Origin of the sequence: Lacimicrobium alkaliphilum (genome assembly GCF_001466725.1) — a bacterium.
Classification (GTDB): Bacteria; Pseudomonadota; Gammaproteobacteria; order Enterobacterales; family Alteromonadaceae; genus Lacimicrobium; species Lacimicrobium alkaliphilum_B.
On sequence record NZ_CP013650.1, the window covers coordinates 3,455,306 to 3,512,976 of the forward strand.

At 51.2% G+C, this 57,671-nt stretch carries 49 protein-coding genes (2 of these 49 running past the window's edge); 23 read left to right on the forward strand and 26 right to left on the reverse strand.

Annotation, left to right across the window (positions count from 1 at the left end):
* The 5 genes from AT746_RS15655 to AT746_RS15675 form a co-directional block, all read right to left on the reverse strand.
* Positions 1–592, reverse strand: partial view of a serine hydrolase domain-containing protein gene (locus tag AT746_RS15655; protein WP_062482102.1) — the 5' portion only. Its footprint begins 521 nt before the window's first position; the window shows 592 of its 1,113 coding nt (coding positions 1–592); its start codon is at positions 590–592; the stop codon falls past the left edge of the window.
* Positions 593–671: 79 nt separating this feature from the next.
* Positions 672–1,265: a hypothetical protein gene (locus tag AT746_RS15660; protein WP_062482106.1), complete on the reverse strand. Its 594-nt coding sequence runs from the start codon at positions 1,263–1,265 to the stop codon at positions 672–674.
* 314 nt (positions 1,266–1,579) lie between these two features.
* Positions 1,580–3,265: a choline dehydrogenase gene (betA, locus tag AT746_RS15665; RefSeq protein ID WP_062484304.1), complete on the reverse strand. Its 1,686-nt coding sequence runs from the start codon at positions 3,263–3,265 to the stop codon at positions 1,580–1,582.
* Entirely contained in the window at positions 3,258–5,339 is a 2,082-nt protein-coding gene (betT, locus tag AT746_RS15670; RefSeq protein ID WP_062484307.1) for a choline BCCT transporter BetT, read from the reverse strand. The genes betA and betT overlap by 8 nt, the downstream gene beginning before the upstream one ends.
* A gap of 273 nt (positions 5,340–5,612) precedes the next feature.
* Positions 5,613–6,506: a diacylglycerol/lipid kinase family protein gene (locus AT746_RS15675; RefSeq protein WP_062482109.1), complete on the reverse strand. Its 894-nt coding sequence runs from the start codon at positions 6,504–6,506 to the stop codon at positions 5,613–5,615.
* Between the two features lie 187 nt (positions 6,507–6,693).
* Between AT746_RS15675 and AT746_RS15680 the strand changes: the two genes are divergently transcribed.
* The 3 genes from AT746_RS15680 (at position 6,694) to AT746_RS15690 (ending at position 8,510) form a co-directional block, all read left to right on the forward strand.
* Positions 6,694–7,092, forward strand: a complete 399-nt coding sequence (locus AT746_RS15680; protein ID WP_062482112.1) for a hypothetical protein — start codon at positions 6,694–6,696, stop codon at positions 7,090–7,092.
* A gap of 132 nt (positions 7,093–7,224) precedes the next feature.
* Positions 7,225–7,563: a PadR family transcriptional regulator gene (locus AT746_RS15685; protein ID WP_062482115.1), complete on the forward strand. Its 339-nt coding sequence runs from the start codon at positions 7,225–7,227 to the stop codon at positions 7,561–7,563.
* Positions 7,560–8,510, forward strand: a complete 951-nt coding sequence (locus tag AT746_RS15690; RefSeq protein WP_062482118.1) for an HAAS signaling domain-containing protein — start codon at positions 7,560–7,562, stop codon at positions 8,508–8,510. Before AT746_RS15685 ends, AT746_RS15690 begins: the two co-directional genes overlap by 4 nt.
* Before the next feature lie 6 nt (positions 8,511–8,516).
* Here the strand turns inward: AT746_RS15690 and AT746_RS15695 are convergent, their stop codons facing one another.
* The 3 genes from AT746_RS15695 to AT746_RS15705 all read right to left on the reverse strand — a co-directional run bounded on the left by AT746_RS15695 (position 8,517) and on the right by AT746_RS15705 (position 13,310).
* Positions 8,517–9,899 (reverse strand): tetratricopeptide repeat-containing sulfotransferase family protein, encoded by a 1,383-nt coding sequence (locus AT746_RS15695; protein ID WP_062482121.1) that lies wholly within the window; start codon positions 9,897–9,899, stop codon positions 8,517–8,519.
* A gap of 20 nt (positions 9,900–9,919) precedes the next feature.
* On the reverse strand, positions 9,920–12,346 hold the full coding sequence (locus AT746_RS15700) for a TonB-dependent receptor (RefSeq protein WP_062482124.1): 2,427 nt from the start codon (positions 12,344–12,346) through the stop codon (positions 9,920–9,922).
* A gap of 100 nt (positions 12,347–12,446) precedes the next feature.
* Positions 12,447–13,310: a carbon-nitrogen hydrolase family protein gene (locus AT746_RS15705; RefSeq protein WP_062482127.1), complete on the reverse strand. Its 864-nt coding sequence runs from the start codon at positions 13,308–13,310 to the stop codon at positions 12,447–12,449.
* 81 nt (positions 13,311–13,391) lie between these two features.
* On the opposite strand from AT746_RS15705, the gene AT746_RS15710 reads away from it, so the two are divergent.
* A complete protein-coding gene (locus AT746_RS15710; RefSeq protein ID WP_156413718.1) occupies positions 13,392–13,718 on the forward strand; it encodes a hypothetical protein in 327 nt (108 codons plus the stop codon).
* A 42-nt stretch (positions 13,719–13,760) separates the two neighbouring features.
* On the opposite strand, the gene AT746_RS15715 is transcribed toward AT746_RS15710, so the two are convergent.
* The 3 genes from AT746_RS15715 to AT746_RS15725 all read right to left on the reverse strand — a co-directional run bounded on the left by AT746_RS15715 (position 13,761) and on the right by AT746_RS15725 (position 20,154).
* Positions 13,761–15,569, reverse strand: a complete 1,809-nt coding sequence (locus AT746_RS15715) for a PLP-dependent aminotransferase family protein (RefSeq protein ID WP_082633419.1) — start codon at positions 15,567–15,569, stop codon at positions 13,761–13,763.
* A gap of 44 nt (positions 15,570–15,613) precedes the next feature.
* Positions 15,614–16,762, reverse strand: a complete 1,149-nt coding sequence (locus tag AT746_RS15720) for an MFS transporter (RefSeq protein WP_082633305.1) — start codon at positions 16,760–16,762, stop codon at positions 15,614–15,616.
* 455 nt (positions 16,763–17,217) lie between these two features.
* The gene (locus AT746_RS15725) at positions 17,218–20,154 is read right to left on the reverse strand and encodes a choice-of-anchor D domain-containing protein (RefSeq protein WP_062482138.1); all 2,937 of its coding nucleotides are present in this window, start codon (positions 20,152–20,154) and stop codon (positions 17,218–17,220) included.
* Between the two features lie 241 nt (positions 20,155–20,395).
* Between AT746_RS15725 and AT746_RS15730 the strand changes: the two genes are divergently transcribed.
* Complete coding sequence (locus AT746_RS15730) at positions 20,396–22,564, forward strand: M3 family metallopeptidase (protein WP_062482142.1); 2,169 nt, start codon at positions 20,396–20,398, stop codon at positions 22,562–22,564.
* A 536-nt stretch (positions 22,565–23,100) separates the two neighbouring features.
* Here AT746_RS15730 and AT746_RS15735 read toward each other — a convergent pair.
* The 5 genes from AT746_RS15735 to tkt all read right to left on the reverse strand — a co-directional run bounded on the left by AT746_RS15735 (position 23,101) and on the right by tkt (position 29,658).
* Positions 23,101–23,886: a DUF481 domain-containing protein gene (locus AT746_RS15735; protein WP_082633306.1), complete on the reverse strand. Its 786-nt coding sequence runs from the start codon at positions 23,884–23,886 to the stop codon at positions 23,101–23,103.
* 180 nt (positions 23,887–24,066) lie between these two features.
* Entirely contained in the window at positions 24,067–24,966 is a 900-nt protein-coding gene (locus AT746_RS15740; RefSeq protein WP_062482145.1) for a fructose bisphosphate aldolase, read from the reverse strand.
* A 255-nt stretch (positions 24,967–25,221) separates the two neighbouring features.
* Positions 25,222–26,397: a phosphoglycerate kinase gene (locus AT746_RS15745; RefSeq protein ID WP_062482148.1), complete on the reverse strand. Its 1,176-nt coding sequence runs from the start codon at positions 26,395–26,397 to the stop codon at positions 25,222–25,224.
* A gap of 138 nt (positions 26,398–26,535) precedes the next feature.
* Positions 26,536–27,543 carry an erythrose-4-phosphate dehydrogenase gene (gene epd / locus AT746_RS15750; protein WP_062482151.1) on the reverse strand — a complete coding sequence of 336 codons (1,008 nt, stop codon included), beginning with the start codon at positions 27,541–27,543 and terminating at the stop codon, positions 26,536–26,538.
* 102 nt (positions 27,544–27,645) lie between these two features.
* Entirely contained in the window at positions 27,646–29,658 is a 2,013-nt protein-coding gene (gene tkt, locus AT746_RS15755) for a transketolase (protein ID WP_062482154.1), read from the reverse strand.
* A gap of 468 nt (positions 29,659–30,126) precedes the next feature.
* Here tkt and metK point away from each other — a divergent pair, with 468 nt between their 5' ends.
* Positions 30,127–31,278, forward strand: a complete 1,152-nt coding sequence (gene metK, locus AT746_RS15760; RefSeq protein ID WP_062482157.1) for a methionine adenosyltransferase — start codon at positions 30,127–30,129, stop codon at positions 31,276–31,278.
* A gap of 344 nt (positions 31,279–31,622) precedes the next feature.
* The gene (locus tag AT746_RS15765) at positions 31,623–32,420 is read left to right on the forward strand and encodes a M48 family metallopeptidase (RefSeq protein ID WP_062482160.1); all 798 of its coding nucleotides are present in this window, start codon (positions 31,623–31,625) and stop codon (positions 32,418–32,420) included.
* Positions 32,421–32,485: 65 nt separating this feature from the next.
* Here the strand turns inward: AT746_RS15765 and AT746_RS15770 are convergent, their stop codons facing one another.
* Positions 32,486–33,331: a mechanosensitive ion channel family protein gene (locus AT746_RS15770; protein WP_062482163.1), complete on the reverse strand. Its 846-nt coding sequence runs from the start codon at positions 33,329–33,331 to the stop codon at positions 32,486–32,488.
* A 264-nt stretch (positions 33,332–33,595) separates the two neighbouring features.
* Here AT746_RS15770 and AT746_RS15775 point away from each other — a divergent pair, with 264 nt between their 5' ends.
* Genes AT746_RS15775 through AT746_RS15785 form a run of 3 tightly spaced genes read left to right on the forward strand, consistent with a single transcriptional unit; the run spans position 33,596 to position 39,835 of the window.
* On the forward strand, positions 33,596–35,299 hold the full coding sequence (locus tag AT746_RS15775) for an autotransporter assembly complex protein TamA (RefSeq protein WP_197414276.1): 1,704 nt from the start codon (positions 33,596–33,598) through the stop codon (positions 35,297–35,299).
* Complete coding sequence (locus tag AT746_RS15780) at positions 35,299–39,102, forward strand: translocation/assembly module TamB domain-containing protein (protein ID WP_062482169.1); 3,804 nt, start codon at positions 35,299–35,301, stop codon at positions 39,100–39,102. The genes AT746_RS15775 and AT746_RS15780 overlap by 1 nt, the downstream gene beginning before the upstream one ends.
* Positions 39,103–39,106: 4 nt before the next feature.
* Positions 39,107–39,835: a 16S rRNA (uracil(1498)-N(3))-methyltransferase gene (locus AT746_RS15785; protein ID WP_062482171.1), complete on the forward strand. Its 729-nt coding sequence runs from the start codon at positions 39,107–39,109 to the stop codon at positions 39,833–39,835.
* Positions 39,836–39,842: 7 nt separating this feature from the next.
* Here AT746_RS15785 and AT746_RS15790 read toward each other — a convergent pair whose 3' ends face one another.
* Together AT746_RS15790 and AT746_RS15795 are read right to left on the reverse strand one after the other, a co-directional pair.
* The gene (locus tag AT746_RS15790; RefSeq protein WP_062482174.1) at positions 39,843–40,310 is read right to left on the reverse strand and encodes a hypothetical protein; all 468 of its coding nucleotides are present in this window, start codon (positions 40,308–40,310) and stop codon (positions 39,843–39,845) included.
* Positions 40,311–40,354: 44 nt separating this feature from the next.
* Positions 40,355–41,122, reverse strand: coding sequence for an SDR family oxidoreductase (locus AT746_RS15795; protein ID WP_062482176.1), 768 nt, complete (start codon positions 41,120–41,122; stop codon positions 40,355–40,357).
* A gap of 118 nt (positions 41,123–41,240) precedes the next feature.
* Between AT746_RS15795 and AT746_RS15800 the strand changes: the two genes are divergently transcribed.
* A complete protein-coding gene (locus AT746_RS15800; RefSeq protein WP_062482178.1) occupies positions 41,241–42,134 on the forward strand; it encodes a LysR family transcriptional regulator in 894 nt (297 codons plus the stop codon).
* Here the strand turns inward: AT746_RS15800 and AT746_RS15805 are convergent.
* Both AT746_RS15805 and AT746_RS15810 read right to left on the reverse strand, forming a co-directional pair.
* On the reverse strand, positions 42,131–42,778 hold the full coding sequence (locus AT746_RS15805) for a response regulator (RefSeq protein ID WP_062482180.1): 648 nt from the start codon (positions 42,776–42,778) through the stop codon (positions 42,131–42,133). The two genes, AT746_RS15800 and AT746_RS15805, sit on opposite strands and share 4 nt — an antisense overlap.
* On the reverse strand, positions 42,775–43,899 hold the full coding sequence (locus tag AT746_RS15810; RefSeq protein WP_062482181.1) for a sensor histidine kinase: 1,125 nt from the start codon (positions 43,897–43,899) through the stop codon (positions 42,775–42,777). The genes AT746_RS15805 and AT746_RS15810 overlap by 4 nt, the downstream gene beginning before the upstream one ends.
* A 131-nt stretch (positions 43,900–44,030) precedes the next feature.
* On the opposite strand from AT746_RS15810, the gene AT746_RS15815 reads away from it, so the two are divergent.
* From AT746_RS15815 to AT746_RS15840, 6 genes are all read left to right on the forward strand, one after another.
* Positions 44,031–44,771, forward strand: coding sequence for a hypothetical protein (locus AT746_RS15815; RefSeq protein ID WP_062482184.1), 741 nt, complete (start codon positions 44,031–44,033; stop codon positions 44,769–44,771).
* Positions 44,768–45,730: a tetratricopeptide repeat protein gene (locus AT746_RS15820; RefSeq protein ID WP_062482190.1), complete on the forward strand. Its 963-nt coding sequence runs from the start codon at positions 44,768–44,770 to the stop codon at positions 45,728–45,730. The genes AT746_RS15815 and AT746_RS15820 overlap by 4 nt, the downstream gene beginning before the upstream one ends.
* A 55-nt stretch (positions 45,731–45,785) precedes the next feature.
* A complete protein-coding gene (gene gshB, locus AT746_RS15825; protein WP_062482193.1) occupies positions 45,786–46,730 on the forward strand; it encodes a glutathione synthase in 945 nt (314 codons plus the stop codon).
* Between the two features lie 41 nt (positions 46,731–46,771).
* Positions 46,772–47,329: a YqgE/AlgH family protein gene (locus AT746_RS15830; RefSeq protein ID WP_062482196.1), complete on the forward strand. Its 558-nt coding sequence runs from the start codon at positions 46,772–46,774 to the stop codon at positions 47,327–47,329.
* A 103-nt stretch (positions 47,330–47,432) separates the two neighbouring features.
* Complete coding sequence (gene ruvX / locus AT746_RS15835) at positions 47,433–47,852, forward strand: Holliday junction resolvase RuvX (RefSeq protein WP_062482198.1); 420 nt, start codon at positions 47,433–47,435, stop codon at positions 47,850–47,852.
* Between the two features lie 62 nt (positions 47,853–47,914).
* Positions 47,915–48,655: a substrate-binding periplasmic protein gene (locus AT746_RS15840; RefSeq protein WP_062482200.1), complete on the forward strand. Its 741-nt coding sequence runs from the start codon at positions 47,915–47,917 to the stop codon at positions 48,653–48,655.
* Between the two features lie 57 nt (positions 48,656–48,712).
* Here the strand turns inward: AT746_RS15840 and AT746_RS15845 are convergent, their stop codons facing one another.
* The 4 genes from AT746_RS15845 to AT746_RS15860 all read right to left on the reverse strand — a co-directional run bounded on the left by AT746_RS15845 (position 48,713) and on the right by AT746_RS15860 (position 52,200).
* Positions 48,713–49,192 (reverse strand): aminoacyl-tRNA deacylase, encoded by a 480-nt coding sequence (locus tag AT746_RS15845; protein ID WP_062482202.1) that lies wholly within the window; start codon positions 49,190–49,192, stop codon positions 48,713–48,715.
* Between the two features lie 98 nt (positions 49,193–49,290).
* Positions 49,291–49,608: a DUF2007 domain-containing protein gene (locus AT746_RS15850; protein ID WP_062482204.1), complete on the reverse strand. Its 318-nt coding sequence runs from the start codon at positions 49,606–49,608 to the stop codon at positions 49,291–49,293.
* Between the two features lie 432 nt (positions 49,609–50,040).
* Positions 50,041–51,153: a PilT/PilU family type 4a pilus ATPase gene (locus AT746_RS15855; protein ID WP_062482206.1), complete on the reverse strand. Its 1,113-nt coding sequence runs from the start codon at positions 51,151–51,153 to the stop codon at positions 50,041–50,043.
* Between the two features lie 9 nt (positions 51,154–51,162).
* Positions 51,163–52,200 carry a type IV pilus twitching motility protein PilT gene (locus AT746_RS15860; RefSeq protein WP_062484311.1) on the reverse strand — a complete coding sequence of 346 codons (1,038 nt, stop codon included), beginning with the start codon at positions 52,198–52,200 and terminating at the stop codon, positions 51,163–51,165.
* A 115-nt stretch (positions 52,201–52,315) separates the two neighbouring features.
* Between AT746_RS15860 and AT746_RS15865 the strand changes: the two genes are divergently transcribed.
* The 6 genes from AT746_RS15865 to AT746_RS15890 all read left to right on the forward strand — a co-directional run bounded on the left by AT746_RS15865 (position 52,316) and on the right by AT746_RS15890 (position 56,433).
* Positions 52,316–53,026 carry a YggS family pyridoxal phosphate-dependent enzyme gene (locus AT746_RS15865; RefSeq protein ID WP_062482209.1) on the forward strand — a complete coding sequence of 237 codons (711 nt, stop codon included), beginning with the start codon at positions 52,316–52,318 and terminating at the stop codon, positions 53,024–53,026.
* A 21-nt stretch (positions 53,027–53,047) separates the two neighbouring features.
* Positions 53,048–53,866, forward strand: a complete 819-nt coding sequence (gene proC, locus AT746_RS15870; protein WP_062482212.1) for a pyrroline-5-carboxylate reductase — start codon at positions 53,048–53,050, stop codon at positions 53,864–53,866.
* Between the two features lie 97 nt (positions 53,867–53,963).
* Positions 53,964–54,509 carry a YggT family protein gene (locus AT746_RS15875; protein ID WP_062482214.1) on the forward strand — a complete coding sequence of 182 codons (546 nt, stop codon included), beginning with the start codon at positions 53,964–53,966 and terminating at the stop codon, positions 54,507–54,509.
* Between the two features lie 61 nt (positions 54,510–54,570).
* Positions 54,571–54,996 (forward strand): DUF4426 domain-containing protein, encoded by a 426-nt coding sequence (locus AT746_RS15880; RefSeq protein WP_062482217.1) that lies wholly within the window; start codon positions 54,571–54,573, stop codon positions 54,994–54,996.
* A 313-nt stretch (positions 54,997–55,309) separates the two neighbouring features.
* The gene (locus AT746_RS15885; protein WP_062482220.1) at positions 55,310–55,786 is read left to right on the forward strand and encodes an Hsp20 family protein; all 477 of its coding nucleotides are present in this window, start codon (positions 55,310–55,312) and stop codon (positions 55,784–55,786) included.
* 92 nt (positions 55,787–55,878) lie between these two features.
* Positions 55,879–56,433: an Hsp20/alpha crystallin family protein gene (locus AT746_RS15890; RefSeq protein WP_062482224.1), complete on the forward strand. Its 555-nt coding sequence runs from the start codon at positions 55,879–55,881 to the stop codon at positions 56,431–56,433.
* Between the two features lie 44 nt (positions 56,434–56,477).
* Here AT746_RS15890 and AT746_RS15895 read toward each other — a convergent pair whose 3' ends face one another.
* On the reverse strand, positions 56,478–57,671 hold the 3' portion of the coding sequence (locus tag AT746_RS15895; protein ID WP_062482227.1) for a tetratricopeptide repeat-containing sulfotransferase family protein. It continues 600 nt past the right edge of the window; the window shows 1,194 of its 1,794 coding nt (coding positions 601–1,794); its start codon lies off the right edge, out of view; it ends in the stop codon at positions 56,478–56,480.

Sequence of the window (57,671 nt, forward strand, 5' to 3'; positions counted from 1 at the left end):
AAGGCTGCCCGCTCACTTTCTCGACAATAGCCGCCAATAGAGTATAGCCAGCATTGGAATACGCAATTTTCTCGCCCGGCTTAGCAATTAACGGCATAGATAAGATTCTGCTTTCAGCCTCGACTTTATCCATCAACTCAAAGTCAGAATCATTGTGAAAGTTATCCAAGCCACTTGAATGTCCCAAGAGCTGCATAATTGTTATTGGCTTTACATCATCAGGTGCTGTTGGATAAAAATCTCCTATCGTATCTGAAAGTTCCAACCTTTCGTCCTGGGCAAGTTGTAGCACCGAAGCTGCAGTAAACGTTTTCGCAATTGACCCCATATCAAAAATAGTGACAGCACTATTCTTCACAGAGCCTTCTCTGTCTGCGTAACCATATGCACTCTTAAATAAAACAGCATCACCCTCAGTAACCAGAACCAGTCCATCAAAAGTACTCGCCATGTGTTCTCGCTGAAGCTCATCGGCCAAACTCATGATAACCCCATTATCCGACTGAGTGATTACAGAAACATTACGATAGTCAGATGCGGCGCTACAACCTGAAATAGCCAGAACAAATAAAATTATGGTTAGTCGATTCATTATATTCCTAAGTTACCTAACGCCCGTAGCAGGCGCGCGTTAGCGCGTCCAGCCCGCAGGGCGATTTTGCCTTGCCTTGTTAAGTTTTGTCTGCATTTGCGACAAAGTGATCATAATATTTTCGCGCCTCTTCCTCTGGCCCTAGCGCAACGTCAATCAGCATTTGAAGGCTCCATACGGGGCCGGGGACTACCTGCTCTAAGTCTAGATCTTCGGGGTAAGCTTCTGGATCTATCGCCATTTCAAAGTTTTCAAACCACCAAATTTCTATTTTTCTCAGTAGACCGACCATTTCTTCAAACGCTTCAGCGACATCAAAATCTACACCTGACGAGGCAAACGTAAGCATTTCGTGAGACAAGGTGTTGCGACACCTTTTGATATGTTCGAATTTCTCTAAATCTTCATCACCAATAGCGCCCATATCTTGTAGCCATTTCAATGATGCATAGAGAGGGCTTCTATTTAGACTAAGCACCTTTTCTTTATATTCAGGGCTAACAATCATCCCATTTTCATAAAATCCATTTGTAAAAAAACCTTCGATCTTTTCAATAATACTGCTCTTGAGCATTTCGAAGGCCATCGAAAATATAGAGGCTGTAATAATATTTGTCTTAAGCGTCTCAGGATGAAGTGCTCGCTCCCATGATGCTTTAACTTTTTCATCCATGCTCGATCTCTATAAAGAAACTTAACAGTGTATTAGATGGAATTCGGTATAAGTCCGAAACCATCTGTTCTTGTATATGGACACTTTACCCAGTTTTCTCCCCTTGGGACAAGTGCTTATCATTTTTATACGGCGCAGCTTAAGCATTCTTGCTGTGAAAAGTGAGCTATTATATTTAGTGGGATCGTTATAAGCATTCAGGTCAGACCATGGTGATGATTTACAATCAAAAGGATATGTCTGGCCGGGTCGATATAAACCACAGGCATATACAAAATGGTAAGCTGATTCAGTAAGAATTCTGTTTATTTGAGTCAGCCGCTACGTTCAGTCTCCCGCTGTTTTGTCTGCCAGTCGGCCGGTGAAAACACTTCCACATCTGCCGGTGGCAGGCTGAGGCCGAGAATATGGTCTGCGCCTTTTTCGCCGATCATAATGCTGGGTGCGTTAATATTACCATTGGTGACAAAGGGCATAATGGACGAGTCCACTACGCGCAGATTTTCCACCCCATGTACCCGACACTCGGGGTCCACTACGGCCATGGGATCGGTGCCCATTTTGCAGGAGCCGCAGGGGTGATAGGCCGAGGCGGCGGTTTCTGCTACCCAGTCATCAATTTCATCATCAGTTTGCACATCATCGCCGGGTGAGAGTTCTCCGGCCCGGTATGGGTCGAAGGCGGGTTGTTCAAAGATTTCCCGGGTCAGGCGCAGTGCACTGCGGTAGCACTGCTTATCTTCCTCTTCGCTGAGGTAATTAAAGAATATCTTCGGCGCGGCGGCGGGGTCGTTACTGGCCAGCCTGACCCAGCCACGGCTGATGGGCTTGTTCGCCCCCAGATGTACCTGATAGCCGTGCCCTTTGGCGGCGCTGGAGCCGTCATAAGCGATGGCACCGGGTAAAAAGTGATATTGAATATCCGGGTATTCGAGCCCGGCTCTGCTGCGAATATAACCATTGGATTCAAAATGGTTGGTGGCGCCAAGGCCGGATTTAAACAACAGCCAGCGTGCACCGATCCATGCCTGCCCAAAGGGATTAAGCCAGCCGTTGAGGGTGATTCTCTGTTTGCAGTGATGCTGCACCCAGACTTCCAGATGATCATGCAGGTTCTGCCCCACTCCGGGCAGATCGTGCACCACCTCAATGCCATGCTCCTTAAGATGTTCAGCAGGGCCGATGCCGGAGAGCATTAACAGCTTCGGCGAATTAAAGGCACTGGCAGATAAAATCACTTCCTTTTTGGCCTGCACCTGAAGTGTTCGGCCTTTGTACTGATACTCCACCCCTACGGCCTTTTTGCCATGCATCAGCACTCTGGTAGTCAGCGCATGGGTCTGCACCTGTAAGTTGGGCCGGGCCATGGCGGGTTTAAGATAGGCATTGGCGGTGGAGCAGCGCACGCCGTCGCGCACGCTCATATCCATGCGGCTGAAGCCTTCCTGACGAAAGCCATTATAATCCTTACTCTCGCCGTAGCCCGCCTGCTTACCGGCCTCAATAAAGGCGCGGTAAAGCTCATTCTGCATATTGTTGCCATTGCATACCCCTACCGGGCCACCAGCAGAGCGGTATTCATCGGCGCCATACAGGCAATCTTCTGCCCGTTTAAAATAGGGCAGCACATGCTGATAATCCCAGCCCTCGGCGCCCATGTCCTGCCACTGCTGATAGTCTCCGGCACAACCGCGCACAAAAGCCATCCCATTGATGGACGACGAGCCGCCGATCACCTTGCCCCTGGCCTGGTGCAGCTTTCGGCCTTTAAGCCCCGGCTCAGGCTCGGTGTAAAACTGCCAGTCATATTTTGGCTTATTCATGGGAATAGAAAAGGCGGTGGGCATCTGAATAAAGATGGAATTATCCTTACCACCAAATTCCAGTACCAGTACCTGATCTTTACCATCTTCAGTAAGGCGACTGGCCAGCACCGAGCCGGCAGAGCCGGCCCCGACTATGATGTAGTCCACACTCTGGTCAAATTTAAACTCAGCCATGGGCATGCTCTGTTTTATCCGGATCATCAGGCAACTGCGTATCGGTTCCCATTGTCTCGCGCTGGGTATGCAGGAAGTAAAGGTGCCGTTCGTACTGATCAAGAATATCGGCGATCACCTGCTCTTTGCTGTACCCCGCCAGGTCATAGCCCTGACCGCCTTCACCAATATGAACCTCAAGGCGATAATAATGGCTGCCTGCTCCCGCGGCCCGTATTGAGAAGGCCGGCATCAGGCATCGGCGCGGCCAGATCTGATAGGTAAAGTCCTGCTCTGTGCCTTTATCCACATTCAGAGCCAGGTATTCCTCATCACCTGTTCCCTGCTCAATTTCCACCTGCAGCCCCTTATCCACCAGTTCCTTATGGATTTGCTCCATAGCCGGTTTTGCCACGTCTTTTAAGAACTGCTGCGCTTCTTTATGGCTGGGGAAGCTCAGGGCATTGCTCAGGCGTTTACGCCAGCTGCCCGACGCTTCTTCGCCGGTCCGGCCAGACAAAAAGCCCGCCATGCTGCCACGATAGCTGGCCTCTTTTAAGCCCTCCACACGCAGCGCTTTGCTCAGACCCACCATCATCAACAGAAGCACAAAGGCAAAGGGCAGCCCCATGATCACCACTGTCCCCTGCAAGGCACTTAGCCCGTCTGTCATCAACAGCGCCAGGGTCAACAGACCAATTAACGAGGCCCATAATATGCGCATCCAGCCCGGGGCATCATGATTCGGATCGGTCAGTACCGAGGTCAGATTGGAGAGCACCAAAGAGCCCGAGTCACCGGAAGTCACAAAAAACACGATAGCCAGAATGGTGACCACCACAGTCGTAAAGCCCACCCAGGGCAGACTCTGCATGAACAGGTAGATGGACGAGCCCGGATTATTCATGGCCTGCTCACCAAAGTTCTCTACTCCGCCACCACTCATAATCAGTTCTATGGCACTGTTACCCATAATTGACATCCAGGCCATCATAAAAGTCAGCGGCAGGATCAGTGAACCGGCTACAAACTCACGGATTGTGCGGCCACGGGATATGCGGGCCAGGAACAAGCCAACAAAAGGCCCCCAGGCAATCCACCACGCCCAGAAAAACACCGTCCAGGCATTCAGCCAGTCAGTAGGCGGATCAAAGGCATAGGTATCCATCGACAGGCTGATAAATTTGGAAAAGTAATCACCAATATTCATCACCAGCGCGTTAAGTAAAAACACCGTCTGGCCGCTGAACAACACAAACAGCATCAACAACAGCGCCAGCAACATATTAAATTCAGACAGGCGCCGGATGCCTTTATCCACCCCGGTCAGGGCGGAGATGGTGGCGAAGATCACAATCACCACCGCCAGGGATGCCTGAGTGACAACAGACTCTGGAATACCAAACATATAATTCAGACCAAAATTAAGCTGAATAATGCCAATGCCCAGACTGGTGGCAATACCGAAAATGGTGCCCAACACCGCAGCGATATCCACTGCATGGCCGACAGGCCCATGAATGCGTTTGCCGAAAATGGGATACAGCGCAGAGCGAATGGTCAGTGGTAAACCGTGACGATAACTGAAGTAGGCCAGCGACATGCCCACCAGCGTATAAACACCCCAGCCAGACAGCCCCCAGTGCAGGAACGTCAGCTCCATGGCATGGCGGGCGGCAGCCTCTGTGCCCCCCTCACCCACCGGCGGTGCCAGAAACTGTGTTACCGGTTCGGCGATACAGAAAAACAGCAAATCAATACCGATACCGGCGGAAAACAGCATGGCAGCCCAGGTCACAATATTAAAGTCCGGCGTGGAGTGGGCCGGCCCCAGTTTGATACTGCCGTAGCGGGATAAACCTATCCAGATCACAAAGACCAGATACGCCACTATGGCAAGAAAGTAGAACCAGCCAAAGGTATCTGATATCCAGCCTAATACGGCATATATAATATTGCCTGCGGCTTCGGTGAAAAACATCGCCCACAGCGCAAAAAACGCGATGCCGATGGCGGAGCCATAAAATACTACAGGGTTGATTCTGTCTTTGGGTTGCCCGTTTGAGGCATCTTCCACATCGGTTTTGCTGGTCATCTCCATCACCTTTATTCTGGTTGAACTGGAATTAGTGACTGGCAGCACCTGCGCCGGAACAATCTGAATCAACAGACACAACTATGGCTGTCGGATTGCTATTCAGACATACCGGGAATACTAACAGGGGGTTAAATGCATTCAGTTGCTACCTGGTGTTGTTTTTATTGCATTGCCTTTAATAGATAGAGGGGGATAGTCAGGGTGTCAAGAAATCAGCCCCCATTGAGCGCATAACAAGGCCCGCTAACAAGCTGAACAAAAAGGAAAAATTTAAGCCTCCCTGGCAGGGACTTTAAGCCTCAGGGCATTGACGCAGCAACAGATTCTGGCCGGACTGGTACCGAAAAACTCACCATCCCCTTCTATAGGCAGATTAGGTGTGTCGATGTTAAAGGTATTGTCCTGCCAATATTCCACTGCCGCGGCATTCAGGTGGGTGCCGCTAAAAACACGCCACAAATAATAGAATTTCCTCAATAGCGACGCTTTACCAATCCAGCAACAGTCCAGTAAACCGTCACTCAGCTCAGCCTTTGGTGCTATCTGCATACCGCCGCCGAAATACCGGCCATTAGCAAAAGCCACCAAAAAGGTTGGCTCATTTTTGCTGCGTTCGGTGCTTGTCAGCGCAACCTTTTGTTCCTGATAACCTAACAGCTTAACCAGCGCGGCCAGTAGATAGCGCCAACGGCGCAGGGTTCTGGGCTGATGGTCATACATTCCGGCAACAATTTCACCGTCAAAGCCCAGACCCAGCACATTGACAAAATAACGATCATTACATAATCCCAGATCAATCCTGCTGCTATGCTCACCCAGCACCACTTCGATGGGATCATCCCCTTTGCGGTACAGATTGCGGGCAAAGTCATTGCCACTGCCACAGGGCAGCAATCCCATTATCACATCGGTGCCGGCCAGGGCATTCACCGCCAGATTCAGGGTGCCATCGCCGCCTATCACCACCCAGTCTGAGTAATCTGTGGTGCATTGTTGTAAATGGCGCTGGTTGGCCTGGTCGTTGTCTGTGGTATACCAGATATCGAAATCCTCTGAGGCCTGCTGCAAACGCTCAGTCAGGCGCTGGCGATAGATTTGCGCAAGACCACTGGCCAGAGGGTTGATAATAATCAGAAAACGACGGGATTGGGGCGTATCAGACATCGGCTTTGTTGTTGTTATTCTTGTTGTTAACAGTTTGCGTAATTGCCCGCCCCAGTCAACTGGTATCTCGACAGAGAAACTATGATGGGGTACAAAATATTGAAGTCGGGTAATAATCACGTATGCTGAGAGTATCTGAGTTTTGCTGATATCCAATAATAATAATTCAGAAGCCTTCAGGAGCACTATGAACCGAGAGACCCTCTATCAACTGCATGTCAGTGGTAACGTGCTGTGCGTGCAGTTGCGTCATATCTGGTCAAAGCAGGTGGTGAGAAAGGTTTTCGCTGACGTCAAAGTCGCCGTATCTGGGATCCAGCATCAACCCTGGGCGGCCTATGTGGATATGCGCGATTGGATCATGCCGACTATGGAGGCACTGGAAGATTTTCAGTTGATTTACGACTGGTGCGCCGCCAACAATCAGACCCATGAAGCCACTGTCTGCAAGTTTGCCATGCAGGAACGTATTGTCAGAGAAAGCTCAAGCTACGATCCCGAATTTCACTTCTATACCCAACAGCCTGAACAGGCGGAAGCCTGGCTAAAACAGCAAGGCTTTGATTTTACCCTGCCGGATTTCTAAACACTCATAATCCACTGTTTGTTACAGCAAAGAAAAATTTCTTGAACTACTACTGTGTGTCACATAGTATAAATACTGTGCGGTACACAGTGATTACCACACAGGTTCAAAAATGCAGGAAACACATTACAGATGACAAATTCTCAGCTAAACAAAATGCGGCTTGAACTGCGCCGCGGTGCACTAGTGCTGGCTGTACTCAGTTCACTTAAACAGCCTCACTACGGTTACTCGCTGAGAAAACAATTGCAGCAATCGGGCATTGATGTGGAAGAAGGTACCCTTTACCCCCTTATCCGCCGCCTGGCCGATCAGGAGCTGTTAGACAGCCAGTGGCGCCATACCGAAGGCCGCGAGCGACGTTACTACCAGCTCTCAGCATTAGGACAGGAACTGTTAGAACAACTTAGCGGGGAATGGCGGGCATTAACCCGTTCTGTAGACACTTTGTTAACGGAGAACAATCAGTGAATTTAATCCAGCGTTATATCCATGCCGTAGAGCAATACCTGCCGGAAACGGTCAGGCAGGATGTAGGCCGTGAGCTTAAGGCCAATATCGAAGATCAACTGGAGGCGCAGGAGGAAAGTGCCGACTCCCGGAATACACCAAAGCAGGTTGAAGTTATTCTGAAACAGCTGGGTCATCCGGCGCAAATCGCCGCCAGGTATCATCCGCCTGCACCACTGGTAAGCCCGGCATTAATGACCTTGTATTTTAAAGCGCTGGCTTTTGTAATGGGGTTGTTGTTTGTGTTGCATATACTGGATCTGAGCCTTGGCTATATCGCTGCCTCAGATTTCAGTCTGATCCGGTTTTTATTGCAACTGAGTCTGGGCTTTGTAGACACGGCGACCTGGGTGTTTACCAGCGTCACGCTGATATTTTATGCCATTACCGCTACAGGCAGTGAAGAGAAATGGCTCGGATATAGCAACTGGCAGCCAAAGGATTTACCTGATACTGGCCATCCCTGGCAACACCTCAGCAGCACCCACACCCTCACAGATCTGGTCACCAATGTGTTTGTATTATTTGTGATCTGGCAACCTTTGTGGCGCTCTGCCGAATCACTGAGCGACTCCTGGTTTGCGTTTGCGGGGCCATTTGAACAGCTTTTCCCGGTGATAACCACCCTGTTAGTATTGTCCCTGCTGTTTAATCTGTGGTGTTTTCGTTTCCCGTACTGGAATCGAGCCACCCTGCGAATTAACACGGTGCAGAATCTGATTTATGCCGGGCTGCTGTTTTATCTCGCCAGCCTGGAGCAAATCGTCGTGCTCACCGATAAAGCACTGAGTCTTCCGGTTAGATTTGATCTCAACAAAAGCATTTCTATAGGGTTGGTACTGGTAGCAGTGTATTTGCTCTATGAGGTGTTCAGGGATATCCGGCGGTTAAGATTACTCAGAGCCTGAGCTGTCTCAGCTCAGGCGCTTTTCCAGCTCCACCAGTTGCGCTTTGTAGTGACGCCATTTGCCCACTGAGCTGGTGTAAAGGCGCTGGCGAATCTGCGCGGCACTGCCGGTGGTGCTGGCATCGGCATTACGTTCAAAGTGCAGGCAGTCTGCCTGCCACTCCAGATTGCAGTATCCGAGCACAGACTTAAGCGCGGTTTGTGGTTCACGCACCAGTTGTTCATAAGATAATTCCAGGACTGAACCGGGCAATGCCTGTTGCCAGTGCGCCATTAGCCGCTGGTAGGCCTGATAATATTGCCCCAGTTCATCCAGGTTGTAAGAAAACGGGTAGGCGTGGGTAAACAAATGCTTGTAGATGGCATAGCAGGTATCCATGGGGTCGCGCTGTACATGGATGATTTTTGCATTTGGCAATGCCAGCTTAATCAGGCCAATATACAGAAAATTCAGTGGCAGCTTGTCGATAAAATAGGGCTTGTGGCCGGTATCCGGTCGGGTGCTGTGGATATAACGCTCGCCCAGTGCGGTAAAATCCAGCTCTGCACTCAGTTGAATCGCCTCAAGGATATTACCGGGCTGCCCCAACGTGCGGATTTGTGCCATCATCGCCTGGGAAAAGTTATTCAGCTCCCCCGCCATACTCACCTGAGCATGACTGCCCAGCATGCGTTCAATTAAGGTGGAGCCTGTACGTGGCATGCCCAGAATAAAAATCGGTTCGGCGCTGGCATAACCGCTCCCCGCCTTTTGCTGCAATTGCTGTTTTGAGAACACTTGTGCGATTTTTTGCATAATCGCCAGATCCCGCCTGACATCATAGTTAAGATGAGCCCGGCGTAAATCAGCGCCCTGCTTCAGGGCCGTAAAAGATTCAGGATAATTCTGCAGATCCTCCAGTTCCTTAGCCAGTGCATAGTGAAGATGCACCTGTTGTTTGGGTTCCTGAGCGGGTTTTTGCAGCAGCTGTTTAAGCTCGGCGATATGATTGTGTTTGCTGGTTTGGATGCGCAAGGATGAGCGCAGATGCTGCGCCTCACCATCACCGGGATTAAGCTCAAGAGCCTTATCCAGGGCCTGTTCAGCCCCCTTAAGATCACCCAAAATGCGTAACATGGTGGCCAGGTTATAGTGATATACCGCCTTATCCGGTGCCAGCTCTGCAGCTTTGGCAAACCAGAATGCGGCATCTCGCCAGGCTTTATTCTGGCTGAAAAAAAATGCCAGTTCAGCCACTGAACCGGCATCGGCTCGGCTCAGACTTTGTTTTGCAAAGTCATCGGCCAGAGCTGCCAGCAAAGCCGAAGCCTGCTGGCGTTGCCCGGCCTCTGTCAAAGATCGGGCTTGTTGCAGCTGTTGTTGTATCTCGCCATTGGCGGCTAAGGGCATAGTCTCATCCGGAAAATGTCTTAGAAACGGTAGTTAAATGACACCCCTACCGTTCTTGGCTGGCCAATATAATCCTTTGAGGCGTTGCCATAAAAGTTTTCTGCCGGGTCTGTGCCCATATAGGCCTCTGACAATACTCCGGTCACCGCATCTTCACCGAACAGATTTTTCACGTACAGGGTGGCTATCCAGTCATCGGCGTGTAGCGCAACACCGGCATTAGCCAGCCAGAAGCCTGGCAGGTCAATATCAAAGGTTGGATTACTGCTCAGGGCATTACGCGAGTCAGACTGATAATATACGCCTACACGGCTGACCAGATAATAATCGCTGTTGATATCATGGGTCTGCTCCAGCCCGGCACTTAAGGTATGGCGCGCGGTACTGGGCAGTCGATCGCCGGCTTCGGCCTGCAGGAACTCGCCCGGAGCGGCTTCGGTGCCCGATGGAATATACAGATCATCGGTCAGCTTGGCATTGGTCAGGGCATACTGAGCGGTAAACTGCAGATCATCGGTAATATAACCGCGGGTTTCAATCTCCAGCCCTTTGGTTTCTGCCGACTCACCGTTTACTGCGGCATAGAAGCCCCAGTTTGGCGTTGCCACATTAAGCTGCGGCTCCTGCCAGTCCATCAGGTATAACGACAGTGAGTAGAAGAAACGCCCGGTATTGCCCTTTACACCCAGCTCATAGTTGGTAACGCTGTCTGAGTCATAATTCAGATAGGCCGGGTTCTCGGCAAAGCCACCGGTCAGGGGCACTGCACTGGTACCACCGCGGCGGTAGCCCTCAGACACAGTACCGTAGAGCATCGCCTGGTCAGATAAATCGTAGGAAACGTTAACCTTAAACAGCGTGCCGCTGTCGTCACTGGCAGAGCTCACATCAGATTCGCCGGGATAGATCGGCAGTTCAATAGTCGTAGTGTTCTCAATATCATTGTCAAACCGGCGCAGGCCAAGGGTGGCACGAAAATCATCACTGAAGTGATAAGTCAGCTCACCAAAGATGGACATATCCTTCACATTGCCCTTATCACGATATCTGAAATCCTGATCGGTAAGGGTGCCTCCCCAGGACGCCAGGGTTTCATCGAAGCCACTGGCCTGGGCCCACTCTGAAAAGCCCGGCATAAAGCTGTCCTGACTGGCTGAGGTATCCTGATCCATATAAAAGGCACCCACTATCCAGTCAATCGGGCCTTGGGTACTGGATACCAGCCGCAACTCCTGGGCAAAAGCCTCGTCAGCATAGGTACGGACAGCCTGCGCCATAGGCCGGGGGGAACCGCCATAGAACCAGGCGAACCAGTTATTCTGAGCATAGAAACCGGTGTTATCACTAACAGAACTGCCGTCATGCTCATACTTTGAGGTACTGGATGAGAGCGTGGCAAAGCCTAAGTCCCACTCCATTTCCAGTGCCAGCAGGTCGACCTTACGTTCACTGGGCTCAAGCTGAATAGCACCATTCTGGTAATCACCGTATTGCTGTTCCTCGCCTGTTACCCAGTGAGTGCCACGAGTCACCTGACGGCGCCCGCCAATATCATCAGACTGATATTGATAGGAAAGCAGCGCACTGAATTCTTCAGATGGCTGGAACAACAACGACATGCGACCGTAATCAATATCAACGGTGTCGGCGTCTTCTTTACTGGTAAACACCGGGCGACCATTGGCAATATCGCCACCTTCGGCTACTGGCGCACCGGCATTGTTAAGCTCATAGATAGTGCTGTAATCGACGATACCGTCATTGCGGATCACCCCAGCATTGGCACGAAAGGCCAGGGTATCGGTAAGCGGAATATTGATCATGCCATCAATATTCTTATTAAAGCCATCCGAGCCGGAGCTGCGGCTTAAGTTAGCCCCTGCCGAACCGGAAAAATAATCCAGATCCGGGCGGTTCATCTTATAGCGCACCGTTCCGGCCAGGGCGCCGGAGCCATAAAGTGTGCCCTGCGGGCCACGCAGTACTTCAACGGCTTCGATATCTTTAAGAATAAAGTTGGCAAAAATCGGCGTGTCGTTCACATAGGACGACACCGTGGGTGCGGCATTTAAGGCGAAGTCGCCATTACCGGAAGAGTCTACATTCATGCCGCGGATAATGATGTTATTCAGCACACCAGAGTTACGATAGCCGCGGTCAACGGCGGTCACACCGGCCATATTGCGAATCATCTCTACCGAATCAACAATCTGCGCTTCTTCAAGCTGGCTGCCATTGATAACCGAGATATTGTAGGGGGTATCTTCAACCGTTGTGATGCGACGGCTGGCGGTGACCTGAATACGCTCCAGCTCGATCACTTCTTTGTCCTGCTCTGCTTCCTGTGCCACTGCCAGCGCCGGCAGCATCGTTGCTGCGGCAATAGCCAGGGCCACGGGGTTAAGGGCAAAACCTGTTCTTTTATTCACCTTTGTCTGAGTCTGCATAACATCTTCCTCTGGTTTTTATTCTGTTCAACACTCTAAGAAATCGTTCGGGTTCCGGTTAGAGCCAGTTTTTAATTATTGTCCGGGCCAGTTGCACGCTTTATTCTGACCAATCAGGCTTGGCCGGTTTCTGCAACGGCCCCAGGGCGTTCAGGGCCGCCGAACTGGCACCTTTCTGGTACTGGGGATAAACAACCGGGTTATCGCGAAAGCTCTTCAGCGGTTGTCCCAGGCTGTGCCAGCCGTTTTCCCGTACCCGGCGTACATAATCAAAATCAATATCCACCACAATGGCTTCCTGCGTATCACCGGCCTGATAGATCACCTCACCACCTGGCCCTGCCACGATAGAACGCCCCATGCCCAGCTTGCCGGCACCGTTAATATCCACCATATAACACTGGTTAGTGGCGGCATTGGCGCGGGCGATGGCCAGCTCCACATCTCTGTCGATGGTATTGGTTAAAGTAGGATGTAAAATCACCTCAGCCCCTTTCCAGGCTAAGGCCCTGACGGTTTCGGGGAACCACATGTCATAACAGATAGACAGGCCAAAACAGCCCTCACCGGGGATATCAAAGGTGACAAAATCCTCTCCGCAGGACACGCCTTCTTCATAGGGCAGAAAAGGAAAGATTTTGCGATAACGGGCAAGCACCTCGCCTTTGGGGCTGAGCACCGAAAGAGTATTAAAGATACGCTCCTGATCGCGCTCAAACAGCGAACCTGTGACCAGATACACCTCGGCCTGCATCGCCAGTTCAGCGTAGGCATCTTCAAGGGGACCGGGCATAGGCTCTGCAAAACGCGGCGCTGGCCCACAGTTACACAACTCAGACAATATGACCATCTGCAGATTGGGAAAGCGCTTCTTCAGGCTCAGCACCTCAGCACTGATATGCTCAAAATTATTCTGATGGGGTTCCAGCTCCAGCTGCAAACCTGCCAGGGTGAATACACTCATCGGTTCTCCTTAATGCCAAACGTCGGCCTTTCGATTGCTTACCAGCTTAGGGACAACCGCCAACAGGCAACAGGACCAGTTTTGCAAAAGTTAAGGAGCCAGAAGAAATCAGAAGGCTGTGCAGGAAGCCGGATTTATCCCCGGGACTTGAAGGCGAGAGGAGGAACTGTTGGTAAAGCGCCGATGAAATTCTGTTTTGAGCGAATGGCAAAGAAAATCTGCCCCGTTTTAGCTTTGGCTCTGACCAGTTTTTTTGCTTTCTTATTAGGGGTTGCTGGCTCAATAACAGGCTCATTTGCGTTTGAGTATCTAAATAAGGGAGGAAATCAGCAGTCACATATAAAACGTAGTGCTTTAAATGGACAGCCTGTAGTTGAAGACTCATCATCCAGGCAGTCAGTCAATTAGCCAAGCATTAACGCCCTTCTGACACTGTACCAACAAAAAGCACTACTCTCCTTCTTCACCCGGAATGGTATAAAAGGCCGCATCCACTAACTGGCCATCGCGCACCCAGTGAATGCGGTTATCGTTGATATAAATCTCGAACCCCAGCAGTTCACCGTATGACCAGCTTTGCCACTGGCGGTACCAGGTATCGCCTTTTAGCCACCAGGTGCCGGTATCGTGTTTTTCATCGGTATGGCCTTCCCAGCCTTCCATGGTGCCATTGGCCCGCAAGTGGATACGGTAGGGGTCGCCAAAAACGGTACGGCCGATGAACTGGCAGTTGGACACAAACGCCAGCAGGGCATCACCACTGAGGCGCTGGCCCCAGTCTCTGTCCTGCTGCTCTCTGAACTCTTCGATTAATCTGGCCAGCCGCTCTATGCCTTCCCGTATTTTGGCGGCGGGAATACTGCGTACACCAAGACGGAAATACTGTTCGGGCTTTTCCCGCCCGCCATAAAAGCGGTGCACCGGCTCGATCAGTATGCCGGTTTTGGCCGCTTCGGCGGCAAATCGCTGGCTGTTTAATCCGGGCGGGCCTTTGATCCACACCGTACTGCCACCTACGGTTTCAGAGGTGACAATATAAGGGCCGAGATAATGATTCAGGGCCTCGCGCATTTCCTGCCAGCGCAGATTCAGTTCCTGATGAATACGGCGCATGGTCATATCGTAATAACCCAGCGATAAAAATAACGCCATAATCCGCTGATTATTGGCCGGGGGGTGGCGCAAGGATAAAGAACGCAGCCGCCTGGCTTGTTTAATCAGGGCTTTAGGCGCCACCATAAAGCCTAAGCGCAGCCCCGGTGCCAGCACCTTGGAAAAGCTGGATACGTACACCACCCGGCCCGCATTATCCATGCTTTTGAGCGCAGGATGGGGGTTACTGAGAAAATTCGCTTCACTTTCGTAATCATCTTCGATGATCACAAAATCATCCTGCTGCGCCTGCTCAATCAGCCTTTCGCGCTTCTCTCTGGACATGGTCACCGCGGTGGGCACCTGATGGCTGGGGGTCACATACAGCACATCGGTTTGCGGGGCGATATCCTCAAGGCGGATGCCGTCGGCCTCTATAGCGGCAAACTGCAGCGGGCAATACATCAGTTGCGCCAGTTGACGAATACCCTGATAACCGGGCTCTTCGGTGGTCAGTAACCGGGTATTACTTAACAACAGCCTGGCCAGTAAATAGAGTGCGTGCTGGGAGCCAAGGGTGATCAGGATCTCGTCTGCCTCAGCAAAGATCCCCCGACGCGGCAGTACCTTAGTGCGGATCTCCTGGATCAGCAGCTCATCATCTTTATTGCCGCTATCTCTGGCCCAGCTTTTGATCTCATCCACATTCTGGCTGAGCCGCGAGCATTCCCGCCATTGATTGAGCGGAAACAGCGATTGATCGTACTGACCATCAATAAAAGGAAAAGGGTATTGCTGCCAGTTATCCGGATAGGGCGGCGGGCTTTTTTCTACTTTAATACCATGCAGCGCCCCTTCCCAGTCAAACTGATTGGCCGCCACAGCAGGCGCGGCAGCCTGCTCGGCATAATCCTCAAACACTTCGTCATTAACATAAATGCCACTGCGCTCGCGGCTGACCAGATAGCCTTCATCGACAAGTTGTTCATAGGCCGCCACCACCGTATTGCGGGATACGCCCAATTGTTCAGCCAGCTTCCGGCTGGAAGGCATTTTACTGGCAGCGGAAAAATAACCGCTGTGGATGGCGCCGATCAGTTTTTGCTGTAATTGTTTCTGCAGGCTGGTTTTATCGTCATCGTCCAGAACAAACAAATGCTGCGGCATAGAGGCATCAAAGTACAATTCACAAGACTGCCATCTTGCCCGCTTCAACTTTGCTTATCAAGCAGCCTGGCCGGAAACAGACAGGCCAGCAGACAAAGTACCAGCGCCACCACAGCAATGTTGATCAACTGGCCATAACCTTCATCGGTGAGGATCATCGCCGCCACAAAGGGGCCGGAGGCCAGTCCGGTTTTAGAGGCAAAACCGCCCAGCGCGGCCATCTTGCCGGCCTTGTCGAACTCCGCACAGATACCTAATAAATAGGCGATACTAAAGGCCCAGGTCACGCCAACCAGCACATTAGCCAGCCAGAAAATCGCGGCCATCTGACTGAAATGCAGTGCAAAGGTGGCCAGGGTTGTCATACCTATGGCGACCACAAGGGGCAAAGTGCGGCCAAAGCGGGTAGAGAACAGGATCACCAGACCAGAGCCGAGCAGCCCTATCCAGGCTGAAACGCCAAGAGTGGGTGAAATAAATTTAATATCCAGGCCGGCCTGCTGACCGAGGTCGATAATATAGGCATACAGACCCATATTAGCGGCCTGAAACAAGAATACCGCTGCCAGAGCCGAGGCCAGAGGCTTAGATTGTATCGGCGCCACAACCTTGTCAGGATCCGGCTTTTGTATCGGATAGTCACCAAGAAAGCTCAGCATCACCAGCGACACTGCGCTGAACGCGATCAGCGCCAGAAATAACGCGGCTGTACCATACATCGGTGCCAGTGGCGGCAGTAACATCACGCCAAAACCACCGAGACCAAACTGTACAAACAGCAGATACCCAAAGGTTTTATGCACCTGACTGACCCGGGCAATCACCGCAAAGGAAATACCCACCAGCAGGCCACCCACACCACCATGCAACGCCCTTAGCGGCATCATAACCTCAGGCGTTGACACAATAATAGACAGGCCATCGAGTAACATCAGGCAGACCAATAAACCCGCCGCTGCGGGTCGCCAGGGCACTCGGGTTACCAGAAACACCGCCACAAAGGCCCCTACCGCCGCACCATAGATATTCAGCGATGCCACTAAACCCGCATCGGCACGGGAGAAGTTCAGGGATTCAATCAACCCTGAAACAATGGCCGGCATAATATTCACATAGAAGAGCCCGGCTGTGGCTAAAAATGCCAGCATAATCCGCGCCGCTGTGCCATCTGGTGCAAGGGTAGGTAATTTCATTAATTTACTGCTTAGACTTATTATCATACTCACCAGATTATCAGCTTAAGGCTATCCGTTAAGGACCAGTTAGATACCGTCTTTGGCGCCAGTTTTTATTTTTCACCACAGAGTCGCAGAGCACGCCGAGCAGAGCAATTCTATGTAGGGTTGAATTTATTCGACTACCCCAGAATATTTGTCAAATAAATTTTATCTCGCAGAGGCGCAAAGACGCAGAGGTTGTAAGGCTGGTGTTCTCCGCGAACTCTGCGTCTCAGCGGTACATCTCTATTCTTCTCAAAGGTGCTGGACAAGCCCGATAACGGCACTCGGGCATGACCGATTGTCGTTCCCACGTGCCGTTGGCGGGAACCCAGTGTCTGCATACACACCGACGAAACACTGAGTACGCAGAAGAACAACCCTCTCATCCTCTGTGTCCTCCGTGTCTCTGTGGTGAAAATAATCTTTTATCAATTACAAACCGGGGCGATTTTATCCAGCTCTTTAACTGTTTTGGTAAAGCCATACTCGCTGTTGTCGCTGACATAGTAATACAGCATATCATTTGGCAACAGCACCAGGCCGATGCCGCCAAAGCCCGACATATAGGGCACCCAGGTGGGGTTGGTGCAGGCCACCTGAGTGGAAGCACTTAAGTCATAAGCCCAGAAGCCATTCTGATAACGGCTGCTGCTGGTGCCGGTCGTTAACCCACGGTTACTGGTTTGCTGTAGGGCATCAGCGAGCAGACCGGCATCGAGCATCGGCTGTCCGGCCACCTCGCCATCATCCAGTGCCAGAAAGCGGCCGATTTTCAGCAAATCATCACCGGTGAAGGTCAGGCCATATCCACCCCATACCTGCCGCTCGCTGCCATAGGTACGTTTACTCTCCCATGTCAGCGGGCTTAGATGTTTGGGTTTGAAGATCTGCTCCACCAGCAAGTCAATGTAGTAGTCTGCCTGCGCGCCCTCATTGGCCTCATACAGCTTCTGCATAGCGCGACTTAAGATATAAGTATCCGAGGTATGATAAACAAACCGGGTGCCCGGCGTACTCTTGCGCGAATAATCACAGGCATGGCTGATCTTGTCACTATGACTGGCCACCAGAAAGAACTCATCGACGGTTTTTTGTGAACCTTCATCCACCGAGTCACCCGCAGAATCATAATTGCCTGTGGTCATATCCAGCGCCTGCTCAAAGGTAACATCAGACCAGGTACTGGTAGGACACTCACTGACATAATCACTGACAATCAGACCCGCCTGCGAGCCGCCATATTGTTGCTCCAGCGCCATCAGACCTATGCCACCAACAACGGATTTGGCGGTGGAATAAGAGGGCAATGCCATCACCTCACAATAGGGGTAGTTGCCCTGGCGGGTATTACACTGGCCCTGATAATGGGTGCCCTGGTAGAGCACACCGTATGCACTTAAATGCACTGAGGTCTGGTCGCTGCCAATAGCGCTGATATTTACCCCCTGCCCCGGATAGTCGGTGGCCAATTCCGACATCGCCTTGCGTGGCAGTCTGTTACTCAGCTCTGCCACATAGTCGTTTTTAAGCTGAGTCTCGCCAGCTACGACGCCAGGGGTATAATCAGCCTCAAGTTTGCCATGCAGGTTGAATTTAAAGTACTCGCAGGTCTCCTGAGCGATCTGATAGGCCACGTCCGACACCGATCCATCATCCTTAAACAGCATTGTCATCACACCGTTATGAGTGCAGTTGGCGTTTATTTCCTGCAACGCAAAAGGAATGGCCACTCGGCTGTAACCATTATCACCATTTTCATCCCAGACCCGCCCCGGCAGCAATATCCACTCCCAGGCGGTATGCCCGGTGGCGGTAACCTGCCGGTCGACGGGGATCAGATGACTACCATGCTGTACAAAGTCAAAATCAAAAGGCGGCAGGCTATCCGGGTTGGTATAGGCCGAGGCCAGATTAGTACCCTGTTCAACCAGTGTGCCCGCTACAATATTCAGGCTAAGATTGCCACTGAAGCTGTTGGTTGGATCCGCGCCATTGGCGGGCAAGGCGTAGTGACTGTAATCCACCAGTGATACTGCGCCGCTGCCGGTGAGCTGGCTGTAGGTGAGCTGACTGCGACTGACATTACCATCACCACCGAGACAATCAAATTCACAACTGCCGGTCTGGGTGCCGGTTCCTGACAGGGCAATATTGTAAGGGTTCTGATCAGTATCATTGGAAGTAATACTGAGGCTGTCACTAAAACTGCCCTGCTCCACCGGCGTAAAATCCACCTGCAGCTGGCAACTCTGGCTCTGTGCCAGACTCTGGTTCGAGCAGTTATCTGCACTGATTGAAAAAGGCGTGGCAGCACCACTGATACTGCCAATATTGAGGCTCTGATCACCGCTGTTGCTGAGGGTAAAGCTGGCATTGACAGTATTGCCCACCGTCACAGAGCCAAAATCCCCGGAACCGCTGACACTCAGCTGTGGCCCTTGTGTCTGCCCGCCTGTGGTACCAGTCAGGCTGATATTATCGCCATAACAATAATTGCCAAACAGAGTGTAGGCGCGAATGCGCAGGCTCAAACCGGCATTATCATCCAGCCCGGTGTTAACGCTGGCACTGCGAAAATCACCGTCATCATCGCCGTTACCCAGAGTCAGCAGTGTTTGCCAGCTTTGCCCCCCGTCAGTTGAATACTCCAGGTGGCAGTTGTCACCGCTGACCAGATACAAGGCCGCCAGCTCAGCACTTAGAACCACATTCTCAGCTCCGGAAGAGGAGAGATCGATCTGGCCCTGACGCAGACCATCCAAACGCAGCGAGTAATTGCCCTGGTACAAATTTACACTGTTATTACCATTACCGCTGAAAGCCCAGCCGGCACTGTCGCCATCCTGAAAGTCCTCGCTGAACAGCGTATTCTGCGACATCGGCGTGCCGGTAAGGCTGACATTGTCGCCGTAGCAATAGTTGTCATATAAGGTGTAGGCACGAAAGCGCAGTACCAGTTGACTGATATCATCCAGCCCAGAGGTCTGGCTGAATGACACAAAAGCCCCGCCAGACTGAGCCACACCTATACTTCCAAGCGTATTCCAGTTGGCACCACCATTAACTGAGTATTCGGCGTAGCACAGATCACCGTATAGCAGGTCAGTGGCGGTAAGTTGCATATCCAGACTAACATTGTCATAACCTGCTGTAGACAGGCTTATCTGTGCCTCGCGCAAACCATCGAGGCGCAAGGAATAGTTGCCCTGATACAGATTAAGGTTGTCACTGCCATCACCGGCTGTGGCCCACTGACTATATTCACCACTTTGAAAATCATCATCAAACAAGCTGACCGCAGCCGCCTGATTGCCGATAACCAGTGCCGAGGCAAGCAGCAGCCATATAAATGGAGTCCGAAGCATAATTTTTACCTGTTGTTGTTTAAAAAAACATCAACCCACCTTAGCGCCAACAAAATTTCAGATAAGATCCAGATGGCAACTTTGCATAGGGCCAGATGCATAAAATGTTCTGAAAACTGCGTTTTATCGCAGCGCCTGTGCCGGTAGCAGCAAAGTTAGATTATTGTTGCGGTTTTCTGGCAAACTGAGGAATTAGCTAAACGTTACAATATAACAACAATCGCCCTCGACGGAGAAACCTATGCGTAAGACCCTTATCGCCACGGCCATAGCCGCCAGTCTGGCTTTGAGCGCCTGCTCCAAGCAGCCGGAAGAATCACAAAATAACAGCGAAACAGCCAGCCAGGCTGTTGCAGACAGCCAACAGGCTAATCCGCTGCTCACACCAAGCAGCCTGCAATATCAGGCTCCGGATTTCAGCATTATTGAAGATGACCATTTCCTGCCCGCCTTTGAACAGGGCATTGAGCAACATCTCAAAGAAATTGAATCGATCGCCAATAATCAGGAGCCAGCCAGCTTCGACAACACCATTGTGGCAATGGAGAAAACCGGCAGCCTGCTGACCCGCGTATCGCGTATTTTCTTTAACCTCACAGGTACTGACAGCAATGAGCAGCGTCGGGAAATTCAGAAAACCATGGCTCCGAAACTGGCCGGGCACCGCGACAATATTTACCTTAACGCTAAACTTTTTGAGCGGGTACAAGGGTTGTACGAACAGCGTGAAGAACTGGATTTAGATCCTGAATCTGCCCGTCTGCTGGATGTATACTACGACCGCTTTGTAAGCGCCGGTGCACAACTTAACGAAGAGCAAAAAACCGCTATCCGGGCGCTGAATGAAGAACATTCACAGCTGACCACAGAGTTCAGCCAGAACCTGCTGAAACTGAGCAAAGAAATCGCCGTAGTGGTAAACAGCAAGGAAGAGCTTGCTGGCATGAGTGACAGCGATATTCGCTCGGCAGCCAAAGACGCCACCGATGCCGGTCATGAAGGTAAGTACCTTATCAAGATCACCAATACCACCCGTCAGCCGGTATTAGGCTCACTGGAAAATCGTGAGCTCAGACAACGAATCTGGGAAGCCTCGGCGTATCGTGGTACCTCCGGCGAACTGGACAATAAACCTTTAGTAGCCCGTCTGGCACAGATCCGCGCAGAAAGAGCAAAGTTACTCGGCTACCCGAACTGGGCCAGCTACCAATTACAGAATACCATGGCAGAAACCCCCAGCAATGTGCTGAATATGCTCACCAGCATGGTGCCAGCTGTAGTGGAAAACACCAAAGCTGAACAGGCCGCGATTCAGGAAATGATTAATCGTGAAGGTGGTGACTTTGACGTTCAGCCATGGGACTGGGCCTATTATGCCGAAAAGGTACGTCAGGAAAAATATGATCTTGATGAGCAGGAGGTCAAACAGTACTTCGAGTTTAACCGGGTACTGCATGACGGCTTATTCTATACCATGAATCGCCTGTATGGCGTGCGCTTCGAACCGCGCCCGGATCTGCCGGTTTATCATCCTGATGTACAGGCTTTTGAAGTCTTTGACCATGGCGATAAGAGCCTGGCTATCTTCTATGCCGATTACTTTGCCCGGGAAGGCAAACGGGGTGGTGCCTGGATGAGCTCTTTTGTGGGTCAGTCCCACCTGCTGGAACAAAAGCCGGTAGTGGTGAATGTGATGAATATCCCTAAAGGGCCAGAAGGTGAACCGACTTTGGTCAGCTATGACCATGTGACCACCATGTTCCACGAACTGGGCCACGGTCTGCACGGTATGCTCTCGAATGTAAAATACCCCTCACTGGCTGGTACCTCCGTATCCCGTGATTATGTGGAATTCCCTTCTACCTTTGAGGAAGACTGGGCCGCTTACCCTGAAGTGATCGCCAACTACGCACGTCATCATGAAACCGATGAGCAGATCCCTGAGGAATTGCTGGATAAGATCATGCGTTCACGCAGCTTCAATATGGGTTTTGATACCCTCGAATATATGTCTGCCGCGCTGCTGGATATGGAACTGCATACTCTGAGTGCCGATGCACCACTGATTGATGCAACAGAATTTGAACAGGCGGCACTGGAGAAATACGGCGTAGATCTGCCTGCCGTACCGCCACGTTATAAATCAACCTTCTTCGCCCACTCAGTAGGTGGTGGTTACTCGGCTGGCTACTATGCCTATATGTGGAGTGAAATTCTGGCTGCCGATGCGTTCGCCTATGTGCAGAGCTTAGGCGGACTGACCCGTGAAAACGGTGAGCTCTACCGCAAGCACATTCTGGAAACGGGCAATTCACGGCCGCCGATGGAATCTTATATCAAATTCCGTGGCCAGGAGCCGACCACAGAAGCCCTGCTGATCCGCCGTGGTCTGAAAACCAAAGTGGAGTAAAGGTAAAAGCCTATCCCTCTCGCAGAGGCGCAAAGAACGCGGAGGCAAAGAGATTAAAGATTCAAATCTCCGTGCTCTCAGCGTCTCTGCGGTGAAACCTGTTTTTTGTGTTGTTGGTGCTAAATAAAAGGCGCTGGGTTCACAGCAACCATTGAATGACCAATGTGCTAACGGTTACACGGTGCAATCAAAGGTGCTGGGCGGGTCCGCCTACAGCATACGGGAACGACCGTCCGTCATGCCCGAATGTTGTTATCTGGCATCCAGTGACCTTTGAAAATCTCAAATTAACCCCAGAGCCACGGAGGGCACAGAGATCTGGAGGGTTTGTCCCCTTTTACTTCTCGGCGGCTCTGTGGCTCTGTGGTGCAAATGCTTTGCGCAGTTGTAGATAAATGCAGCCAGGGTAGCCCGTCAAGTAGCGCAGCGGATTGCGGGTTCTCCCGGATTCCGCTTCGCTCCATCCAGACTACCTGAGCTGAAAACAAAAACGCCGGTCAACTGACCGGCGTTTTTAACTATCGGAATGCTGATAATCAGAAGAAGTTATAGACCAGTGTTACCGAGGTCTGGGTATCCAGTTCTTCAATATCATCTGCCACATCAGTATTGTGGTTCAGTATCAACGCCACTTTCAGAGCCAGTGAACCATTGATCTGCGCGGAAACAGAAGACTCAGATTTGGACTTGGTATTCTCATTACCCACTTCAGTACTGAAGGTCTGACGGAACTCAGAAGTACCGGAAATTTTCCAGCGATAATCCAGTGCGCCCCGAACTATCATACCGTTTACGCTCTCGCCGGTTTCGCGCTCTGCCATCGAATAACCAGGACCGATGCTATAGGTAAAAGAAGAAACATCGGTTTTCCATAACTCCTGTGCCCAACCTGCTGCTATTGTCGCCTGGTGATTGAAACCACTGAATCTGTCATCTTCATAAGAACCAAAAGCGAACAAGCGATGCTTGGGATTTTCCAGTTTGTAACTTCCCTGACCTGACAGGAAAATCTTCTGCGCAGTTGTCTGGGTTTCAGTTTCGTCATCAACCGTCACCTCATCCTGCTTGTAAAACCCCTCTATCGTATAGTCGTTGCTCCACTGAGACAATTCCTGGTGAGCGTTGATTCTGCCTTTGAAGGTAGACGCTTCGGTATTACCTGTGGTCACGATAATGCCCAGCTCACCATCCATAGTAAAAGGCTTTTCCGTCTCTTCAGGAGTCGTCGTATCTGCGGCAAATACGACATCCAGACTATTAGCCTGGGCCAAAAAAGGCAGGGTGAGAATGGCCGCCAGGGCCAAAGTGGTCTTCTTTATCATCGAGCTTACGTTCCGGGTGGTTGAAAATCTGGCGCAATTGTAACTAAATTACAAGCCAGTTTGCAGGGGTTGCGGTTATTTTTTAACCGTTTAAATAATATATTCAGATACTTTTGCTTCAATCTGATAAAAAATCACCGTAATAATCATGTTATTACGGTGATTGATAGCTTAAAGCAATCAGGACTTGGATGCCTGATAGATACTCTCGATAGTCGCATCCAGCGTGGCGTTAAAGTCTTCATCTGATTGCTGTGCGGACAATCCTTCTGTCAGCGCCCGCGAGAAGCTGGCGATCATGCCATGATTTCTGCTCAGACGCTGGTTAGCTTCTTCACGGCTGTAACCGCCGGAGAGGGCCACCACACGAACAACATTGCCATGCTCAATGCAATCCCTATAGAAATTGTCTTCTTCGGGCAGGGTGAGTTTGAGCATCACTTTCTGTGCCGTAGACAAACTGTCCAGTTCGGCCAGAATATCCTGCTTGAGCAGGGCTTCGGCTTCGGCCTTATCCGGGCAGTGAATATCCACTTCCGGCTCAATAATAGGCACCAGACCCGCAGCCATAATATGGCTGGCCACTTCAAACTGCTGCGCCACGACTTCACGGATCCCCTCAGCATTAGCCTGTTTGATCACCGAACGCATCTTGGTACCGAATACGCCCTGATCATTGGCCTTGGACAATAATTTACCCAGCTCAGGCATGGGCTTCATCAACTGTACCCCTTTTGCCTCATCGGCAAGGCCTTTGTCCACTTTCAGAAAAGGCACAACCTGCTTTTCCTTCCACAGATAACGGGATGAATATTCCCCTTCGACATAACGATCCAGGGTGTTTTCAAACAAAATGGCGCCCAGTATGCGCTCACCGTTAAAAGCCGGACTGGTAATAATGCGGGTGCGCATCTGGTGTACCAGATCAAACATTTCCTCGTCTGAACTCCAGGCAGACTCATCAAGCCCATACAGTTTCAGGGCTTTTGGGGTACTGCCACCGCTTTGATCCAGAGCGGCAATAAAGCCATCCTGATTCTGCACTTTTTCCAGCATTTTTGCTTTGGCTTCGGCTGCCATTGGCAACTCCTTTTTTATTGTAGGGGGCGCTGAGCTGTATTCAGAATCAGCGCCGGGATACAGAGATATTGTCAGTTAGTATAGCTAAGGCGTTAGCCGCCCTTCTTATTTTTAAGCAGCCCAACGGCGCTGCACCTGTAGGTCGGACTTTAGTCCGACACCAATGTGAATGCTTGTGATCCTTTGTCGGACTGGTCTACGAAATGCATCCCTGCAACGTCGACATACCGTCCATCCCTGGACATAAATTCCGACCTACTTAGCCCTTTGTTCCAGCATAGTGACTGCCGGTAAGGCCTTGCCTTCAAGAAATTCCAGAAAGGCACCACCACCGGTACTGATATAAGAGATCTTATCGGCAATCTCATACTTATCAACCGCCGCCAGGGTGTCACCACCGCCCGCTATAGAGAAGGCGTCGCTGTCGGCAATCGCATGAGCCAGGACTTTGGTGCCAGCACCAAACTGGTCAAACTCAAACACCCCTACCGGGCCATTCCAGACAATAGTACCGGCTTTTTTAATCTGCTCGGCCAGTCTTTCGGCAGTTTGCGGTCCGATATCGAAGATCATATCCGATTCGCTCACTTCACTCACCTTTTTATGGGTCGCCACCGCAGTTTCAGAAAACTCCTGCCCCACCACCACATCGTCCGGCACCGGAATATCACCACCATTGGCGCGGGCTTTTTCCAGCAGGCGTTTGGCTTCAGGGATAAGGTCCGCTTCATACAAAGATTTACCTACAGGATTACCGGTCGCGGCGATAAAGGTATTGGCAATACCGCCACCCACTATCAGCTGATCGACTTTTTCTGACAAGGCTTCCAGTACGGTTAACTTTGTAGAAACCTTGGAGCCACCCACAATCGCCAGTAGCGGCCTGGCCGGGTTCTGCAGTGCCTTGCCCAGGGCTTCCAGCTCAGCGGCCAGCAATGGCCCGGCGCAAGCCTGTGGTGCAAACTTACCCACGCCATGGGTAGAGGCCTGTGCACGGTGGGCCGTGCCAAAAGCATCCATCACATAAATATCACACAAGGCGGCGTATTGCTTTGACAACGTCTCATCATCTTTTTTCTCGCCGGGATTAAAACGCACATTCTCCAGTACCACCAGCTCGCCTTCGGCCACCTCTACACCATCAAGGTAATCACTGGCCAGGCGCACCGGACAATCAAGGGCCTTGTTAAGGTAGTCCACTACTGGTTGCAGGGAATACTGAGCTTCAAACTGGCCTTCTGTGGGGCGCCCTAAATGGGACATCACCATCACTCTGGCTCCGGCTTTAAGGGCTGCTTTGATAGTGGGCAGAGAGGCTTTAATGCGGGCATCAGAGGTCACTTTACCCTCTTTGACCGGCACGTTGAGATCCTGGCGGATCAATACCCGTTTACCGGCAAGATCCAGCTCCGACATTTTCAAAATATTCATATCACACCCTTTAAGTTGTAAGTTATCAGTAATCAGAACGTAGCCCGTCAAGAAGCGCAGCGGATTGCGGGATTTTCATAAGCGGAGATTCCCCGGATTCCGCTTTGCTGCATCCGGGCTACCCACTGAAGACTTTTTCTAACGCGCCCCCATGGCCATGGCTGTATCCAGCATACGATTGGCAAAGCCCCATTCGTTATCACACCAGACCAGAGTTTTTACCAGGCAATTGTGACTGACCCGGGTCTGGGTACCATCAACGATGGCGGAATGGGGATCATGGTTAAAGTCACAGGACACCAGTGGCTCTTCGGTATAACCGAGAATCCCTGCCAGGCGGCCTTCTCTGGCCTGCATCAGGGCCTGATTGACCTGCGCGATATTAACCTTCTGATTTAAGGTTACACTGAGATCCATGGCGGTAACATTAATAGTCGGGACACGCACGGCAATGGCTTCAAAGCGACCGGCAAATTTCGGCAGAATACGTTCGATACCACGGGCCAGCTTGGTATCCACCGGAATAATAGACTGGCTGGCAGCGCGGGTACGGCGCAGGTCATCATGATAGGCATCAATCACCTGCTGGTCATGCATGGAGGCGTGAATAGTGGTAATAGTGCCGCTGTCCACACCAAAAGCCAGATCCAGTGCCTGAATCACCGGCACAATACAGTTGGTCGTGCAGGAACCATTGGAGACAATACGATCTGTGGCCTTAAGCATGTCGTCGTTAATGCCATAGATCACCGTCGCGTCCATATCCGGGCCACAGGGCTGTGAAAACAGCACCTTCTTCGCCCCCTGGGCAAGATGCTGCTCACCGTCGGCGCGGTCACCAAACACACCGGTGCATTCAAGTACAATATCCACATCCAGTTCCGACCAGGGCAATGCTGCAATATCTGCATGCTGCAATAGACGGATCGGGTCGCCAGCCACATTCAAAATGGTGCCATCGAGACGCACATCGAAGGCGAAACGCCCGTGAGAAGTATCATACTTAAGCAGATGCGCCACCCCTTCGGGTTTGGCCAGCTCATTGATCGCGACCACCTGGATCTGGCTGTTACGCCCACTTTCATAAAGGGCCCGCAACACATTGCGGCCAATCCGGCCAAAACCATTAATGGCAATACGTAACATCCAAAAGCACCATGTAGTTTAGAAACAACGCCAGCAAGCGTCCAAACAAAGCTGCCGGCACAAGCCGGCAGTTCAACTAAGCGGATTGTATCCAGCGGGCTATCAGTTGAGCAAGTTCAGCGCAGCCTGTGCCACCTTGTCAGCTGTAAAGCCAAAGTGCTCCATCAACGCACCACCCGGCGCTGATTCACCAAAGGTTGTCATGCCCACCACTGCGCCGTTAAAACCGGTATATTTGTGCCAGAAATCCACATGAGCGGCTTCCACAGCCACACGGCGGGTTATGTTTGAAGGCAATACCGACTCTTTATATTCATCATCCTGCTGATCGAACACGCTGGTGCTGGGCATGGAAACGACCCGCACTTTTTTACCCTGCTCGCGCAATTGTGCTGCGGCCTGCACCGTAATCGCCACCTCAGAGCCAGTGGCAATCAGGATTACATCTGCGCTGCCGTCACAATCCACAAGCACATAGCCACCACGGGCAATATCAGCAAGCTGCTGTGCATTACGGGCCTGGGCTTTAAGGCCCTGACGGCTGAATACCAGCGCACTGGGGCCGTCGGTGCGCTCCAGCGCCGCTTTCCAGGCCGTGGCAGTTTCTGCGCCATCACAGGGGCGCCAGGTGTGCATATTGGGGGTCAGACGCAGATTCGCCAGTTGCTCAATCGGCTGATGGGTCGGGCCATCTTCCCCCTGACCGATAGAATCATGGGTATAAACAAAAATATTCGGGATCCCCATCAGTGCCGACATGCGCACGGCATTGCGGGCATATTCCATAAACATCAGAAAGGTAGCGCCGTAAGCACGGAAACCACCATGCAGGCCAATACCGTTCATAATCGCGCTCATGCCGAATTCGCGCACACCGTAGTAAATATAATTACCGCTGGCATCTTCGGCGCTGAGGCCTTTGGCACCGGACCACAAGGTCAGGTTAGAGCCGGCCAGATCCGCCGAGCCACCAATAACCTCCGGCAAAATAGAGGCAAAGGCTTCGATGCTGTTTTGTGAAGCCTTGCGGCTGGCAATATCTTCGCTCTTGTCCTGGCAGGCCTGAATAAAGGCTTCTGCTTTTTGTGCAAAATCAGCTGGCAGTTCACCTTTGAGGCGTCTTTGGAGTTCTGCCGCCAGTTCAGGATAAGCGCTGACATAGGCGGCCAGTTGTTCGTTCCAGTTCTGCTCGCGCTCAGCGCCCGCTGCTTTGGCATCCCAGCCGGAATAAATTTCTGCTGGTACCTCGAAAGGTGCATAGGGCCAGTTCAGGTATTCACGGGCGGCGGCAATTTCATCATCACCCAGGGGTGCACCATGGCAATCATGGCTGCCGGATTTATTCGGTGAGCCAAAACCGATAATGGTCTTGGTACAGATCAGCGTGGGCTTGCTGGTTTGTGCCCTTGCTTCCTCGATAGCGGCCTTGATCTGCTCAGAATCATGGCCGTCCACAGCCTCAATCACCTGCCAGCCATAAGCACGGAAGCGTGCAGGTGTATCATCGGTAAACCAGCCTTCTACTTCACCGTCGATAGAAATGCCGTTGTCATCCCAAAAGGCAATCAGTTTGCCCAGCCCCAGCGTGCCTGCAAGAGAACAACTTTCGTGAGACACCCCTTCCATCAGACAGCCGTCTCCCAGGAAGCAATAGGTATAGTGGTCAATAATCTCATGGTCCTGACGATTAAACTGCGCAGCCAGCGTCTTTTCCGCAATCGCCATACCCACTGCATTGCTGATCCCCTGACCCAGTGGTCCGGTGGTGGTTTCCACACCGGGCGCATAGCCATATTCCGGGTGACCAGGTGTTCTGGAATGCAGTTGACGGAAGTTTTTGATCTCTTCCATGGGCAGGTCGTAACCACTTAGGTGCAACAGCGAATAAACCAGCATCGAACCATGACCATTGGACAGCACAAAACGATCCCTGTTAGCCCAGTCCGGATTGGCAGGATTGTGATTGAGAAAATCACACCACAATACCTGGGCAATATCCGCCATCCCCATGGGCGCACCGGGGTGACCGGATTTGGCTTTCTGGACTGCATCCATAGAGAGGGCACGGATGGCATTGGCTAACTGTCGACGACTGACTTCAGTGCTCTGGGACATATATAACTCCTGCTGGCTGTTTAGGGCTTAGGGTATGGCGACCCTGAAAAGGGCATCTATTCTCGCCCAGCGCCTTAGTAACTGCAACGCCGTTGCGCATTTTGGTAATGATAAAAACAGAATAACTTATCCACTCCACCACTACATCAACTGACCCGGATATGACAAACTGGCAAGCAAAGTTAACAAACAGACATTTAGACGTCTAGATGTAAAGGCTGGTATTTTTGATTTACGTGGGTAGAATAATCTCCAGTATCCTGGATTCAGTAGTTGCGCGCGAGACGAGAGTGCATCTATCTGATTTGGATGGCGTAATAAAAAAATCCGTGGTCACCTTATTGGTGATGAGGCATTTTTTCATATAGCCAGACGAATCAAGGAGATGTGCTATCGTCCGTGTGTCAACTGCCGAATTTAGGATTATGGTCGATAACGATCTGACATACCGAATTACGAGGACAATTTATGGCAAAACATCTGTTTACCTCCGAGTCTGTATCCGAGGGGCACCCCGATAAGGTGGCAGACCAGATCTCCGATGCCGTACTGGACGCCATTTTAAAGCAGGATCCTAAAGCCAGAGTCGCCTGTGAGACTTTTGTTAAAACCGGCATGGTGCTGGTAGGCGGCGAGATTAATACCACCGCCTGGGTGGATATTGAGCAACTGGTACGGGATACCGTGCGTGATATTGGCTACACCCACTCGGATATGGGTTTCGATGCCGACTCCTGCGCCGTGCTTAATGCCATCGGCAAACAGAGCCCGGATATCAACCAGGGAGTAGACAGAACCCGCCCGGAAGATCAGGGCGCAGGTGATCAGGGCCTGATGTTTGGTTACGCTACCAATGAAACCGATGTGCTGATGCCCGCGCCTATTACCTATGCTCACCGGCTGGTAAAACGCCAGGCCGAAGTGCGTAAAAACGGCACACTCAACTGGCTGCGTCCCGATGCCAAGAGTCAGGTGACCTTTGCCTATGAAAATGGTCAGCCGGTCAGTATTGATGCAGTGGTGCTCTCTACCCAGCACAGTGAAAGCATCAGCACAGCCGATCTGACCGAGGCGGTGATGGAAGAAATCATCAAACCGGTATTACCCTCGCAGTGGCTGAATGCCAACACCAAATATTTTATTAACCCCACTGGCCGCTTTGTGATTGGCGGCCCAATGGGGGATTGCGGTCTCACCGGACGTAAGATCATCGTCGATACCTATGGCGGCATGGCCCGCCATGGTGGCGGAGCCTTTTCCGGTAAAGATCCTTCAAAGGTTGATCGCTCAGCCACCTATGCCGGGCGTTATGTGGCCAAGAATATCGTTGCGGCGGGTCTGGCGGATAAATGCGAGATACAGGTGTCCTACGCCATTGGTGTGGCCGAACCTACCTCAATTAATGTGGATACCTTCGGCACCGGCAAGGTGGATGAGGCCCGTCTGATTGAGCTAATCAGAGAGTTTTTCGACCTGCGCCCCTATGGCCTGCTGAAAATGCTCGATCTGGAGCGCCCCATCTATCAGGCCACCGCCGCATATGGTCACTTTGGCCGCGATGCTTTCCCCTGGGAAGCGACCGACAAAGCCGACGCCCTGCGCAGTGCTGCTGGTATTTAAAAGCATTCACCACAGAGGCACAGAGAACACAGAGGAGTAAACGTGGTTTAATCCCCGTTACCTGTCTGTGCCTTTTGTGTTTGCGGTAAATTTACCATCATCAAAGGCACTGGATTCCCGCCTTCGCGGGAATGACCTACTATCAGCTCTCGCTCTTCTCTGCGCCTCTGCGAGATAAAATTTATTCGACAAATATCCTGAGGCAGTCCAATGAATTGGACCCCACATGGCATTTATCTTCTCTGTGCCCTCTGCGTCTTTGCGGTAAATATTCCCCTAAGCAGCTTGGCAAACCAGCCTGTGGCGCGCAGAATAGCCTTATTGTTTCTAAGCAAGGATTTGCCATGTGGTTCCGTATAATCAGCATTTTACTTCTGTGTACAGTATTTTTAAGTGCCTGTACCACCTCTCCTACCGGCCGCAAAACCATTAAGCTCTATTCTTCGGCGCAACTGGCGGATATGGGCACCCAGGCCTTTGACAGCATGAAAAGCGAACAGAAAGTTTCTTCCAAAGCGGTAGAAAACAAGTATGTGCGCTGTGTTGCCGAGCATATTGCCCGTCAGGTACCACAGAGCGTGTTTTCAGGCGACTGGGAAGTGGTGGTCTTCGATGAAGATCAAATCAATGCGTTCGCGCTGCCGGGCGGTAAAATTGGTGTGTATACAGGGCTGTTGAAGGTGGCCGAGAATCAACATCAGTTAGCCGCGGTCGTTGGCCATGAAGTGGCTCACGTGATTGCCGAGCATGGCAACGAGCGGATGTCGAGCGGCACGCTGATTAACCTGGGAATGGAAGCCACCAATCAAATCCTACAAAATCAGCAGGTGGCACAGACTCCGATGATTATGGGTGCCATTGGCCTGGGTGTTCAGGTGGGCGTGCAGTTGCCCTTTAGCCGCACCCATGAGTCTGAAGCCGACATTATCGGCCTGGATCTGATGGCAAAAGCCGGTTTTGATCCACAGCAATCCGTTAACCTGTGGCAAAATATGGCTAAAGCCAGCGGCGGCCAGCGCCAGCCGGAATTTCTCTCTACTCACCCGGCCCCGGACAGCCGTATAAAACTGCTACAACAAAATATGGCCAGCGCCAACAACGCCTATCAGCGCAGCACCAGTAAGCCGGATTGCCGCCCCTAGAGCGCCATATAATTTCAAAAAACAAAAAAGGGCACTATTGCGCCCTTCTTCAGTACTCATTGAGGTTATTCTGACGCTTTTTCTTCCACTTCCTGCTCATTTTTATGCACATGCACATCCATTTGCGGGAACGGAATGCCAATGCCTTCTTCGTCAAAGCGCAGTTTTACTGCCTCAGTAAAATCAAATTTAAGTCCCCAGTAATCTGAGGTTTTTGCCCAGGGTCGCACAACAAAATTAACGCTGCTGTCTGCCAACTCAGAAACTGCCACCTGAGGCGTAGGATCTTTGAGCACCCGTTCATCGGCCTCAAGCATCTCCAGCAAAATCTGTTTGGCTTTGCGTAAGTCGCTGTCATAGCTGATACCCACCACCATATCGACCCGCCGGGTATCCATGGCCGAGTAGTTAACAATATTGTCGCCATAAATGGCGCCGTTAGGCACGATTACCATTTTATTGTCCGGAGTGTTAAAAATAGTGGTAAAAATACCGATATGCTTGACTGAGCCGGCAGTTCCGGCCGCTTCCACATAATCCCCGGCCTTAAAGGGGCGAAACACCAGTAACAAGACCCCGGCTGCGAAGTTCTGCAGCGAATCCTTCATCGACAAACCAATCGCCAGGCCGGCAGCACCAAATATAGCCACCAGAGATGTGGTATCCACACCCAACTGATCTAAAGACGCAATGATCACAAACAACATCAACAACGCGTTGATGATGGACTTAATAAAACTCACCAACATGTCGTCGTACTTGGAGCGGGCCATGACTTTGCCAAACAGACCAACAACAATTCCCACCACAATACGACCAATCACAAAAATAAGCAGGGCCAGTGCAATATTGATTCCCCATGGAATCAGATAGGTATCTACCATCTCGGCCATTCTTTCTGTTTCAAACATGTCTTCACTCCCTCTAAAAATACAGTCATTGATAAACTGCTTACAGCATAATAGAAGCTCCGGCAAAGGGGCCAGTATTTTCTTAACTGATGCCGGATTCCTTGTTAGTATTTACTTCTATGTCAACTGGATTACCTTGTTCAATCCGTTTGACGGACTGGCGCATTAGAAACGGACGAAACCACTGCCTTGATCACTTTTTCTCCTCTGATATTAACCCGTCCCGGCAAACAACCATGGTGGCCGAAGCTCATGCTGTTGTGCGTGCTGATATCGACAACCGCGATCGGCGAAGAAATCATGACCCTCAAGATTGAGGGCGTGACCGATGCCCAAAGGGAAAATATCCGCGCTCACCTGGGGGCATTTCCTGAACAACAAAGCCAGCTCAACAGATTTCTGGCCAAAATGCCACATCGCAGTGAGCAGGCTCTTATCGCTCTTGGCTACAATAATGCCGGGATTGATCTGCAGATAGAACGTGAGGTAAAGCCCGTTCAGGTAACGCTGATGGTCACTCCCGGCGATCCGACCCTGATCACCGAACTGGATCTGAAAGTAAACATTGATAACGATAAGGATGAGGGTTTCGGGGACATCTTGCAGCGTATCCGCAATCATAAGGGTAAAGTGCTGAACCATGGCCGCTATGAAAGCTGGAAAAGTGAAATCCATAATTATGCCCGCAATCATGGCTACCTGAGTGGCAAATGGAAGGAAACACAATTACTTATAGATAAAGGTCAGCAAAAGGCCAGAATAGTGCTGCATTATGATGCCGGGGCCAGATTCCGGCTGGGTGAGATTGAGTTTAGCGGTTCATCACTGTCACCGGAATTATTAGCGCGGTTATCACCTCTGCAGGAAGATGAATATTATCAGATATCACAACTGAGCAAGCTGGAGTCAGCTTTGCGCAAATCCGGCTATTTCGGTGAAGTTCAGGTTGTCCCTAAAATCAATCAGTCAGAGGATCACCGGGTACCGATTCAGGTCAACCTCAGTGATGCCAGTCGCCACAGCTTTCAGGTCGGTCTTGGCTATGTCACCGATACCGGACCCCGGGCACAATTCAACTGGCAAACTCCGCGGGTAAACCGTCATGGGCACAGCCAGCAAACTATGCTGCGCTATTCCACCGTCAACCCTTATCTCAACTTTTTGTATCAGATACCGGGTGAGGATCCTAATAACCAGCACTATCAATTACGCCTGGGTTTTGAAAAAAACGACTTCGGTGATCTGACCAGCACACAACAACACGCCGCTGTGGTCAGACAAGACATCAAAGGGCGATGGATATTCAGCTCCCAGGTACGCTGGCTGTCGGAGCAGTGGTCACTGGATGGCAGCGATTTTGATGGAAATTATCTGTTGCCGGGTATCAGTTTATCGCGAACCCGCCGACAAGGGCCGGTGCGGGATCCTTCATCAGGTTTTTTGCAAAGCTACCAACTCGAAGCCACAGATGATGCGCTCGGTTCCAGCGGGCGACTGCTCAGGGCCACCGCATTCTGGAAATGGCTGGACAGTTGGGGCAACCACAGACTGGTGATACGCGGGCAAGCCGGAGCCAACATAACAGGGATTGATAGTAGTGAAGATTTAGCGCCCTCGTTGCGCTTCTTTGCCGGCGGTGATCAGAGCATCAGAGGCTTCGCCTATAACAGCCTGGGCCCGACTATTACCGTTGATACGGATGACGACACTGATGATCAAAAAGTGGTGGGCGGAAAAATGCTGGCTGTCGCCTCTGTAGAGTATCAGTATTACCTCAATGACAACTGGCGCATAGCCCTGTTTACCGATGCCGGTAATGCCTTTAACCGCGGCGATTTTGAGCTTAAACAATCGGTGGGAACCGGGCTGCACTGGCTTTCTCCTGTTGGCGCCATTCGTCTGGAAGTGGCATATGGCATCGACGAAGATAATCCGCGATTTCATATCAGTATGGGGGCGGAACTCTGATGGCGGTAAATTTCAGCACCAAACGTTTGTTACGCTGGATATTACTGATACTGGCCGGGTTATTGCTGATTGTACTTATAGCAACAGCCTGGCTTGGCGCGACACAAAACGGTAGTCAGTGGTTACTTCTCCAGGCAACACAGCAACAGCCAGCACTGAGCTATCAGAGTGTGTCCGGCAGCCTGCTCAGGGGGCTATCCCTGAGCGGAGTCAGATATCAGGATGACAGCCTTGAACTTTCTGCTGCCGAGCTAAGGTTAGATATCTCGGCGCGCGCGCTGTTTCTGCCCAGACTGCATATTCAGGACTTAAGCGCCAGGCAAGTCAGTATCACGCTGGCTGAGCCAAAGCCAGCAGATAACAGTGGGACAGCGGTGCCCTTTACCGGCACTGAAAAAATCACACTGCCTGACTGGCTGCCTTCGGTCAGGCTTGCAAGGCTACAGCTTGATGATATCAGTCTGCAAAGCGCTGATGTGAAGCTAACATGGCAAAGGCTGAAAGCCTCAGCCCGACTTGAGAATGAGGTTTTCAACCTGTCAGAGCTGCGTCTGTCACAGCTTCACCTGATACTGCCTGTCGGCACAGAACAGCCAGCTACTGATGACTGGCCTCTGGCATCGCTGCCCCATTTGATTGCACCGCTGAATATGCGGATTGAGAATTTACAGCTTACCAACACCCGCATAGAACAAGGTGAGAACAGCACGGATATTGACGAATTCCGGCTCAGCCTTAGCTGGATTGATGACAAACTTAGGATTAAAGATCTGTTTGCTGAGGTGCCTGAACTGGCTTCAATAGCGCTGCAGGCAAAAGCAACCCTCAGACACCCCTACCCACTGAACCTAAGTGCCAAGCTGACGCCGGCCACAGCATTACTGCCTGAAAACATCGGCCAGGGCAGCTGGCAACTCAGTGCAAAAGGTGATTTAAGCCGTCTGGAATCCTCACTGGGGCAGGATAAATTATTGTCTTTAACAGCAACGGCCAATCTGACCGACCAGCAACTGCCCTTTAGTGCTAACTGGACATTGCAAAGTCATCAACTGCAGCACCTTATTCCGATGCCTGAACGGGCACAACTGCAACTGGCACAAGCTCATGGCCGGATTGAAGGCGATCAACGGCAACAGAATCTGTCCGCAAGCCTTGGCTTCGCAGGTCTGGGATTTGGCGAGGCCGGTAATGCCAGACTGAGGCTGAACGCGGAGCATACGCAAGGTCAGATCCGGCAATTGCAGATTGATTTTACCGATAACAGCAGTGGATCCGCTTTTACCCTGCACGGCAATCTGAGCTACGGCGAGAAACTGGCCGCTCAGCTAACAGGCGACATCAGCCATCTCGCCCTGAATACTCCCCTGCTGCCTTACACAGGCGGGGTTAAAGGGCAATTTGATCTCAGCGCTACTTTGCAGGAACAGCACTGGCAAGGTGAAATGCAGAAACTGGAGCTTTCGGGCACACTGGAAGACACGCCCTTGTCCATCTCTGCACAGGGCCTGTTCGAAAAGGCGTCAGATATCATCGCTATTGCAAACCTGCAGTTGCAGGCCCAGGCACTGGGTGCAGCGCTAACCGTCACCGGGCAAGTGGATAAGCAATGGGCGCTGCAGGGCAAACTACTCAGTAATGATCTTAGCCTTCTCAGCGAACAGTTGCAGGGCCAGGCAGACTCAACCTTCGCTGTGACAGGTAATCTTAACACTCCCCGGTTGGAGATAAGCGGAGGCCTTAAGCGCCTGCAATATCAACAGTATCAGGCAACTGATCTCAGCTTCAACGGCGATTATCAGCACGGCGACAATGGGCAGATCAATGCTCAGGTGCTGGCACCGGCGATCAACATAGATTCAGAGCAACTGATGCAGGCCAGTCTGTCATTATCGGGCACAGAAGCCGAACACAGACTGGAGGTCGCGATTGATGGTGATATTCAGGCAAATGCCACGCTCACCGGTCAGGCAGACCTGCAACAACAGCAATGGCAGGGAAAACTGAGTGAATTTGGTCTTAAAGCGCTGGAAGAGCACTGGCAACTGGAGCAGGAGACAGCGATGAGCTTCCGACAAAATGCCCTCAGTGTCGACGCCCATTGCTACCTGGGTAAGTTCAGTCAATTGTGCCTGAAGCAAGGGTTAACGCTGCCGGGTACCGATGAAATCAGCATCAGTGCAGAAGTTGACTATGGCCAGTGGGCAAACCAGACACCCGGCAACCAGCGCCTGGCTGGCAAGGCCAGTCTGGCTGGCACTGTCAGCTTGCCAGAACAGGGGCTGCCACTGCTGGATATTACACTAAAGAGCACTGCTGGCAGCCTGCAATACCTGACAGAACAAGAGCAAGAATCAGAGCAAGAGCCTGAGCAGATAACCCTGCTGGACTGGCAGCAGGGAAGCTTTGCTTTGCAATCGGAGCAACAGCAGGTAACCCTTAAGGGTGCTCTGCTCAAGGCAGGCAGCCAGCCGTTGCTGGATCTCAACCTGCGGGTCAGTGATACCAGGCAAAGAGCACTGTCGGGAAACCTAAAAGTCGCTCCGCTGCCACTGCAAAGCTTTATCAGCCTGGTGCCAGAGCTAAGTGAACTGACAGGAACACTGGCCGCCGATATCAGCCTCAGCGGTACGCTGCAACAGCCCAAACTGGATGGCCGTCTGAATATCGACAGTGCAAACCTGCGGCTTAGTGCCAGTCAGACAGAGGTTCGCGCCCTCAACATGCAAACCCGTTTTAATGGCAGCGCTGTGGATTTTGAAGGTGATTTTGCCATGGGTGATGGCAGCGCCAGTTTCAGCGGTAACAGCAACTGGGACAGTGCGAAATCTGACTGGCGAGAGGCCCTGAGCTTCGAAGCCAGTATAAAAGGTGACAAACTACAGGTGCTGGCGATGCCGGAGCTGCGGGCGAATATCAGTCCGGCTCTGCAGATCAACTTTGATAACATCCTGACCCTTTCAGGCCGGGTAGCCATCGACAGTGGTTCATTGACCCTGACCACCCTGCCAGCCTCAGCAACAGACGTGTCGGAAGATATGCAACTGACCGGCGATCAGGCCAGAGCGGAGCAGGCAGCACTTTGCTGCAACATGGATGTGGAGGTGGAAATGATCGATCCCTTTGTGGTCAGCGGCTTTGGCTTTGCGGGTAAGATTGATGGCGCACTGCAGGCTCGCCAGACTGTTTCAGAAGAGATTCAGTTGTACGGCAACCTCAACGTTACCCAGGGTACCTATAAAGCCTATGGGCAGAATCTGGAAGTTAAAAGTGGCCGGCTGCAGTTTGTGGGTCCGGTAGACAACCCGGTGGTGCAACTGCGCGCTATTCGCCCCTTGCGCGGTACCAATGTTGAAGCGGGGATTCAGGCCACAGGCCCTGCCAACAACATTGTGATAGAGCTGTTCTCTAACCCTGCGATGGAACAAAGCGCCATTCTTTCTTATCTTCTGCGGGGGCGCCCCCCAGGTGCTGATAGTGGCGACAGTCGCTCTATGGCCCTGGTCATGGCGGCCAACCAGGGCATTGATTTAACCGGCTCCAGTGGCCTGACCGAAGCATTGAATGAAATTCCGCTGTTCAGTGATATTACTCTGGATACAGAAACCGATGCGGTAAGCGGTGACAGCCTGGCCACGGTCAGCGGCTATATCGGCGAACGAATCTATCTGAAATACGGTGTTGGTATTATTGAGCCGGTCAGTCAGGTTACCGTACGCTTTTATCTTATGAATCAGCTCTGGCTGGAGGCCGTCAACAGCCTTGAGCGCTCAATGGATCTGTATTACAGCTTTGAGGTGGAATAACGCCATGCGTATACCCAGAATTTATTACCCCGAATTACTTGCTGTCGATACCCAGGTGGAACTGACCGCCGATGCCGTAAACCATATTGCCAATGTGCTGCGCCTTAAAGCCGATCATCCGGTGGTGTTATTTAATGGTGATGGCAATGAATATCCGGCGACGCTGCAACAGGTTGAACGGCGCAAAGTAACCGCCAGTATCGATGCCAAGCTGGGTATCAGTTGTGAATCGCCGCTTCCCATTCACCTTGGCCAGGGCATTTCCAAAGGGGATCGTATGGATCTGGTGCTGCAAAAATCCGTGGAACTGGGCGTCACAGAGATCACACCGCTGATAACCGAGCGCTGCGTAGTAAAAATAGATCCCCAGCGCTGGCAGAAAAAATATCAGCAATGGCAGAAAATTATTATCAGCGCCTGTGAACAGTGTGGCCGCAATACCCTGCCAACACTACATCCGGTCACCCCTTTCGCCGATTGGGTCAGACAATCCACCAACGCCCTGCGCCTGACACTGGACCCCACTGCAGACAAACTTTTCAGGGATCTTAGCCCGAACCACCACGGCTTTCGCTTACTGATTGGTCCCGAGGGAGGCCTTAGCAAACAGGAAGTATATCAAACCGAAGAGCAGGGCTTTACGCCCGCTATGCTTGGGCCCAGAGTGCTGCGTACCGAAACCGCCGCCCTTGCGGCTATTTCCAGCCTGCAAAGCCGCTTTGGTGACTTATAGGATCACCTCAGAGGATGACGGGAGCATCAGGCATGGAACTTATCGGCATAGAAGCCAGCATAACCGATGCCTGCTGCAAGTTTACCGCTCTTAGCGCCCAGCGAATACCCCGAGAAACACTATCCACCAGTACAGGAGGATTGGACATATGGTACTTCTTCATCAATAACTGCCTTTGGGTGGCGCTGACATGACAGAAACTGCGACCGGCACAGCCATGCCGATCTTCCCAGTCGGCAAACCGGCTGATGTGATCGGTAGCATCCGGGCAGCTTAGTTCCCAGGCCGACATATCCATAATCCTGACCCAGGGCCGGCCATTACTCATTTTGCCAATATGGTTGCGGATACAATCAGTAAACAACTGCGCACATTGCAGGTTCCAGGCACCACTAATCCGAAAAAGCAGAATATTATGCTGCCTGACAACCTTAAACTCCCCATGAGGTACAAATAAAGCGAATTGTGAGGACATGGTCAGAATCTCCGGTACAGGGCGGCAGAAGCCGCCCGGATAAATTATCGGGTGACAAAACCGCCATTAATGAACAAGGTCTGACCGGTTATCCACCGGGCCTCTTGTGAGGCAATAAAACTGATCAGCGGTACAATGTCCTCTATCTTGCCCAGTCGCCCCATAGGACTGGCGGCACTGAGATAGGCGGTAGTTGCCTCATCTTCCTGACCGTGGAAAAACGCTGTGTCGACAGGACCCGGTGCTACTGTATTGACCGTAATCCCCCGACTACCTATTTCCTTAGCCAGTGCTCGGGTAAAGTCCTCCAACGGCGCCTTGGAGCCCGCATACAAACCATAATATCCGGTAAAAGCAGCCAGTAGAGAAGTCCCCATGTTGATGATGCGACCATTATCCTCAATGTGTCTTGCGGCCTGCTGCATCATCAGAAACACAGACTTGGTATTGATATTAAAGGACAGCTCAAAGTCTTCTTCCGTATAATCCACGAAGGGCTTCTTAATCACCCTGCCGGCATTGTTGATCACGATATCTACCCGGCCAAAGGCTTGCAATGTCTGCTCGAACAGCTTATTGACTTCGTCGGCCCTGGACAGATCCCCTTTTATCAACAGGGCTCGGCCACCTGATTCCTTCACCAGCCTGGCGGTTTGCTCTGCGTCAACCGCCGAACTGTCACTATGATAATGAATCACCAGGTCTGCACCTTGCTGTGCCAAAGCCTGAGCGAAAGCCCGACCCATGTTTCTTGCCGCCCCTGTGACAATGGCGACCTTACCTTGTTGATTGTTTGCTTGAACCAGTTGCATCTTCATCTCTCCTGTCAGTTGCTGTCTGTTATTCAGACAAGGAGAAGATTAGGCACTTGCTAAATATTCAGGTAGATATAAAAATAACAACAAATACATGTAAAAATCGCAATAAGATATGGATACGAATGAAGCCCTGTTTATCCGGATAGTGGAAGCAGGCAGCCTGAAAGCCGCCGCCGAACAATTGGGCACCGATCCCTCCAATGTAAGTCGCCGTATCGCAGCTTTGGAACATCGGCTGCAAGTGAGACTGCTGCAACGTTCCACCCGCCGTTCGAGTCCCACCGAAGCCGGCAGCATATACTACGAGGGACTGCGGCGACTGCTGGATGAACAGCAGGCACTGGAAAGCAAGCTGCGCGGTGCCCGGGATACCCCTTCCGGTCTCCTGAAAGTGGCAGCACCCCATGATTTTGGTAGTCATTTTATCGCCCCGGTACTACAGGAGATGGTTAGGACAGCTCCGGATCTGCAGGTTGAACTTATATTGGGTAGCCAATTCGAAGATTTGCGCGCCCAGGGCATAGATGTGGCCGTGCGCATCGGTCAGTTACCCGACTCCAGTCTGATTTGCCGAAGACTGGGTAACGTGCCCAGGGTAATCGTGGCATCCCCTGACTACCTGGCCCGCAAAGGCGTACCTTCAAAACCGGCTGATCTACGCCAACATGATTTTATTTTCTACACCAGAATGCAACAACAACGGCAGCTGCGATTCGGCACCGGCAAACAGGCGCAACAACTCAATGTCAGGGGTAAACTGATCATCAATAGCGTGTCTGCAATCCGCAAACTGGTGGAAGCTGGTGAAGGCATGCATCTCGGACCGGTCTGGGCATTCAGGGAAGGGCTGGAATCCGGACAACTGGTAAGCGTACTGCCCGATTATCCACAACAGAGTTTTCCGCTGCATGCACTGTATCTGTCTACCGCCTATGTACCAGCCAAAATCCGCCAATTTATCGATCGCCTGGCAAAACGTTGTCAGGACAATGATTTTCTCGCCTAAATAAGCCCCTGTTCAATGGCCCTGAGTACCGCCCGGGTGCGGTCACGTACACCCAGTTTTGACAGCAGGTTTGAAACCTGATTTTTAACCGTGCCTTCAGATTTAAACAATGACTGTGCGATTTCCTTATTACTGCACCCGGCGGCCATCAGGCGCAGAATTTCCATCTCCTTGTCAGAAAGCGCCTCTGGTTGCTGATAGTGTTCGAAATCTGATTTAAGTCCTTTAAGGGAATCTATCAGAGTAGAGGTAATCGCAGGCTGAATAAGTGTTCCCCCCCGGTGAACAGCCTGAATACCGGCCACCAGAACTTCTAATGATACATCTTTAAGCAAATAACCTTTAGCGCCGGCCTTAAGGGCCTGTATCAATAGCTCGTGATCGTCAAAGGTGGTCAGAATAATCGCCGGTATGTTGATCCCCTGCTCTGCCATGGCTGTCAGAGTCTGAATACCATCCATCCTTGGCATACGGATATCCATCAGCACAACATCCACAGTGTCAGGATGGGTCTGCAGCCAGTTCAGGGCCTGCTCGCCATCATTTGCCTGTGCCATCAGTTGCACCTTATCAGACAACCCCAGCAAACTGGCGATGCCCTGGCGTAACAGTTGCTGATCGTCCACCAGCAACAGTTTAATCATGGTGTTTCCTCCGGCCAGCTAATCCGGGTTAAGAAACCGGATGCAACAACATCAAAACCGGCTTTTCCTCCCAGCGCTTCGGCTCTCTCACGCACGCCCTTGAGGCCGTTGCCCGGGCTGTATTCTGCCGCGCCGCCGTTATCTTTTATACTCAGATGTAACCACCCGCTGCGTTTATCAAGTTCAATCCACATTTTATCCGCACTGCCGTGTTTTAAGCTATTAGTCAGGCTCTCCCGCACACACATTAAAATCATATTTGCCTGGCTGATATCGCTTACCTGTGCATTCAGTTTCAGTGCAACCTGCAGCCGGGGCACATTTTCAGTTAACAGTTTAAGTGCCTGCTCAAGGTTGATGGATTCACCTTCACGCATATCTGATACCGCCTCACGTACATCGCTGAGCAGCAATGAGGCGATACTGTGGCACTGCTCCATTAGCAGGCGCACATCCCCTTCGGTTTTACGCTGCGCCACCTGTAGATTAATGGACAAGGCTGTCAGATGATGGCCGAGCAGATCATGAATATTTCTGGCAATGCGTGTTCTCTCCGCCTGCTTACTGGCCTGGCTCAACAGCGCCTGTGTTGCCATCAGTTCACGATTCACCTCTTCAGCTCTGGCTCTGGCGCGCTGCTCCCTGAGGGCAGTATTCATCATAATCAGCGCAAATAAGTTAAAACTCCAGAAAAGCAGAGAAGTGATGCCTGCATACTCTTCCTGCCAGTAAAAGCGCAGCACCAGGTATAAGGGCAGAGACCACAGCGGGGAAAGCCACACTGCCAGCTTAAAGGATAATAAATGGGGCACCATGGCTGAGGCCAGCACCATCAGAATCGCCCCATAACTGTACGGCACCAACAGATACAACCCCACCACCAGCACCATCAGGGTGAACAGCAATGTCCAGCGCACGGCTTTATCATGGCGATAGGCTTTATCTCTGATCATCGCCAGAAACAAGCCGATAAACAGCAGGTATCCCGCGATTGCGCTGAGCAGACGCCAGTGGTCCCAGCTCAGTTGTCGTTGCAGAAAGTAGACCGAAGAGCCTGCCACCAACGCCCAGGTAAGCAGCGCACTTAAGCTTTCAACATCGAATCTTTTTAAAGTTTTCATTGCCCCAGCTTAAGGGACTTTTCAGATTCCGCCAATAGGCCACAAGTCACAGTATAAATAGTGACTTTCGGCACTGTGTTGATATTCCCCTGCATCCTAAACTCGGACGACCTGACTAAAGGAGAGTTCTGATGTTAATGCTACATAACATACTACTGATGTTTCATATCGCTATCGGCACTGCCGCACTGCTGCTTTTCTGGGCACCGGCTCTGATGAAAAAAGGCAGTCTGGATCACGTTAAATTTGGTCGTTACTACGCCAATGTAATGTATCTGGTGGCCGGCAGCGGGCTGATTATGTCCACTCTGGTGCTGATCAACCCGATGGCAATACATGGAGAGGGGGTTCCCCCTGACAGCGCTGCACAAGTCAGCAATCAGATCCGTATTTTTTCAGCCTTTCTGCTTTACTTAAGCTGGCTGGTACTGACTTCAGTACGTCACGGTATTCTGGTGCTGCGCTGCAAACAGGATCGCTCGCCACTGCGTAGCGTCTCTCATCTGGGTCTGCTGGTAATGCTCTTTGTTGGCGCCATCTTGCTGACGCTGCTGGGCATTAGTTCAGGAAAAACGCTGTTTCTGGTATTTGGCCCTCTGGGGCTGTTTATCTCAGCGGGCATGCTGCACTACGTATTGCGCCCCTCCATTAAACCCATGCAATGGTGGATTGAACACCTCGGCGCCATGATCGGCTCAGGTATCGGTGCTTACACGGCCTTTCTGGCCTTCGGTGCAAGGGTCATACTTGCCGACAGCGGCTACTTTCAGCTTCTGGCCTGGGTGGCACCGGGTGTCATAGGTGCCGTTATCATCTCCCTGCAGTCCCGTAAATACAGCAAAAGATTTGCCCAGATAAAGGAATCAAAATGAAAACCTTACTGCTTTTACTTGCTCTGTTAAGCCCCTGTGTGTGGGCCGATCTGCAAACCGCTATCGATGCCTATCAACAGGGTAACGACGAACAGGCCAAAAGGCTGTTCAGTGCGTCAGAGCAGCAACCACAAGCAAAAATCTACCTGGCCAGAATCTGGCAGAATCAGGATCTGGATATAGCCGAGAGCTGGATTAATAAGGGCCTGAAACAGGATCCGGACAATCCACTGGCACATTTTGTAAAAGGTTCGGTGATGGCCAATCAGGCTTCCAACAGCAGTATTTTCTCTGCCTATGGCTATGCTAAAGATTCCCTTAAAGCGTTTGAAAAAGCCGTGGAACTGGCGCCGGATAATGTGCAGTTTCGCCAGGGCCTGATGCAGTTCTATCTCCAGGCTCCGGGTATTGCCGGCGGTGACGATAAAAAGGCGCTGCAACAGGTTGAGGCGATTGAGAAACTTAAGCCCCTTGCCGGGATAAAGGCCAGACTGAGGTATCTGAAGGAAACAGAAGATGAAACGGGCTATCAGAAACTGCTTGAGCAGGCAAAACAGCAATATCATAACAACGCCGATTTTTATTTTCTGGCAGCCATGAACCTGCAGCAGGAGAAGCAGTATCAGCAAGCCCTGAGATTATTTGAAAAAGCCTCGGCATTAGCCAGTGCGGAACAGGATAAGGGCTTTGACAACTTTAATGCACTGTATCAGATGGGTCGCACTGCGGTGCTGGCAGAAGATTTTCTAGAACAAGGTATTGGAGCTCTTCAACGCTATCTGCAAGATGCCCCCGACAACAGGCAATTGCCCGAGAAATACTGGGCCAGATTCAGGCTGGCCAATCTGCTTGAACTTAGCGGAGAGTCCGGCCAGGCAACGGAGATTTACCAGAGCCTGCTGGCAATAGGGGATAAAAGGCTCAGCGAACAGGTTAAAAAACAGCTTAATCAGAGTTGAAAAGCCGTCCATAAATGACTATTAAGGGGGCTTAACCCCTTAATCAGGATAGTCTGTGAGCCTTAAACTCGGCATAGTGATGGATCCCATCACCCATATTAATATCAAAAAAGACACCAGTTTTGCCATGTTGCTCGAAGCACAACAACGTGGCTATGAGATTCAGTATATGGAAATGTCTGATCTGTACCTGAATAATGGTAAAGCCATGGCCAGAATGAGGCCACTCAGTGTCAAAGAGGACCCGCAAAACTGGTTTGAGCTGGGTGAAGAGCGTTTTACGCCATTGGGCGAGCTGGACGCCATCCTGATGCGCAAAGATCCGCCTTTTGACAGCGAATACCTTTACGCTACACAGCTGTTTGAGCTGGCCGAGCAACAAGGGGCGATGGTGGTTAACCGGCCACAGAGCCTGCGCGACTGTAACGAAAAATTGTTTGCCGCCTGGTTCCCGCAATTTTGCCCGGCAACGCTGGTAACCCGCCAGCAAAGACTGATTCGGGCCTTTCATAAACAGCATCAGGATATTATCTGTAAACCGCTGGACGGTATGGGTGGCGCGTCCATTTTCCGGATTAAGGAGGATGGCAATAACCTCGGTGTGGTAATTGAAACCCTGACTGATCACGGCCAGCAGCTGGCGATGATTCAGGAATACCTGCCCGCCATCAGTGAAGGCGACAAGCGAGTATTAGTGGTCGATGGCGAAGTAGTGCCCTATACCCTGGCCCGCCTGCCCAGTCAGGGCGAGACCCGTGGCAATCTGGCTGCCGGAGGCACTGGCAGGCCGCAGCCGCTGTCTGACTCAGACCGCATTATTGCCGAGGCTATTGCGCCTACGTTGGCAGAAAAAGGTCTGTTATTTGTTGGGTTGGATATTATTGGCGACAAGCTCACAGAAATTAATGTTACCAGCCCTACCTGTGTGCGTGAAATAGAAGCTGAATTTGATATTAATATCTGCGCCATGCTGTTCGATGCCATTGAAAGACGTCTTTGAGACCATACATTAGAGGTATGTATGATTAACGAGTCAGTGCAATGAAAAGCTTTGAAAATCACTTCCTGATTGCCATGCCCAGCCTGGAGGATCCTTATTTCTCCCGTTCGCTGACCTATATTTGCGAACATAATGAACATGGCGCCATGGGCATTGTCACCAATCAACCCGCTGGGCTGAATTTAAAAGAGATGCTCAGACAGGTGGATAAAGACATCGAAGTTACCCATGACAAGGCCGAACAGATTGTGGTGGCCGGGGGGCCCGTCAGTCAGGACAGAGGCTTTATTCTGCACAGTACCCAGCCAGGCTGGAGTTCGAGCATGGCGCTGACTTCGGAGATCATGGTCACCACCTCCAGAGATATCCTCGGCTCGCTGGGAAACAGCAAAGGCCCGGAGAAATCTCTGGTGGCCTTGGGCTATGCCGGCTGGAGCGCAGGACAACTGGAGGAGGAAATTCAGGAAAACTCCTGGCTGCTGATTGAGGCCGATACCGAACTGTTATTTGATGTGCCGGTGCATAAAAAATGGGAAGCCGCAGTAAAAAAACTTGGCGTCGACATCTGGCAACTGGCTCCGGGTTCAGGGCATGCCTGACCTGAGTGAGGAGTGAGGAGTGAGGAGTGAGGAATAATAGCCTACAGATCCATCCGTGGTGTGGGTCGGAATCTATTCCGGCATTTTCAGTGCAATCCACCTTATGAGCAACCCCAATAATACTCTGCTGGGCTTTGATTTTGGTACCAAAAGCATAGGCGTGGCCGCCGGGCAACAGATTACCGGCACTGCCGCGCCGCTGCCGGCGTTAAAAGCCAGAGATGGCATCCCTGACTGGGATCAGCTCGAAGCCCTGTTTCAGGAGTGGCAACCTGCAGCCATGGTGGTGGGTTTACCTCTGAATATGGATGGAACAAAGCAACAGGTCACCTTTGCGGCACAAAAATTTGCCAACCGCCTGCACGCCAGATTTAAGGTTCCGGTGCATACCTGTGATGAACGTTTAACCAGTACCGACGCCAGAGCCCGGCTGTTTGAGCTTGGCGGTTATAAGAAGCTGGACAAGCAAAAAGTCGACAGTGTCGCTGCCTGCCTGATCCTCGAAAGCTGGATGAATGGCTAATTTCAACGAACTGAGTAATACTCAGCCCTATCGTCCATTGAATCACACCACTGCCTGACTGTATGCGATGTCCTCTGCTACTGATCGCTCTGCTGTTTTTCTCACCTGCCGAAAGTCATGGGACCCTCAGGTTTGCGGTGTATGAGCCCGGCTTCCCGCCTTTTATCTACATCGAGGAAAAACAGCATAAAATCACAGGTATCGTGCCAAAACTGTTGACCAGTTTTACACAGCAGCAGAGCCTGTCGATTGAGTATGTGATGGATAACCGCAAAGGTGGAGAACAGCGGCTGTATGATGGCAATGTCGATGCCATGCTGATAAGCCCGGAGTGGGCGAAACACCCCGACCAGCTGCTGTTCACTCAGGCCATCCTGCCCTATGATGACTACTTGTTCCAACGCGATACACAAGAGGCTCCAGAGAATACCTCGGTAACGGGTAAATCTGTTTGTACCCGCGAATACTATGTATATCCGGTTCTTGAAAAAGCGTTTGAAACAAAAACGATGCTGAGACTGGACGCCAGCAGCCAGCAGGCCCAGCTGAGAATGCTGGAAAAATCCCGTTGTGATTTCGCCTACATCAATGAGCTGGTAGCTTACTGGCTGGTCGAAAGGCATTTCCCTGGATTGCGTATCACGCCGGTTTCCGACTATAAAGCGAGTACCTCACTGAAAATCGCCTTACACCCTCGCTGGCACACACACTTACCGGCCCTGAATGCTTTTATTCAGGCACAAAGAGAAAGTGGCGAACTGGACAAGATAGTGGCGCAATTTGTCATCAGCAAGCAAAAATAAAAGGATATCCGCTACTAGGGGATACCCTTTTATACCAACCCGCATAGATAATTGATATTAATGAAATACCGGCCTGCTGATACTGGCATGCACGGCGTGGCGCATCATACGGGAGAAATCCCGCTGGGATAAATGCACCAGAGAGCGGTGATCGCCCCCTTCAAAATAAATATCGGGTAAATCCATCAGACCGTGATCCACTATGGCATCCAGATTATAAGCCTGGGCCAGAGGCGGAATGGCTCCATTTTCACAATCTTCAAAATAACGGTATAGCTGCTGTTCCTTCATCAGCCTGAAGCGACGATTAAGAATATCGTTGATACCCGCCAGATCGACTTTACTGTCGGCGGGTAATACCGCCATCATACGATGGCCGTTGTCATCTTCCAGAATGACGGCCTTTGCGACCTTATTTGAAGGTACATGAGCCGCAATAGCGCTTCCCAGTGAGCTGTGTGAGTGGTCGTGGAACAAGGTCTGATAACGGACTTTTTGCTTATCAAGGTAGGATACAACGCGTTGTGAAAGACTCATGGTCGGGCTCTCCCCAAAGTGGCCAGCAGGACTAATAAGTATAGTCAGTTTTCTGACCGGGGGATAAATTCATAACAACAATTTACCCCCTCGCACCTTCAGTCATGTTGAGGAGCCTGAGCACCGCAACTCCAGCAAATTCCGAAACTGCCAGCGTTTGTCTCACCACATTTTTTGCAGCACCAGTCCCGGCCCTGCTGCGGATCTGACTTTACACCCTCAATCACCTGCTCTGCCTTGGTCTGCCAGTCGTTATCGATAATCCATACCTCTGGCCAGCAATCAAAGGGTGACAGATCCCCTGCCCCGCCGATGGCGAATTCATTCTTGATAAAACAGGGGATGCCGTTACTCTCCAGCATGTCTTTTATCTGCTGGACCAGAAACCGATCCTCATTGCTGTAGACTTTTATCACTGCAATCCTCCATAAAATATATTCACCACAGAGGCACGGAGAACACAGAGAAGAGATTAAGGGTTTTAGTCCCGGAGTCTCTGCAACCAGTACCCTCTTTCCTGTGGTTCTCGGTAAAAAGCCTTCAACCATGAGAAGCACTAAACTCACGAACAAATAACTATCTCTCGCAGAGGCGCAAAGAACGCAGAGGGAAAAGAGTTCAGGGGGTCAAGCCTCTGCGATCTCAGTGCCTCTGCGAGATGAAATGTACCGCTGCAATTCACCACAAAGACGCCGAGTTGTAGGGTCGAATTTATTCGACCAGCAGAGGCGGATTGACGCCGTTAGTCCAATAAATTGAGCCCTGCAAGGCGCTCTGTGTCTCCGCGTTAAAATCGCTTTTCATGCTCCGGCTGATAACTGAAAACTGATGACTGATAACTTTCTCAGTCAGTCCATATCAATAGAGACATTCGACAAGGATCCCAGCTCCGGACCATCTCCCTTGTCGAGTTTAATCATCAGACGCAAATCATTTGGCGAGTCTGCATGGTGCAGTGCCTGATCCATGGTAATACGGCCTGCTTTAAAGAGCTCGTAAAGGGCCATATCGAAGGTCTGCATACCGGCTTCTTTACCTTTTTGCATGGCCTCTTTCAGACTGCCTATTTCATTGCGCTGGATCAGATCCCGGATCAACGGCGAATTAAGCAGGATCTCAATCGCCGCAACCCTGCCCTTGCCATCGGCCGTAGGCACCAGTTGCTGAGCAACAATGGCACGGATATTCAGACTTAAATCAAAACGCAGTTTGTCATGCTGATCTTTGGGTGCCAGGTGCATAATCCGCTCAATGGCCTGATTGGCATTGTTGGCGTGCAGGGTGGCCACACACAGATGGCCGGTGTCGGCAAAAGACATGGCATATTCCATGGTTTCCATGGAACGGATCTCACCGATCAGAATCACATCCGGTGCCTGGCGCAGTGAGCTTTTCAGAGCATCGTCGAAAGACTGAGTATCGATGCCCACTTCCCGCTGAGTGACCACGCAGTTTTCATGTTCATGGACAAATTCAATGGGATCTTCGATGGTCAGAATATGGCCTTTGGAATTGCGGTTGCGATGGCCGATTAAGGCTGCCAGCGAGGTGGATTTACCTGTACCGGTCCCCCCCACAAACAGGACCAGGCCGCGCTTGGACATAATAATATCTTTCAGCACCGGCGGTAGCCCCAGCGAATCCACCTGCGGGATCTGTGTAACGATACGCCGCACCACCATACCGGCCAGATCCCGCTGCCAGAATGCGCTGCAACGAAAGCGACCGATTCCTTCTTCCGCCACCGCAAAGTTGCACTCTTTGGTCTGCTCGAACTCCTGTTTCTGTTTGTCAGACATCAGGCTGTGCACCAGCGCCAGAGAGTCCTCAGCGCTGAGGGGGTTTTCATCCAGGTGGGTGATTTCACCGTTGATTTTGGCACTGACCGGGAAACCGACAGTGACAAAAATATCTGAGGCGTCGCTCTCCACCATTTGCTGCAAATAGGGTTGCATGTACATATCGCTACCTCAGAACTTGGGTTGCTTGTCGATTGATTTAGACGCTGCATCCTGGGCGCTTATTTGCCCCATGGCCACAAGGCGTTGCAGGCACTGATCCATGGTTTGCATACCATGAGACTGACCGGTCTGGATCACGGAATACATCTGCGGCACCTTATCTTCACGGATCAGGTTACGTATAGCGGGAATCCCCAGCATAATTTCATGGGCGGCGATGCGCCCACCACCGTTTTTCTTCAACAGGGTCTGAGAAATAACCGCCCGTAATGACTCTGAAAGCATGGAGCGAACCATGGCTTTTTCTTCCGCCGGAAAGACATCGATAATCCGGTCAATGGTTTTGGGCGCCGAGTTGGTATGCAGTGTACCGAATACCAGATGGCCGGTTTCCGCCGCTGAGATGGCCAGACGAATGGTTTCCAGATCCCGCAGCTCGCCCACCAGAATCACATCGGGATCTTCCCGCAGCGCTGAACGCAGGGCGTTATTAAAGCTGTGGGTATCACGATGCACTTCCCGCTGGTTAAGAATGCTGAGTTTATTCTCATGCACAAATTCAATGGGGTCTTCTATAGTCAGAATATGCTCGCGTTTGTTGGTATTGATATGGTCGATCATGGCCGCCAGTGTCGTACTTTTACCGGAACCGGTGGCGCCGGTTACCAGCACGATCCCCGTGGGCTGCTTGATGATCTCCTTGAAGATCTGTGGTGCCCCTAAATCGTCCAGCGTCAGCACCTCACTGGGGATAGTCCTCAGCACGGCCGCCGCACCCCGGTTTTGCATAAAGGCGTTAACACGAAAGCGGGACAGGCCTTTGACTTCAAAAGAGAAATCCGTTTCCAGATTTTCTTCGTACTCTTTGCGCTGTTTGTCATTCATGATTTCATAAACCAGCGCATGCACCTGCTTATGATCCATTTCCGGTACATTCAGGCGGCGTATTTCACCATCGACCCGGATAATCGGTGGCAAACCAGCAGAAAGGTGTAAGTCAGAAGCGTTGTTCTTGACACTAAAGGCTAAAAGTTCGGTAATATCCACAGCCGACTCCATCTGATATTAAAAGAATAAATCCAGATGTATCACAGTTTTACCTGAAGTACGGTATGTTTTGACATAACCACGGGCATATCAGGGATCACTATCCGGACAGATAATGAAAACCATAGCAGAACGACTAAAAAGCGCATCAGATTCCATTCGTCAACTTTGCCAATCGGTTAATCTTCCGCCAGAGCGGGTAAAGTTGTTGGCCGTGAGCAAAACCAAACCAGTGCAGGATATCCGGGATGCCTATGCCGCTGGCCAGCGTCTGTTCGGTGAAAACTACGTGCAGGAGGGAGTGGAAAAAATACAGGCTCTTGCGGATCTTGACGAGATTGAATGGCATTTTATCGGGCCGTTGCAATCCAACAAAACCCGTATCGTAGCAGAGCATTTTGACTGGATGCAGTCACTGGATCGGCTCAAAATTGCCAGGCGTCTGAATGATCAGCGCCCGCAAGACATGCCGCCGCTGAATGTGCTGATTCAGGTCAATATCAGCCATGACCAGCGTAAATCGGGCCTGGAAAACGAAGCGGAGCTGTTTGCGCTGGCCGAACAAATCAATGCGTTGGAACATCTGAACCTGCGCGGACTGATGGCCATTCCGGCAGCAGGGCTTGATGATGCCCAGCAACTGGCGGTATTTATGCGTATGCGCCGATTATTCGACGGGTTACAGGCACGTTACCCACAGGCTGATACGCTGTCGATGGGCATGTCTGGTGATATGCACAATGCCATCAAAGCCGGTTCAACTATGGTAAGATTGGGCACTGCAATATTCGGTGCCCGCACAACAGCGGCGCAGAAAAATTTATAGAAACGAGGGTATTAGTCTCTTATGCAACACAGAAAAGTGGCCTTTATCGGTGCCGGCAATATGAGCCGCAGTATTATCAGCGGTATGGTCAAAAGCGGCTATCCGGCACAGCTCATCACGGCGAGTAATCCTTCACGCCCCAAACTCGATGCACTGCAGCAAGATCAGGGCATCAATATTACTCAGGACAACCTTGAAGCGGTGAATGCCGCAGAGGTGATTGTACTGGCGGTTAAACCTCAGTTGATGGAAGAAGTGTGCAGACATCTGCAACAAGCCAATCTGAACGGCAAACTGTTCGTGTCCATCGCTGCCGGAATTGAATCAGCCCGCCTGCAACAAATGCTGGGTGGTGACTACCCATTGGTACGCACTATGCCGAACACCCCAAGTGCTCTGGGGTTGGGTATGACAGGATTGTATGCCGATGCTCAGGTGACAGAGGCTGATCGTGAATTTGCCGGTGAACTGCTCAAACAAGTAGGCGAAATTGCCTGGGTCGACAGCGAAGAGATGATCAATGGTGTGACTGCCGCCGCCGGCAGCAGCCCGGCCTACTTCTTCTTGTTTCTGGAAGCGATGCAGGATGAAGCCAAAAAAATGGGCTTTGACAATGCAACATCACGGTTGCTGGTTCAGCAAGCCATGCTGGGTGCCGCACAGATGGTTTGCAACAATCCGGAGCTGGAAATCAGTGAATTGCGCGCCCAGGTAACCTCTAAAGCAGGCACAACAGCGGCGGCGCTGAATCACTTTGAGGAAAACGGTATTCGTGAACTGGTCAGCGGTGCCATGCGCTCAGCAGTGAAACGGGCCGGAGAAATGGCAAAAACCTTCTAGGCTCTTATTGACGATAGTCTCAGAATAGCAGTTATCTGCATTAATCATCATGCGGTGCCCGTTGCACCGCGGTTTCGGACCAAGGAGTCCTGCTTTTATGAATTCGATACATTTTCTGGTCAGCGTATTATTTAATCTGTATCTGATGGTGGTATTGCTCAGGCTCTGGCTGCAGCTGGTGCGGGCCGATTTTTATAACCCCTTCAGCCAGTTTGTGGTTAAAGCCACCCAGCCCATAGTCGCGCCGTTACGTCGGATCTTACCTTCTCTGGGCAGCCTGGATACCGCCACGCTGGTATTAGCGATACTGGTGGCCATGGCTAAAGTGGTGGTGTTAACCCTGATGCTCGGAGGCGGTGGTTTTAACCCCTTAAGTGTGTTCACCACATCCCTGCTGATTGTTGTCAAAGAGAGCCTTTCATTGATGTTCTGGGTATTGATCCTGCGAGCTATCTTAAGCTGGATCAGTCAGGGACGTAATCCCATGGAACTGGTGCTGCATCAGCTTACCGAACCCTTTCTGGCACCGATCAGACGTATTATTCCGCCCATTGGCGGATTGGACCTGTCTGTATTAGTGGCCATCATTGCCCTGCAGTTTGTACAGATATTGCTGCAGGACCTGCTGGGATACTATTTCTGATCCCAGTATTGAAATAGCTATACTCAGGTAACGCTATAATTTGGATTGATTGGAGCGCACAATGAAAAACTGGCTATATCCTGTGATCTTTTGCGGCTTGTTGCTGTCTTTTGCCGGCAATGCGGAACAAAAGAAAACCCTGGGGAACTGGGATGTGCATTATATGGTGCTTACCAGTACCTTTCTGACCCCTGATGTCGCGCGCAGCTATGGCATTCAACGCAGTAAGTACAATGCGGTCGTTAATGTGTCGGTGCTGGACAAGAACACCACAAAGGCACAAAACCTGCTGGTCAGTGGCAAGGCCACCAATCTGATTGGTACCAGCAAAAAGCTGGAATTTAAGGAAGTGATTGAGGGCGAGTCCATTTACTATATTGCCACTCTGAGCTTTCGCGACCAGGAACAATACCGCTTTGAAATTGACCTGAACCAGGGCACAGAGCGCCAGACCCTGAAGTTCAGCCAGAAGCTTTATAGCGAATAATCCTGCAACCCCCCAAAAGCCATGTTAACCACAGAGGCACGGAGAGCACTGAGTGTTTAAGGATGTCAATCCCCCCCTCTGTGTCCTCCGTGCCTCTGTGGTTATATTGCCCTTTCACAGCTAAATAAATGGTGTTTATTTTCGGCTGATTTTTTAGCAAAAAACATTCTAAAAAGTCCGTTTACTCTCTCTTGAAAGGCCTGTTGTAAACACTATTTACTGAGTTGAGAGGGTTATGTCTGAATCAGAGTAACCCTCAGATTACCGGTCATACCGGTTGTTTATTTTCATATTGCTTCGAGGAGGATATGTTATGAACTCAATTGATTTTACTCCACTTTATCGCAGTACTATTGGCTTTGATCGTCTGCCTTCGTTGCTGGATAAGGCGCTTCGCACTGAAGCAACTACCAGTAATTATCCGCCCTACGACATCGAAATGGTATCTGAGAACAAGTATGCCATTTCCCTGGCCGTTGCCGGTTTTAATCGTGAGGAACTGGATATTCAGGTAGAAAAAGGTGTACTGACCGTACGCGGCAACAAAGCAGAGGAGAAAGACAGTAACAAAGAATATCTCTATCAGGGTATTGCTACCCGTTCCTTCGAACGCAAGTTTAACCTTGCGGATCATGTAGAGGTAACAGGTGCCGATCTCAATAACGGTCTGCTCACCATCCAACTGGTGAAAGAGCTCCCGGAAGAGATGAAACCACGCACTATTGCCATAAACGCCGACAACAGCCAGCAGCTGGAGCATAAGAAAGGCGACAACCAGAAGGCTGCCTGACACGGCTTAGTTGGGGTGGCGGCAGGCCGTCACCCCAGACTCATCGAACTTAAGGTTGTTTCCATTAACATGGTTATACGGGAGGAATCTTTATGAAACTGGATAAACTGAACCCCTGGAACTGGTTTAAACATGAGGAACTCCAGGGGAGAGATACGCAAATACCGGTCAGGCGCAGTGGCAATAATGAGGTGACCGGTATGACTGAACACCCGGTACACCCGATGGCACAATTGCATCAGGAAATCGACAGACTGTTTGAGTCCGCTTTCCGTGGCGTTGGAGTACCGGGCCTTGCAGGCAACAATCTGTCATCATTCAGACCGAGTCTTGATGTCTCAGGCGATGGCAGGGCATATTTGATCAGCCTGGAAACACCGGGGATGGCGGAATCGGATCTGGACATTGAGGTGAGCGGCGATATTCTGCGTATCAGTGGCCACAAGAAGGAAGAGAAGGAAGACAAAGATCGCCACTATTACCGGATTGAGCGCAACTACGGCAGCTTTGCCCGCACTCTTTCATTACCTGATGATGCCAATGCAGATGAAATTCAGGCTAACCTCAAAGATGGAATTTTAAAGCTGACCATTCCCAGACGAGAGGGGCAGCACGGCGAATCGAGAAAGATAGCGATTGAGAAATAATTGTCGACAGGGCAGGCCTCAGGCCTGCCCCAACGTATCCCGGCTCAGCCAAATAATTTTCTCAGCCAGCCTTTTTTGTTTTGCGGAATATTCTCTGCGGTTTTCTTCTGCTCAGATTTTAACGCCATCAGTGGTGCCAGATCCGACTCCAGCCCGGCATAAGGTGTCAACGCGTCTTTATAGATGCCTTTTCTGACCTGCTGCAAACTGGAGGTGGTAACACTGCGCTCGGTACTCTCAAGATCCAGCATCGCGTTGTGCCATTTCAGCCCAAGGCGTCTGAGCACCGGTAACAGGGTTTGCTCAGGCTCTTGCACCAGCTGTTCGTAGCTGATATTAATAATTCGCCCCGCAAGCTGTTGCTCCCAGAATGCCATCAGTGACTGATAGGCCTGATAATACTCAGCCAGTGTCGTCAAATCATTGCCATAATGATGAAACGGACTCAGGTTCTGCTCGAATATAGACAAGCAGGTGGCGACAGGATCGCGCTGGCAATGAATAAAGGTGGCATCGGGCAACGCATGAGCCAGCCAGCCCAGATGCATAAAGTTGTGGGGCATTTTATCGGTAATATAGCTGGCATCACTGCTGTACCCGGTAATCCCTGCCACATAGTCTTCACTGAAGCGCTGCATCTTGCTGGTACCTAGCTCCCCGTCCAGATAATGTAACCTTAACTGATGAGGGTGCATCTGCCGTGGTACCTGAGGATTCAGTTCCGCCAACAGGCTTTCTGCCAGGGTCGACTCGCCGGCCGCAAAAACATCGGGGTGATTGCCCAGAATGGACTCGATCAATGTGGTGCCGGAGCGCGGCATACCCAGAATAAATACGGGCTTGCGACTGGGTTGTTGGGCGGTAAATTCCGCGTAATCACCATAACGCTCGCGGATGCGCTTAAAGCACTCAAGCTCAGTGCTAATCTCCGGCTTGTGGCCACCAGCCTGAATCTGATTGGCCTGCTTAAGCAATGCCAGCCAGCGGGTTTTATCACGCTTTTTATAATGACTGGCCAGAATAAAGTAAAAGGTGGCTTTAACCTGGTTCTGACATTGATTGAGCCTGGGATCCTGTTCCAGCGATGCCAGTTGCTGGTCTGAGAGCTGCGGCTGCATCACCGCAGCGAGCAATTGCTCCTGCGGATTACCATTGGCGAAGCGATTGACGATATCCAGCTCTTTGTCACGATCACCTAGAAAGCGGTAGATATCATGCAGCCGCTGTAATTGCGGCTG

What these genes read in the sequence shown, in the direction of transcription:
- proC (WP_062482212.1), top strand. Translation starts at nt 53,048, where the DNA reads ATGCAACACAGAAAAGTGGCCTTTATCGGTGCCGGCAATATGAGCCGC.
- AT746_RS15885 (WP_062482220.1), top strand. Translation starts at nt 55,310, where the DNA reads ATGAACTCAATTGATTTTACTCCACTTTATCGCAGTACTATTGGCTTT.
- AT746_RS15685 (WP_062482115.1), top strand. Translation starts at nt 7,225, where the DNA reads ATGACAAATTCTCAGCTAAACAAAATGCGGCTTGAACTGCGCCGCGGT.
- betT (WP_062484307.1), bottom strand. Translation starts at nt 5,339, where the DNA reads ATGACCAGCAAAACCGATGTGGAAGATGCCTCAAACGGGCAACCCAAA.
- AT746_RS15715 (WP_082633419.1), bottom strand. Translation starts at nt 15,569, where the DNA reads ATGCCGCAGCATTTGTTTGTTCTGGACGATGACGATAAAACCAGCCTG.
- tkt (WP_062482154.1), bottom strand. Translation starts at nt 29,658, where the DNA reads ATGTCCCAGAGCACTGAAGTCAGTCGTCGACAGTTAGCCAATGCCATC.
- AT746_RS15660 (WP_062482106.1), bottom strand. Translation starts at nt 1,265, where the DNA reads ATGGATGAAAAAGTTAAAGCATCATGGGAGCGAGCACTTCATCCTGAG.
- AT746_RS15675 (WP_062482109.1), bottom strand. Translation starts at nt 6,506, where the DNA reads ATGTCTGATACGCCCCAATCCCGTCGTTTTCTGATTATTATCAACCCT.
- AT746_RS15720 (WP_082633305.1), bottom strand. Translation starts at nt 16,762, where the DNA reads ATGAAATTACCTACCCTTGCACCAGATGGCACAGCGGCGCGGATTATG.
- epd (WP_062482151.1), bottom strand. Translation starts at nt 27,543, where the DNA reads ATGTTACGTATTGCCATTAATGGTTTTGGCCGGATTGGCCGCAATGTG.
- AT746_RS15735 (WP_082633306.1), bottom strand. Translation starts at nt 23,886, where the DNA reads ATGATAAAGAAGACCACTTTGGCCCTGGCGGCCATTCTCACCCTGCCT.
- AT746_RS15730 (WP_062482142.1), top strand. Translation starts at nt 20,396, where the DNA reads ATGCGTAAGACCCTTATCGCCACGGCCATAGCCGCCAGTCTGGCTTTG.
- betA (WP_062484304.1), bottom strand. Translation starts at nt 3,265, where the DNA reads ATGGCTGAGTTTAAATTTGACCAGAGTGTGGACTACATCATAGTCGGG.
- AT746_RS15680 (WP_062482112.1), top strand. Translation starts at nt 6,694, where the DNA reads ATGAACCGAGAGACCCTCTATCAACTGCATGTCAGTGGTAACGTGCTG.
- AT746_RS15855 (WP_062482206.1), bottom strand. Translation starts at nt 51,153, where the DNA reads ATGTACATGCAACCCTATTTGCAGCAAATGGTGGAGAGCGACGCCTCA.
- AT746_RS15725 (WP_062482138.1), bottom strand. Translation starts at nt 20,154, where the DNA reads ATGCTTCGGACTCCATTTATATGGCTGCTGCTTGCCTCGGCACTGGTT.
- AT746_RS15830 (WP_062482196.1), top strand. Translation starts at nt 46,772, where the DNA reads ATGAAAAGCTTTGAAAATCACTTCCTGATTGCCATGCCCAGCCTGGAG.
- AT746_RS15845 (WP_062482202.1), bottom strand. Translation starts at nt 49,192, where the DNA reads ATGAGTCTTTCACAACGCGTTGTATCCTACCTTGATAAGCAAAAAGTC.
- AT746_RS15795 (WP_062482176.1), bottom strand. Translation starts at nt 41,122, where the DNA reads ATGCAACTGGTTCAAGCAAACAATCAACAAGGTAAGGTCGCCATTGTC.
- AT746_RS15810 (WP_062482181.1), bottom strand. Translation starts at nt 43,899, where the DNA reads ATGAAAACTTTAAAAAGATTCGATGTTGAAAGCTTAAGTGCGCTGCTT.
- AT746_RS15740 (WP_062482145.1), bottom strand. Translation starts at nt 24,966, where the DNA reads ATGGCAGCCGAAGCCAAAGCAAAAATGCTGGAAAAAGTGCAGAATCAG.
- AT746_RS15695 (WP_062482121.1), bottom strand. Translation starts at nt 9,899, where the DNA reads ATGCCCTTAGCCGCCAATGGCGAGATACAACAACAGCTGCAACAAGCC.
- AT746_RS15765 (WP_062482160.1), top strand. Translation starts at nt 31,623, where the DNA reads ATGTGGTTCCGTATAATCAGCATTTTACTTCTGTGTACAGTATTTTTA.
- AT746_RS15770 (WP_062482163.1), bottom strand. Translation starts at nt 33,331, where the DNA reads ATGTTTGAAACAGAAAGAATGGCCGAGATGGTAGATACCTATCTGATT.
- AT746_RS15800 (WP_062482178.1), top strand. Translation starts at nt 41,241, where the DNA reads ATGGATACGAATGAAGCCCTGTTTATCCGGATAGTGGAAGCAGGCAGC.
- AT746_RS15785 (WP_062482171.1), top strand. Translation starts at nt 39,107, where the DNA reads ATGCGTATACCCAGAATTTATTACCCCGAATTACTTGCTGTCGATACC.
- AT746_RS15805 (WP_062482180.1), bottom strand. Translation starts at nt 42,778, where the DNA reads ATGATTAAACTGTTGCTGGTGGACGATCAGCAACTGTTACGCCAGGGC.
- AT746_RS15880 (WP_062482217.1), top strand. Translation starts at nt 54,571, where the DNA reads ATGAAAAACTGGCTATATCCTGTGATCTTTTGCGGCTTGTTGCTGTCT.
- AT746_RS15820 (WP_062482190.1), top strand. Translation starts at nt 44,768, where the DNA reads ATGAAAACCTTACTGCTTTTACTTGCTCTGTTAAGCCCCTGTGTGTGG.
- AT746_RS15790 (WP_062482174.1), bottom strand. Translation starts at nt 40,310, where the DNA reads ATGTCCTCACAATTCGCTTTATTTGTACCTCATGGGGAGTTTAAGGTT.
- AT746_RS15700 (WP_062482124.1), bottom strand. Translation starts at nt 12,346, where the DNA reads ATGCAGACTCAGACAAAGGTGAATAAAAGAACAGGTTTTGCCCTTAAC.
- AT746_RS15815 (WP_062482184.1), top strand. Translation starts at nt 44,031, where the DNA reads ATGTTAATGCTACATAACATACTACTGATGTTTCATATCGCTATCGGC.
- AT746_RS15705 (WP_062482127.1), bottom strand. Translation starts at nt 13,310, where the DNA reads ATGAGTGTATTCACCCTGGCAGGTTTGCAGCTGGAGCTGGAACCCCAT.
- ruvX (WP_062482198.1), top strand. Translation starts at nt 47,433, where the DNA reads ATGAGCAACCCCAATAATACTCTGCTGGGCTTTGATTTTGGTACCAAA.
- AT746_RS15840 (WP_062482200.1), top strand. Translation starts at nt 47,915, where the DNA reads ATGCGATGTCCTCTGCTACTGATCGCTCTGCTGTTTTTCTCACCTGCC.
- AT746_RS15875 (WP_062482214.1), top strand. Translation starts at nt 53,964, where the DNA reads ATGAATTCGATACATTTTCTGGTCAGCGTATTATTTAATCTGTATCTG.
- AT746_RS15865 (WP_062482209.1), top strand. Translation starts at nt 52,316, where the DNA reads ATGAAAACCATAGCAGAACGACTAAAAAGCGCATCAGATTCCATTCGT.
- AT746_RS15890 (WP_062482224.1), top strand. Translation starts at nt 55,879, where the DNA reads ATGAAACTGGATAAACTGAACCCCTGGAACTGGTTTAAACATGAGGAA.
- AT746_RS15780 (WP_062482169.1), top strand. Translation starts at nt 35,299, where the DNA reads ATGGCGGTAAATTTCAGCACCAAACGTTTGTTACGCTGGATATTACTG.
- AT746_RS15745 (WP_062482148.1), bottom strand. Translation starts at nt 26,397, where the DNA reads ATGAATATTTTGAAAATGTCGGAGCTGGATCTTGCCGGTAAACGGGTA.
- metK (WP_062482157.1), top strand. Translation starts at nt 30,127, where the DNA reads ATGGCAAAACATCTGTTTACCTCCGAGTCTGTATCCGAGGGGCACCCC.